General features: G+C 42.7%; 49 protein-coding genes, 5 tRNA genes, 3 rRNA genes and 3 pseudogenes (2 of these 60 only partly in view). 21 read left to right on the top strand and 39 right to left on the bottom strand.

Annotated elements, in window-relative coordinates; all coding sequences use genetic code 11:
• The 3 genes from MKX71_RS01295 to MKX71_RS01285 all read right to left on the bottom strand — a co-directional run.
• On the bottom strand, positions 1 to 229 hold the start of the coding sequence (locus tag MKX71_RS01295) for an MFS transporter (RefSeq protein WP_029726948.1). 1,022 nt of this gene lie to the left of the window's left edge; 229 of the gene's 1,251 nt are visible here — the first part of the coding sequence; it begins with the start codon at positions 227 to 229; its stop codon lies off the left edge, out of view.
• Entirely contained in the window at positions 226 to 1,143 is a 918-nt protein-coding gene (locus tag MKX71_RS01290) for a helix-turn-helix domain-containing GNAT family N-acetyltransferase (RefSeq protein ID WP_339231645.1), read from the bottom strand. Before MKX71_RS01290 ends, MKX71_RS01295 begins: the two co-directional genes overlap by 4 nt.
• Positions 1,144 to 1,234: 91 nt before the next feature.
• A complete protein-coding gene (locus tag MKX71_RS01285; protein ID WP_015715167.1) occupies positions 1,235 to 1,483 on the bottom strand; it encodes a YbeF family protein in 249 nt (82 codons plus the stop codon).
• A 295-nt stretch (positions 1,484 to 1,778) separates the two neighbouring features.
• Between MKX71_RS01285 and glpT the strand changes: the two genes are divergently transcribed.
• Together glpT and MKX71_RS01275 are read left to right on the top strand one after the other, a co-directional pair.
• Entirely contained in the window at positions 1,779 to 3,113 is a 1,335-nt protein-coding gene (gene glpT / locus MKX71_RS01280) for a glycerol-3-phosphate transporter (protein ID WP_003246460.1), read from the top strand.
• Between the two features lie 98 nt (positions 3,114 to 3,211).
• Positions 3,212 to 4,093, top strand: a complete 882-nt coding sequence (locus tag MKX71_RS01275) for a glycerophosphodiester phosphodiesterase (protein WP_339231644.1) — start codon at positions 3,212 to 3,214, stop codon at positions 4,091 to 4,093.
• A 45-nt stretch (positions 4,094 to 4,138) separates the two neighbouring features.
• On the opposite strand, the gene MKX71_RS01270 is transcribed toward MKX71_RS01275, so the two are convergent.
• The gene (locus MKX71_RS01270; RefSeq protein WP_003246447.1) at positions 4,139 to 5,758 is read right to left on the bottom strand and encodes an APC family permease; all 1,620 of its coding nucleotides are present in this window, start codon (positions 5,756 to 5,758) and stop codon (positions 4,139 to 4,141) included.
• A 265-nt stretch (positions 5,759 to 6,023) separates the two neighbouring features.
• Here MKX71_RS01270 and MKX71_RS01265 point away from each other — a divergent pair, with 265 nt between their 5' ends.
• On the top strand, positions 6,024 to 6,284 hold the full coding sequence (locus MKX71_RS01265; RefSeq protein ID WP_003234883.1) for a hypothetical protein: 261 nt from the start codon (positions 6,024 to 6,026) through the stop codon (positions 6,282 to 6,284).
• Positions 6,285 to 6,324: 40 nt separating this feature from the next.
• On the opposite strand, the gene cypC is transcribed toward MKX71_RS01265, so the two are convergent.
• Positions 6,325 to 7,578: a fatty-acid peroxygenase gene (gene cypC, locus MKX71_RS01260; RefSeq protein ID WP_339231643.1), complete on the bottom strand. Its 1,254-nt coding sequence runs from the start codon at positions 7,576 to 7,578 to the stop codon at positions 6,325 to 6,327.
• Between the two features lie 172 nt (positions 7,579 to 7,750).
• Between cypC and blaOXA the strand changes: the two genes are divergently transcribed.
• A complete protein-coding gene (blaOXA, locus tag MKX71_RS01255; RefSeq protein WP_339231642.1) occupies positions 7,751 to 8,554 on the top strand; it encodes a class D beta-lactamase in 804 nt (267 codons plus the stop codon).
• 26 nt (positions 8,555 to 8,580) lie between these two features.
• Here the strand turns inward: blaOXA and MKX71_RS01250 are convergent, their stop codons facing one another.
• From MKX71_RS01250 to MKX71_RS01235, 4 genes are all read right to left on the bottom strand, one after another.
• Positions 8,581 to 8,772 (bottom strand): DUF5370 family protein, encoded by a 192-nt coding sequence (locus tag MKX71_RS01250; RefSeq protein ID WP_003234886.1) that lies wholly within the window; start codon positions 8,770 to 8,772, stop codon positions 8,581 to 8,583.
• A gap of 16 nt (positions 8,773 to 8,788) precedes the next feature.
• Positions 8,789 to 9,037 carry a sigma-G-dependent sporulation-specific acid-soluble spore protein CsgA gene (gene csgA / locus MKX71_RS01245; protein WP_003234887.1) on the bottom strand — a complete coding sequence of 83 codons (249 nt, stop codon included), beginning with the start codon at positions 9,035 to 9,037 and terminating at the stop codon, positions 8,789 to 8,791.
• Positions 9,038 to 9,148: 111 nt separating this feature from the next.
• Positions 9,149 to 10,537, bottom strand: a complete 1,389-nt coding sequence (locus MKX71_RS01240) for an amino acid permease (protein ID WP_015252942.1) — start codon at positions 10,535 to 10,537, stop codon at positions 9,149 to 9,151.
• Between the two features lie 308 nt (positions 10,538 to 10,845).
• Complete coding sequence (locus MKX71_RS01235) at positions 10,846 to 12,030, bottom strand: DUF4885 domain-containing protein (protein WP_282627578.1); 1,185 nt, start codon at positions 12,028 to 12,030, stop codon at positions 10,846 to 10,848.
• A 131-nt stretch (positions 12,031 to 12,161) separates the two neighbouring features.
• Between MKX71_RS01235 and MKX71_RS01230 the strand changes: the two genes are divergently transcribed.
• Positions 12,162 to 13,019 (top strand): hypothetical protein, encoded by an 858-nt coding sequence (locus MKX71_RS01230; RefSeq protein ID WP_029726941.1) that lies wholly within the window; start codon positions 12,162 to 12,164, stop codon positions 13,017 to 13,019.
• 85 nt (positions 13,020 to 13,104) lie between these two features.
• Positions 13,105 to 13,875, top strand: coding sequence for a protein kinase (locus MKX71_RS01225; RefSeq protein WP_339231641.1), 771 nt, complete (start codon positions 13,105 to 13,107; stop codon positions 13,873 to 13,875).
• Here the strand turns inward: MKX71_RS01225 and MKX71_RS01220 are convergent.
• From MKX71_RS01220 to MKX71_RS01195, 6 genes and pseudogenes are all read right to left on the bottom strand, one after another.
• Positions 13,860 to 14,122 (bottom strand): annotated as a pseudogene (locus MKX71_RS01220) (hypothetical protein). The gene MKX71_RS01225 and the pseudogene MKX71_RS01220 overlap by 16 nt on opposite strands.
• 58 nt (positions 14,123 to 14,180) lie before the next feature.
• Positions 14,181 to 14,288, bottom strand: a pseudogene (locus MKX71_RS01215) (two-component sensor histidine kinase); the annotation flags it as partial.
• Between the two features lie 205 nt (positions 14,289 to 14,493).
• On the bottom strand, positions 14,494 to 17,013 hold the full coding sequence (locus tag MKX71_RS01210; protein WP_339231640.1) for a TIR domain-containing protein: 2,520 nt from the start codon (positions 17,011 to 17,013) through the stop codon (positions 14,494 to 14,496).
• 176 nt (positions 17,014 to 17,189) lie between these two features.
• Positions 17,190 to 17,423: pseudogene (locus tag MKX71_RS01205) on the bottom strand (hypothetical protein); the annotation flags it as partial.
• Positions 17,424 to 17,572: 149 nt separating this feature from the next.
• Positions 17,573 to 18,745, bottom strand: coding sequence for an MFS transporter (locus MKX71_RS01200; protein WP_015252953.1), 1,173 nt, complete (start codon positions 18,743 to 18,745; stop codon positions 17,573 to 17,575).
• A 126-nt stretch (positions 18,746 to 18,871) separates the two neighbouring features.
• Complete coding sequence (locus MKX71_RS01195) at positions 18,872 to 19,174, bottom strand: metalloregulator ArsR/SmtB family transcription factor (protein ID WP_003234907.1); 303 nt, start codon at positions 19,172 to 19,174, stop codon at positions 18,872 to 18,874.
• Between the two features lie 206 nt (positions 19,175 to 19,380).
• On the opposite strand from MKX71_RS01195, the gene MKX71_RS01190 reads away from it, so the two are divergent.
• Positions 19,381 to 19,554, top strand: coding sequence for a hypothetical protein (locus tag MKX71_RS01190; protein ID WP_339231639.1), 174 nt, complete (start codon positions 19,381 to 19,383; stop codon positions 19,552 to 19,554).
• A 102-nt stretch (positions 19,555 to 19,656) separates the two neighbouring features.
• Here MKX71_RS01190 and MKX71_RS01185 read toward each other — a convergent pair whose 3' ends face one another.
• From MKX71_RS01185 to adaA, 7 genes are all read right to left on the bottom strand, one after another.
• Complete coding sequence (locus tag MKX71_RS01185; RefSeq protein WP_003246482.1) at positions 19,657 to 20,031, bottom strand: DUF2294 domain-containing protein; 375 nt, start codon at positions 20,029 to 20,031, stop codon at positions 19,657 to 19,659.
• Positions 20,032 to 20,088: 57 nt separating this feature from the next.
• Entirely contained in the window at positions 20,089 to 20,379 is a 291-nt protein-coding gene (locus tag MKX71_RS01180) for a DUF6407 family protein (RefSeq protein WP_339231638.1), read from the bottom strand.
• A 60-nt stretch (positions 20,380 to 20,439) separates the two neighbouring features.
• A complete protein-coding gene (locus MKX71_RS01175) occupies positions 20,440 to 20,970 on the bottom strand; it encodes a carbonic anhydrase (RefSeq protein ID WP_339231637.1) in 531 nt (176 codons plus the stop codon).
• 76 nt (positions 20,971 to 21,046) lie between these two features.
• On the bottom strand, positions 21,047 to 23,662 hold the full coding sequence (locus tag MKX71_RS01170) for a YbcC family protein (RefSeq protein ID WP_339231636.1): 2,616 nt from the start codon (positions 23,660 to 23,662) through the stop codon (positions 21,047 to 21,049).
• 14 nt (positions 23,663 to 23,676) lie between these two features.
• Positions 23,677 to 25,194 carry an NADH dehydrogenase subunit 5 gene (locus MKX71_RS01165; protein WP_339231635.1) on the bottom strand — a complete coding sequence of 506 codons (1,518 nt, stop codon included), beginning with the start codon at positions 25,192 to 25,194 and terminating at the stop codon, positions 23,677 to 23,679.
• Positions 25,195 to 25,712: 518 nt separating this feature from the next.
• Positions 25,713 to 26,252: a methylated-DNA--[protein]-cysteine S-methyltransferase gene (gene adaB, locus MKX71_RS01160; RefSeq protein WP_003246311.1), complete on the bottom strand. Its 540-nt coding sequence runs from the start codon at positions 26,250 to 26,252 to the stop codon at positions 25,713 to 25,715.
• Complete coding sequence (gene adaA / locus MKX71_RS01155) at positions 26,239 to 26,874, bottom strand: bifunctional transcriptional activator/DNA repair enzyme AdaA (RefSeq protein ID WP_015715139.1); 636 nt, start codon at positions 26,872 to 26,874, stop codon at positions 26,239 to 26,241. The genes adaB and adaA overlap by 14 nt, the downstream gene beginning before the upstream one ends.
• Before the next feature lie 272 nt (positions 26,875 to 27,146).
• Here adaA and alkA point away from each other — a divergent pair, with 272 nt between their 5' ends.
• Positions 27,147 to 28,058 (top strand): DNA-3-methyladenine glycosidase II, encoded by a 912-nt coding sequence (gene alkA / locus MKX71_RS01150; protein WP_339231634.1) that lies wholly within the window; start codon positions 27,147 to 27,149, stop codon positions 28,056 to 28,058.
• 280 nt (positions 28,059 to 28,338) lie between these two features.
• On the opposite strand, the gene MKX71_RS01145 is transcribed toward alkA, so the two are convergent.
• From MKX71_RS01145 to MKX71_RS01090, 12 genes are all read right to left on the bottom strand, one after another.
• Positions 28,339 to 28,479, bottom strand: coding sequence for a hypothetical protein (locus tag MKX71_RS01145; protein WP_129092894.1), 141 nt, complete (start codon positions 28,477 to 28,479; stop codon positions 28,339 to 28,341).
• A gap of 46 nt (positions 28,480 to 28,525) precedes the next feature.
• Positions 28,526 to 30,328, bottom strand: coding sequence for a glutamine--fructose-6-phosphate transaminase (isomerizing) (gene glmS, locus MKX71_RS01140; protein WP_015252962.1), 1,803 nt, complete (start codon positions 30,326 to 30,328; stop codon positions 28,526 to 28,528).
• Positions 30,329 to 30,761: 433 nt separating this feature from the next.
• A complete protein-coding gene (gene glmM, locus MKX71_RS01135; protein ID WP_014478651.1) occupies positions 30,762 to 32,108 on the bottom strand; it encodes a phosphoglucosamine mutase in 1,347 nt (448 codons plus the stop codon).
• An 18-nt stretch (positions 32,109 to 32,126) separates the two neighbouring features.
• The gene (cdaR, locus tag MKX71_RS01130) at positions 32,127 to 33,581 is read right to left on the bottom strand and encodes a CdaA regulatory protein CdaR (protein ID WP_339231633.1); all 1,455 of its coding nucleotides are present in this window, start codon (positions 33,579 to 33,581) and stop codon (positions 32,127 to 32,129) included.
• Positions 33,574 to 34,395, bottom strand: coding sequence for a diadenylate cyclase CdaA (gene cdaA / locus MKX71_RS01125; protein WP_003223651.1), 822 nt, complete (start codon positions 34,393 to 34,395; stop codon positions 33,574 to 33,576). The genes cdaR and cdaA overlap by 8 nt, the downstream gene beginning before the upstream one ends.
• A gap of 160 nt (positions 34,396 to 34,555) precedes the next feature.
• On the bottom strand, positions 34,556 to 35,182 hold the full coding sequence (gene rsiW, locus MKX71_RS01120) for an anti-sigma-W factor RsiW (RefSeq protein WP_106074128.1): 627 nt from the start codon (positions 35,180 to 35,182) through the stop codon (positions 34,556 to 34,558).
• Between the two features lie 13 nt (positions 35,183 to 35,195).
• The gene (gene sigW, locus MKX71_RS01115; RefSeq protein ID WP_014478649.1) at positions 35,196 to 35,759 is read right to left on the bottom strand and encodes an RNA polymerase sigma factor SigW; all 564 of its coding nucleotides are present in this window, start codon (positions 35,757 to 35,759) and stop codon (positions 35,196 to 35,198) included.
• 230 nt (positions 35,760 to 35,989) lie between these two features.
• Positions 35,990 to 36,061: transfer RNA gene (locus tag MKX71_RS01110), tRNA-Gln, on the bottom strand.
• A gap of 4 nt (positions 36,062 to 36,065) precedes the next feature.
• Positions 36,066 to 36,150: transfer RNA gene (locus tag MKX71_RS01105), tRNA-Tyr, on the bottom strand.
• 22 nt (positions 36,151 to 36,172) lie between these two features.
• Positions 36,173 to 36,245: transfer RNA gene (locus MKX71_RS01100), tRNA-Thr, on the bottom strand.
• A 4-nt stretch (positions 36,246 to 36,249) separates the two neighbouring features.
• A tRNA-Val gene (locus tag MKX71_RS01095) sits at positions 36,250 to 36,325 on the bottom strand.
• Between the two features lie 3 nt (positions 36,326 to 36,328).
• Positions 36,329 to 36,403 (bottom strand) — tRNA-Glu (locus MKX71_RS01090).
• Positions 36,404 to 36,582: 179 nt separating this feature from the next.
• On the opposite strand from MKX71_RS01090, the gene MKX71_RS01085 reads away from it, so the two are divergent.
• From MKX71_RS01085 to MKX71_RS01025, 13 genes are all read left to right on the top strand, one after another.
• On the top strand, positions 36,583 to 37,038 hold the full coding sequence (locus MKX71_RS01085) for a DUF523 domain-containing protein (protein ID WP_021481932.1): 456 nt from the start codon (positions 36,583 to 36,585) through the stop codon (positions 37,036 to 37,038).
• Positions 37,039 to 37,050: 12 nt separating this feature from the next.
• Positions 37,051 to 37,533 carry a GNAT family protein gene (locus MKX71_RS01080; protein ID WP_014475628.1) on the top strand — a complete coding sequence of 161 codons (483 nt, stop codon included), beginning with the start codon at positions 37,051 to 37,053 and terminating at the stop codon, positions 37,531 to 37,533.
• Between the two features lie 110 nt (positions 37,534 to 37,643).
• Positions 37,644 to 38,558: an N-acetylmuramic acid 6-phosphate etherase gene (gene murQ / locus MKX71_RS01075; RefSeq protein ID WP_041850631.1), complete on the top strand. Its 915-nt coding sequence runs from the start codon at positions 37,644 to 37,646 to the stop codon at positions 38,556 to 38,558.
• Positions 38,559 to 38,574: 16 nt separating this feature from the next.
• Positions 38,575 to 39,426, top strand: coding sequence for a MurR/RpiR family transcriptional regulator (locus MKX71_RS01070; protein WP_029317271.1), 852 nt, complete (start codon positions 38,575 to 38,577; stop codon positions 39,424 to 39,426).
• Positions 39,427 to 39,451: 25 nt separating this feature from the next.
• Positions 39,452 to 40,819, top strand: coding sequence for a PTS transporter subunit EIIC (locus tag MKX71_RS01065; protein ID WP_015715132.1), 1,368 nt, complete (start codon positions 39,452 to 39,454; stop codon positions 40,817 to 40,819).
• 56 nt (positions 40,820 to 40,875) lie between these two features.
• Positions 40,876 to 42,201: an N-acetylmuramoyl-L-alanine amidase gene (amiE, locus tag MKX71_RS01060; protein WP_339231632.1), complete on the top strand. Its 1,326-nt coding sequence runs from the start codon at positions 40,876 to 40,878 to the stop codon at positions 42,199 to 42,201.
• Positions 42,202 to 42,228: 27 nt separating this feature from the next.
• Positions 42,229 to 44,157 carry a beta-N-acetylhexosaminidase gene (nagZ, locus tag MKX71_RS01055; RefSeq protein WP_339231631.1) on the top strand — a complete coding sequence of 643 codons (1,929 nt, stop codon included), beginning with the start codon at positions 42,229 to 42,231 and terminating at the stop codon, positions 44,155 to 44,157.
• 13 nt (positions 44,158 to 44,170) lie between these two features.
• A complete protein-coding gene (locus tag MKX71_RS01050) occupies positions 44,171 to 45,415 on the top strand; it encodes an exo-beta-N-acetylmuramidase NamZ domain-containing protein (protein WP_064911734.1) in 1,245 nt (414 codons plus the stop codon).
• 190 nt (positions 45,416 to 45,605) lie between these two features.
• A complete protein-coding gene (gene btr, locus MKX71_RS01045; protein ID WP_003234977.1) occupies positions 45,606 to 47,195 on the top strand; it encodes a bacillibactin transport transcriptional regulator Btr in 1,590 nt (529 codons plus the stop codon).
• 90 nt (positions 47,196 to 47,285) lie between these two features.
• A complete protein-coding gene (gene feuA / locus MKX71_RS01040) occupies positions 47,286 to 48,239 on the top strand; it encodes an iron ABC transporter substrate-binding protein FeuA (protein WP_273796434.1) in 954 nt (317 codons plus the stop codon).
• An 18-nt stretch (positions 48,240 to 48,257) separates the two neighbouring features.
• Positions 48,258 to 49,262, top strand: a complete 1,005-nt coding sequence (locus MKX71_RS01035) for an iron ABC transporter permease (RefSeq protein WP_339231629.1) — start codon at positions 48,258 to 48,260, stop codon at positions 49,260 to 49,262.
• Positions 49,255 to 50,265 carry an iron ABC transporter permease FeuC gene (feuC, locus tag MKX71_RS01030; protein ID WP_003234980.1) on the top strand — a complete coding sequence of 337 codons (1,011 nt, stop codon included), beginning with the start codon at positions 49,255 to 49,257 and terminating at the stop codon, positions 50,263 to 50,265. The genes MKX71_RS01035 and feuC overlap by 8 nt, the downstream gene beginning before the upstream one ends.
• Complete coding sequence (locus tag MKX71_RS01025; RefSeq protein ID WP_017694920.1) at positions 50,262 to 51,014, top strand: alpha/beta hydrolase; 753 nt, start codon at positions 50,262 to 50,264, stop codon at positions 51,012 to 51,014. The genes feuC and MKX71_RS01025 overlap by 4 nt, the downstream gene beginning before the upstream one ends.
• 9 nt (positions 51,015 to 51,023) lie before the next feature.
• Here the strand turns inward: MKX71_RS01025 and MKX71_RS01020 are convergent, their stop codons facing one another.
• The 5 genes from MKX71_RS01020 to MKX71_RS01000 all read right to left on the bottom strand — a co-directional run.
• On the bottom strand, positions 51,024 to 51,944 hold the full coding sequence (locus tag MKX71_RS01020) for a bile acid:sodium symporter family protein (RefSeq protein ID WP_072557088.1): 921 nt from the start codon (positions 51,942 to 51,944) through the stop codon (positions 51,024 to 51,026).
• A 145-nt stretch (positions 51,945 to 52,089) separates the two neighbouring features.
• Positions 52,090 to 53,526 carry a SulP family inorganic anion transporter gene (locus MKX71_RS01015; protein WP_339231628.1) on the bottom strand — a complete coding sequence of 479 codons (1,437 nt, stop codon included), beginning with the start codon at positions 53,524 to 53,526 and terminating at the stop codon, positions 52,090 to 52,092.
• 770 nt (positions 53,527 to 54,296) lie between these two features.
• Positions 54,297 to 54,412: ribosomal RNA gene (rrf, locus tag MKX71_RS01010) — 5S ribosomal RNA — on the bottom strand.
• Between the two features lie 55 nt (positions 54,413 to 54,467).
• Positions 54,468 to 57,395: ribosomal RNA gene (locus MKX71_RS01005) — 23S ribosomal RNA — on the bottom strand.
• A 175-nt stretch (positions 57,396 to 57,570) separates the two neighbouring features.
• Positions 57,571 to 57,671: ribosomal RNA gene (locus tag MKX71_RS01000) — 16S ribosomal RNA — on the bottom strand (it continues 1,449 nt past the right edge of the window).
• Together the 16S, 23S and 5S rRNA genes form the textbook arrangement of a ribosomal RNA operon.

The raw sequence follows: 57,671 nt of genomic DNA, 5'->3' as shown, positions 1-57,671 counted from the left end.
AAACAGCCCGGGCACCCCATTTGTCCACAAGCCGACCGATCACAGGCTGTGATATGCCATAAACAATAAAACTCACCGTCGAAATCAGCGAGATGGTGCTTCTATCGATTGAAAACTGCCGTTCCCACGGCTCCACAAACGCACCAAACGACAGCCGCACCCCCTGAACCGCCAATAAGATCAAAAAGGTGACGGAGACGATGATCCACGCATAATGCAGTCTTTTCATGACAGCTCCAAATCCCACCGTTCTTCTGTCAGCTGCTGTCCCCATAATGGCGCTTCTTGTTTTACTTCACTTATCCTGAATCCAAATTTTTTATAGAGCGGACGAGCCTCAGCCATGGTACTCACCGTCCAAAGGAAAATGCGGTCAAACTTCATGTCTTGGCAGTATGCAACCAGATGCTCCAGCAATTGCGTGCCGAGCCCCCTGCCCCGAAAATCCGAATCAACCAGAAACCATCTGAGCTGAACTGTCTTTTCATCATGCTTGACCAACCCGACAGAGCCGGCAAATTTCCCGCCGCTTTCCGCAATCCATATTTTTTCGATTTCAGCGTCAAATGTCTCCTGAAGATAAGCTAAAAACGTTTCATCCCAACCGTGAGCCTCCGCGTAAAATTGTCTTTGTTTCTCAATAAGGAGTTGAAGATCCTCCGAGAGAAAATAATCTCTAATCGATATCTCTGATGATCTGGCAGAAAGCGACTGTGAAAGGATCGCTTCAATCTCTGCCATCGCCTCGGCAAGCTTGTGCTGCTCCTTTTGGTTGATTTCATTCAGCATCAGTTCTACTTGTTCGTTGGCTTTCTCCTCCAGCTTTTTATAAATCGTTTTTCCTGTTTCTGTGACAAAAATATAATGGTGGCGGGCGTCATCTTTGCTCCTCTGTTTATAGATCAAATCTTCTTTTTCAAACTGCTTCACAATCCTGCTGACATATCCCCGGTCAAGCCCCAGCTTATCCTGAAGAGCTTTTGCCGTACAATTATGCGTATTATAAATCTCAAATAAAATCCGTGTTTCTGTTAAGGAAAACGGGCTGTCGTAAATGTGCTCATTAAGGAAACCAAGGACGTTTGTATAAAATCGATTGAACTTTCTGAATTTTAATCCGACAGATGATTCTCTTGTTTTCAAATCAATCCCCACTTTCTAATATTGTTGACTAAGCCAATTATAATCACATATAGTTGCCTTAGTCAACGATATGTTAGAAAGTGAGGTCTTTTTAATTTCCTGATTCCTTCCTTTTCCTTACCACAATCAATGTGATATAGGATAAAGCCAGAGAAACCAAGCTATAGACAACAGCCCATCCCAAAAATGATTCATTAAAAATGGTAAAGGTGAGCACAAGAGAAATCACCAAACTAAGCATTGGCATCAGATACGGATTTTTACAAATACAGGTCCCGACAATCGATAGCAGCATAATTCCTAACGGTAAAATAAAGAATGCGATATCTAATTCATCCACCTTTAAACAGCCTCCCTCCAGATTTTTATGTTACTAGTAAAAAACATAACTTCATTTAGTAAAAGGATAATATTTACTTCCCTAAGGCCCAATTTGAAAATTACCCGTTTACATTCGCTCCGGACTATGATAATTTAAGAAAGCGCTATCACGATAAGTTAATAGCTTGGATGGAGATGAGGAGAGCCAGGAATCCAACCCCTTTTGACAAGGGGTGTTTTCTGGCTCTTTTTGTTTTTCGGGAAAGGAGGCACGCCACACATCCAGCACAAACAGCAAAGGGGGATAATTGTTAATGCTTAATATATTTAAACCGGCTCCTCACATTGAGAGACTGGATGATTCAAAGATGGATGCGGCATACAAACGGCTCAGGCTGCAAGTATTCATTGGTATTTTCATTGGCTACGCAGGCTACTACCTGCTGCGGAAAAACTTTGCCTTTGCCATTCCTTATCTGCAGGAACAGGGATTTTCGAAAACAGAACTGGGTTTGGTGCTGGCCGCTGTGTCCATTGCGTACGGCTTCAGCAAATTCATCATGGGAATGGTGTCTGACCGCTGTAATCCGAGATATTTTCTGGCGACAGGCCTATTTTTATCAGCAATCGTTAATATTCTATTCGTTTCAATGCCTTGGGTGACTTCGAGCGTCACCATCATGTTTATTTTTATGTTTATCAACGGATGGTTTCAAGGAATGGGCTGGCCGCCATGCGGCAGGACGATGGCCCATTGGTTCTCTATAAGTGAACGCGGCACAAAAATGTCGATCTGGAATGTCGCCCATAACATAGGCGGCGGTATTCTTGCTCCGCTTGTCACTCTTGGGATCGCGATGTTCGTCACTTGGAAAAGCGTGTTTTTCTTCCCTGCCATCATCGCCATTATCATTTCATTTTTAATTGTTTTATTGGTTCGTGATACGCCTCAATCCTGCGGACTCCCGCCAATTGAAGAGTATCGGAATGACTATCCAAAACACGCTTTTAAAAATCAGGAAAAAGAATTAACAACAAAAGAAATTCTTTTTCAATATGTGCTGAACAACAAATTTCTTTGGTACATCGCTTTTGCCAATGTATTTGTTTATTTCGTGCGATACGGCGTGGTTGACTGGGCGCCTACTTACTTAACAGAAGCCAAAGGCTTTTCTCCTGAAGACTCACGCTGGTCGTATTTTCTTTACGAATACGCAGGCATACCGGGAACGATCTTGTGCGGCTGGATCAGTGACCGATTCTTCAAAAGCCGCCGGGCACCGGCAGGCGTTTTGTTTATGGCGGGTGTTTTCATTGCCGTATTGGTGTACTGGCTGAATCCGGCCGGCAATCCGCTCGTGGACAATATCGCCCTGATCAGCATTGGCTTCTTAATCTACGGACCTGTTATGCTGATCGGCCTTCAAGCAATTGATCTAGCACCGAAAAAAGCAGCCGGAACTGCAGCCGGTTTGACCGGATTTTTCGGATACATCGGTGGATCCGCCTTCGCAAACGCCATTATGGGCTTTGTCGTTGACCGCTTTAATTGGAACGGCGGCTTTATCATGCTGATCTCTTCCTGCATTCTTGCCATCGTCTTCTTGGCTTTGACGTGGAATACAGGAAAACGGGCAGAGCATGTTTAAGAAAGACACATAAAAGATTAATAGTTTTCCAACACGCCGTTTACATCCGTTTTTTAATATGAAAGACAGGTAGTGCTTATCTATAAGGAGGAGAAATCATGAGAAAAAATAGAATACTGGCCTTGTTTGTTCTGTCGCTGGGCTTACTCTCATTTATGGTAACGCCAGTGTCGGCAGCGTCAAAAGGAAACCTGCTGTCACCTGACCGTATCCTGACCGTCGCGCACAGAGGGGCTTCTGGATATGTGCCTGAGCACACGATTCTGTCTTACGAAACCGCTCAGAAAATGAAAGCTGATTATATTGAATTGGATCTGCAAATGACAAAAGACGGGAAATTGATTGTCATGCATGACGAAAAACTGGACCGTACCACAAACGGAACGGGCTGGGTGAAAGACCATACGCTCGCAGACATTAAGAAGCTTGACGCCGGTTCTTGGTTTAATGAAGCCTATCCGGAAAAAGCAAAGCCGCAGTACGTCGGCCTTAAAGTTCCTACATTAGAAGAGGTATTAGACCGTTTCGGAAAGCACGCGAACTACTACATTGAAACAAAATCGCCTGACACCTACCCAGGTATGGAAGAAAAACTGATCGCTTCTTTGCAGAAACATAAATTACTGGGGAAACATTCTAAGCCAGGCCAGGTGATCATTCAATCGTTCAGCAAAGAAAGCCTGATAAAAGTCCATCAATTACAGCCAAACCTGTCGACCGTTCAATTGCTGGAAGCCAAACAAATGGCGTCAATGACAGATGCTGCCCTGGAAGAAATCAAAACATACGCTGTCGGTGCGGGCCCGGATTATAAAACTTTAAATCAAGAAAACGTCCGTATGATCCGCAGCCACGGCCTCCTGCTTCACCCTTACACAGTCAATAATGAAGCAGATATGCATCGCCTGCTTGATTGGGGCGTAACAGGAGTGTTCACCAACTATCCTGATCTTTTCTACAAAGTAAAAAAGGGTTATTAAAAGCAAAAAACCTTGCGACAACTATCGCAAGGTTTTCTTCATATTTTATTCTTTTCCGGCAGCAGCTTCTGACTGTCCATTAAGCAGCTGAGAATTTATCTCTTTCGCATCCTTTAAGTATTCTGTCTGGTAGCCGCTCTTCAGCGCCCATACATAGAATACAAGTGATACCATCGCAATCAGAACCATATCCCAGCCATAATGAATGACATTCAGGCCGCCGAATTTATCACTACCCAAATAAGAAATGACCATCATGGCCAGCAGATAAAACACCATCCAGACGCCGGCTTTGAAGTTTCGGCCAAACCCTTTCCATTTCGCCTTCGCCTGATAATAAAAATAAATCGGAAGACCGATCAGGATAATAAACAGAACCTGTCCTGTTAACGGCCAGCGCGCCCAATACAGCACCAGTGACGCAAAGATAAATCCAAGCGGGGCAATCACGTTCAAGCCTTTTAAACGAAGAGGCCTGTACAGGTCTTTCCCCGTCCGTCTCAATGTCATGACTGTGATCGGGCCGGTGATATAAGAAATTAACGTAGCAACGGAAATAATTTCCGCTAATACACCCCACCCTCTGAACAGGAACAAAAAGATGAACGACACAATCAAGTTAAAGAACATTGCTTGTCGCGGAACGCCGTAAATCGGATGAAGCTTCCCGAATATACTCGGCATGTATTTGTTTTTTTCCATTCCGTAAATCATTCGGGACGTTGTCGCCGTATACGTAATCCCCGTTCCAGACGGTGATACAAATGCATCTGCATATAACACAATAACTAGCCAGTTAATATTCAGCGCAATCGCCAGATCAGCAAAAGGAGAATTAAAATTCAGATGGCTCCAGCCGTGAGCAATATCAGAAGGATTCACAGCTCCAATGAAGGCGATCTGCAGCAGGACATAAATCACTGTCGCAACGAAAAGAGAGCCAACAACCGCAATCGGAATTGATTTCCCCGGATTTTTTGCTTCACCCGCCATATTAATCGGGCTTTGGAAACCGTTAAACGCAAAAACGATACCGGAAGTGGCAACCGCCGTCAGCACACTTGCCCAGCCATTCGGCGCAATGCTTTGACCGCCAGTAAAGTTTTCTCCGTGGAATCCGACAAACAGCAAAGCTCCAATCGTAAGACCCGGAATAATAATTTTAAAAATCGTAATTAATGAATTCGCTTTCGAAAATAGATTGACTGTCCAGTAGTTCAGCAGAAAATAAATGAGAAGCAATACAGAGGCAAATGCTAGTCCTTCCCCAGTCAGCGTTCCATTCTTCACCAAACCGCTTGTCCATTTCGCCCATTCCCAAGGCCAAGAACTCATATATTGAACGGAGGCCACCGCTTCAACCGGAATGACGGACACAATCGCAATCCAGTTGGCCCAGCCCGCAATAAAACCGATAAACGAACCGTGTGAATATTGCGTGTATTTGACCATTCCCCCCGCTTCAGGGAACATAGAACCTAGTTCACTATAAGAAAGAGCAATAAATAAAATGACGACCATTCCAATAACCCATGAAATAATAGCAGCTGGTCCTGCTATTTGAGCCGCACGCCAAGCCCCGAACAGCCAGCCTGAACCGATCATCGACCCGAGCCCGACCATCATGAGGGAAAACGTTCCCATTCTTCGATGCAATTGATTCATATCGTAAACACCTTTCATGTATGATGACATTCTCTTGCTAATTATATTATTATTCTGATTACTTTACTTTGTCAATATTTATCGAATTTTGACTGAAATCTATAATAAGTCAATGTATATTACCTTCCAATACAGGAATGAAGTCACTAGTTTCTTCTTAAATGGAATTTAATGTTAATTCCGATGATAAAAACACAGGTTTAGCAATTTCCAAAACGGGAATGATACAGGAAACACTATTCTTAAAATAGAAAGGAGTATCACCATGAAACAAAAGCTGTTACTTTCAGGTCTCGCTGTTTCAACTGTCGGCATCACTTCTTATCTATTAAAAGACCCGTCAAATCGCCAAAAGGCAAGAGAATTCATTCACAGCATGAAGATGAAAATAACAAAACAGCCCGATATGGAAACGTTCCCAGTTGATAAAGCCGGCCACCCGGACCCGCAAGATATCGAGGATAACAAAATGGTATCAGAAGGCTCCATGTATCCCGTCCAATACTACGATGAAAAAAAGAAGTAATCAAAAAGCTCTCTTCGATAAAGGAAGAGAGCTTTTTGATTTACCTTTTTCGTCTGATTCCGCTCATTACGAAGCCGCTTTCAGGCAATGACGGCATTCTGGCGATACTGTAATGCAGTGATTGTTCCGGAACATCGTATTCAATCTGATGGACGAGGAAATCCAGGCTCGCTTTCATGACTTCAATTGTAATGCCTTCCCCTGGACAGCGGTGGCCTTTTTCGGCGTGTCCCCCGCCTTGAGGAATCATATCAAACGGATTTTCTTCCCGCTCCGCAAATCGTTCCGGCCGGAATTCATCGGGATGATCCCATAGACGAGGGTCGTGGTTCGTTCCATATACATCAAGCAGCACCGATGTGCCCTTCTTAAACTCACAGTTATTCCATACAAAATCTTTTTTGACAAGCGCCCCTAAAAACGGGCCGAACGGATAATATCTGCGGACCTCCTGCACAAACATTTCTCTTTCCCGGCTGTTTCCAGACCGCAGCCATTCCTTGTACTTCGGATGCTCATGAAGCGCCAAAGCTGAAAACACAAGAAAGTAAGAAATGGCGACAATAGGCCGGAGTACATTAATCAGCTCAATGGCTGCCATGCGGGAATCCAGCTGGCTTCCATCTTCTTGTGTGTGAAAAGCCATTTCATGCAGCGCTGTTCCGGGAGTTGTTTTCAGCAAGCCGGCACGAGCATCTTCAATCATGACTTCAATCCACTCTTCCGCACGTGGCCTTGCTCTTCTTCCCTTCCAATGCCGCGGTCCCACAGCACCGAACGCGTCGACCATGTCAATGAAGTCATCCGCTCTCTCTTTGACTTCCGTTTCCTTCAACGGAACACCTGCCCAATAGCACGCTACCCGGCACAGGATTTCTTTTGCTTCTTCAAATAACACAACCTCATCTGCCTTCTCCCATCTTGTGACTGCTGCTTTCCACTCCTCTGTCATCAACTCAGCCAAACGTTTTTGATGCGGCGGTGTCATCAATGACAGAAAAAGCATCTTCCGATGGATATGCGCGCTGCCATCCATTCCCTGAATCGCATTAACACCAAACAGCGATTTCTGCACCCGCTTAGGCAAAGCGTTCTGCCGCTGGAATCGATCCGTATCATAAAACACCTTCGCCGCCTCAGCGCCAGTCATGCAAATAAAGTTTTTTCCCAACAAACGGGCCTGAAACAGATCTGAATTGTAGCGCTCTGTTCTGTTTTTAATAAATAAATACCCTTCCTTCAGCAGTGTCAGACTGTTATCGAGACTTTTGTCATGTGGAATCTGCTCATTCATCCGCTTACCCTGCCTTCCTTTTTACCCTCTATTTTCACGTTATCTTCCGAATATAAACCCAGTGACAGTATTTGTTTGCAAAACCAAATTTAAGCGCTTTTTGATTATTTTTTAAAGGAAGAACAAACGAAAGAGAGAAAAGGTAGTTAATCAAAACAAAGGGGAGAACAAAATGAAAAAATGGATATATGTTGTGCTTGTGCTGAGTATTGCAGGGATCGGCGGCTTCTCCGTCCACGCAGCGTCATCTGCTCATGAAAAACACTTGAATGTCAGCAGAATGAATGTCGATGATGAATTCAAGGATACGGATGGAACCTTCATTCTTCACGATTTACAAAAGGAGCAGACATTTGTCTATAACAGAAAACGGGCAAATCAAAGACAAACTCCGCAATCCACCTTTAAAGTCGTGAACGCTTTAATCGGTTTGCAGGTCAAAGCTGTAAGAGATGAATACGATGTTAAACGATGGGACGGGGTCAAGCGTGAAATCGAATCATGGAACCGCGACCATACGCTTGGCTCGGCCATGCGCGAATCCGCAATCTGGTATTATCAGGCATTAGCGAGAGATATCGGCGAGGAAAGGATGAAATCATGGCTTCATACACTATCTTACGGCAACGAGGATATCAGCGGGGGAATCGACCAGTTTTGGCTGCAAAGCTCGCTCACAATATCTCCGCTGGAACAAGAAACTTTTTTGGAGAAACTGGCTAAAGAGGAGCTTCCATTTGACAAGCCGGTGATGAAAATCGTCAAGCGCATGATGATTCAAGAGGAAGGCGATCATTTCACGCTCTACGGGAAAACCGGAACTCGCCTGACTGATATGGGATTAGGATGGTTTGTCGGATTCATCAAAACAGAGCATGGCTCTTATGTCTTTGTCACCAATGTCGATGATTCCGGCACAAAAGCCAAAAACATCACCGTGGATATCCTGAAAAAGTATGGCCTGATCACATCCTAAATAAAAGAGCCCTGCACGGCAGGGCTCTAAATCTCATGCTCAAAACAATAATGATTCACAAGCTCTTCAATCAAATCATGATCGGGATATTCCCCGTTAAATTCAAATTCGATTTCTTCCACAAACTCTCCTTGATGGTACACATGGATGGCTCCGTTTTGACGGACAACGCTAAACTCCGGCTGAAATGTATATCCGCTTCGTTCAATTGCTCCCATTTCTTACCCGCCTTTCTCAAAGCAGTAATTCATACACCTCGTTTAATTCCTTGGCCCGTTTTTGATCCTGTTCATTCTGGGCATACTTAATTTCTTTTTCTAATACATGGTTCAAAAAAGACATTTCATTATCATCTAAGTCTTTTACAAATTCCTCTTCATTTGCATAACGCTTCGCCAGCATCTTCTTGCAAATACGCTGGCAGACTTCATTTTCTAGATGATTCGAAAGTGATTCGCGCAAATAACCGAGTGTAACATCCATTTCATGAACACCTTTCCTTCTGCTATCTTTACCCTATAGCTTGCTAAAATAGGGAAAATCCATACGCGAAAAATAAAAAAAGAGACATCCGTGAATGTCTCTTTTTTATCGTTATTCAGCTGCTTGTTCGCTTTTTGTCAAATTGGCCTGCGTGCGTTTGCCAATCCCAAACACATAATAACTAATGACCACAAGCGCTAAGAAAATTACGCCTACAATCAGAGAGATACGAGTATCATCGTTAAACCACATGCCAACCAGAACCATCAGCAAGAAAGCAATCGTCAAATAGTTAGTAAAAGGAGCAAACGGCATTTTGAATGGATGTTTATCTAATGCAGCACCCTTCGCTTTTCTGAATCCGATATGGCTGATCAAAATGATAAACCAAGGAATCATCCCTGGGAGCACGCTTGCGCTGTATACATAGACAAAGATCTTCGGCGGCGCTATATAGTTCAGTACAACACCGACAGCCAAACCGATCAGCACCGCAATTGTGCCATACAGCGGCACACCATTGCGTGAAATCTTCTTAAAGAATTTCGGTGCTTGTCCATTGACACCCAGTGTATACAGCATGCGGCCCGCGCTGAAAATACCGCTGTTACAGCCGGACATTGCAGCAGTAATCACGACAAAGTTAATAATGCCGGCCGCTGCCGTAATTCCGATTTTCGAGAACGTAGACACAAACGGACTTCCGAGTGAGTTGAGCTCATCCCAAGGATACACCGTCACGATCACAAAAATAGCACCAATGTAGAAAATCAAAATACGCCAGATAATACTTTGAATCGCATTTCTTAGCGTGTTTTGCGGGTCCTTCGCTTCACCCGCTGTAATTCCGATCAGCTCAACTCCTTGATAGGCCGCAATGACAAGAGACAGTGCAAAGAAGAAACCTGAGAAACCTCCTGCAAAGAAGCCCCCGTGAGACCACAAGTTCGACAAACCGATCGCATCTCCGCCGTTTCCAAAACCGAAGAAAATAATTCCGATTCCCGCAATAATCATCAAGATAATCGTCACGATTTTAATCATCGCAAACCAAAACTCAAATTCCCCAAACGACTTAACAGAAATTAAATTCGCCGCACCAAGAATCACCATTGCCACGATACCAGGTATCCAAGCAGGCAAATCCGGGAACCAATACTTCATATAAGAACCGACAGCGATAATTTCTGACATGCCGACGATAATCCACTGGAACCAGTTGCTCCATGCTGTTATATAACCTGCCATCGGATGAATATATTGATGGCCGAACGTCGCAAAAGAACCTGTGCTCGGCTCGACATACAGCATTTCACCCATCGCACGCATAATAAAAAAGATAAAAATTCCGCATATTGCATAAGCCAGAAGGACAGATGGGCCAGTCCATGAAATCGTGCTGGCAGAACCCATAAACAAGCCAACACCGATTGTACCGCCCAAGGCGATCATCTGAATATGGCGCGCGCCCAGGCCCCTCTTTAATTCTTTATTTGCCACTCCTCTTCCTCCTCCTAACATAAATGAGAAAACAGCAGACCTGCTTGCCTTCACATGAATCAGCGATAACAATCAGAAAATTCAAACTTGAAATTGTTATATAATCTCCTAAATTACTTATTTCATCATAATAAATTTCTCTGGAAAATACAATTGTTTTTTTCAGGTAAACACCTTTGTTCAGAGTTTTGAATCGTTCACTTCTTTTAAAATCTTTTATATAAAAATAATAAAATTATTTGAATATTGAAATTAATAAACCCCTTAGATTCTCATAAAAAATAAGCTGTTCTACATGAACAGCTTACCTAATAATTCACACCCGTTTGACGCTTTAATGCTTCAAGCCACCCGGTATCTCCGGTCCCATAGCTCTTGCTTTGTCCCACATCTCTCAGAGATCCATTGCTGTAATCAATTGATAGGATGAAATCCGGAATGGCATTATACCCGGCTTCCGCGATTTTACTGAGCTCTGAACGATAGTAAGATATAGCATAAGAAGCCGTTTGTTTCTGCACTGGATCTTTTTCAAGTTCTTCTTTATAGACGTCTAATAAGTCACGTCCATCAGGCGTGACATACCGCCCGTCAATCACTTCTAAATCCTTCAAATGGTAACCTGTGACTTCGTACATCTCACGAGCAGCCTGATACTTTTGATAGGCCTCTTCGGAAAATTGTGCTGAATCACTGCTTTGGCTTTTCATGATGTGCAAAAATAGTTCTTTGCTGTTGTCCCCAGATTGCATTACTTGCTCAATCTGCTTAATCAGTGCCTGATCGTCTGACCCGCTTACCCGCACCTGATAGTCAATCGGTGTGATTGTAAACGTCAGCTCTGTCCCCTCTGGAATATGAATATGGTTTCGATTCAACAGCACTTGCAGCTGCTGGTTAACCTGTCCCCGCTGATACACCTTTTCATTCTCAGCTTCCACTTCCCCATGAAATGTGACATTCCGAAACGCAGCATCCTGAAGGTTATAGTTTTGGGCCTTGCCTTTGAATAGCCATTCTGTTTCATTATCGTAAGCGGCCTGTCTTTCTGCAGCTGACAGATCACTTCTGAAATAAGGAGACTTTGAATTTTGGTACTTATCCTTAATATAGCCTAATGGATCAGACTTTGTTTTGTTAATCGCATTCATCCTGCTGTATTTTTCATCTAGTATTTTGATTCTGATATCACTCTCAGATTCATAGGGGTTTTGGCATTGAATCACTGTTTCTTCCCCTGTGTCTGTCACTGTTCGATCATTCGCTGATTGATACACTTTGCTGAACGTCCCGCTGTTTCCCGACACGCTGGTTTTAGAATAATTGAACTGATTGATTCCCCCAGTTGAAGATTGTGACTTAAGCCTGCTGTATGCCTTTTCCAGAACTGCCGCTGGATTTTCAGTCGCATTCTCCCGTTTGGCAGGCGCATTCTTGCTCAATATGTTCTGTGCCATCAGCTGAGTGCGGATAAATTGCCGATTCAGACGCATTGAATTCCCTCCCGAGTATTCTCTCTTATTCTTTTTTATCGGCAAAGATAATGTATATATTAACCTCAAAAAACATTTATTTACACCTAAATCGTTATTATGTATGATGGAAATAAAAGGAGGTTGTTTGCATGGTGAAAAAATGGCTTATTCCATTCGCTGTTATGCTGTCTGTCTTATTCACCTTTACGTATTCGGCATCAGCTGCCGGAGTCACTGCTATCACAGGAAACAATTCATTTGATACCGCAATGCCGATCGGTTATTGGAAATATAAAAATATCGATACAACAATACTGGAAGCTGGACAAGATGAAGCCTATTTCACTTTTACGGCTAATAAGGGAGAAAAAGTATACGTGAGGAGTACATACCAGAGCGCGTATACAGGGATGAAAATTGAAATTTATGATAAGAATAGAATACCTGTTTCTCAAGGGACAGAAGTCATTAACCCTAATACGTTTTCTTCTTTTATTTATGCAAATGCAGACGCCCAAAACACGACAGATACCTTTTATGTGAAAGTGTCACGAGGCACCTATACCGGAAACATGTATTTTACACTTTCAATTGAAGACCGAATCAAATCAGGCAGCGGAACATTCCAATTCAGCGGCGTTGCTGAAAATAAAGGAAATACAAGCCTTAGCCCCTCAGGTTCTGATTCCAGCGTGATCAAGGTTGATTTAACAAACCAATCCGGGATACCGCGTGATGCCATTGTAACCAGAGTTCAGACAACCGCCACTCAAACACCAAGCCAGGGAAATACACGCCACCTGATCATGACGAACGAAAACAACGAATGGCGCCGTGCTCTTGTAAACAGCTCGACTTCAGGGTCTTATGATATCTCTTTGTCAGATCAACTCAGTGTGGCAAAGGTATGGAGTTTTAAATATAATACATTAGCGACAGCCAGATCGACGATGAGCAACGTAAAAGCAAAAATAGATTATGAATACGACGTGACAAAGCAGTTTTAACTTATACCGAGCCGGTTATCCGGCTCTTTTTTATTCTCAGTCTAGAAGGTAAACTATAGTCAGTACAACCAAGGGAAGTGCAGACATGGCATTAAAGCTTCTAAAAAAACTGCTATTTGACCGCCCTCTAAAGAACGGCGTTGTCTTAAATCATCAATACAAAATCGAAGAGTGCCTCGGTATGGGAGGCTACGGTTTGGTTTATTTGTGCACCGATATCCTAACTCAAACACCTTATGTCTTAAAGCAGCTTCGGCCGACAAAAGCGAAAAAGGAAAAAGAGAAAGTCCGATTCCAACAGGAAATAAAACTGCTCAATAGCATTCACCACCCGCAAATTCCGGGCTTAATAGATGAGTTCATCATAGACGGACAGGCTTATTATGTCATGCAGTTCATTGAGGGAGAGAATATAGAAGAATTATTATTTTTTCGAAAACAGCCGTTCACAGAGCTTATGGCATTACAACTGATTTCGCAGCTGCTTGAGATTATAGAATACCTGCATGATCGCCTTATCTTCCACAGCGACATCAGAACGCCTAATATCATCATCAATGACGGCAGGCTCTGCCTCATCGATTTCGGCCTTGCCAAACAATTGACTCCTGAAGAAATGGAGGAAATAAAGGTACGAAAACAGGATGACTTCTTCGATCTCGGAGAAACGCTGTTATTCCTGCTGTACTCTCAATATAAAGGAAAAAAGAAGAAAAACGGCACTTGGCTGGAGGAATTAACACTGACAAAGGAAGTAACCCTGCTGCTGAAAAGATTATTGGGCATTGATGAGGAGTATCAGCACACCGCTTCCATTCGCGAGGATCTAAACCGGGCCATTCAATCGGTCACATAAAAAAACCCTTGTCCCAAAAGCGGAACAAGAACTTTTTTGGATTAACTGCTGCTGTAGCTCCGGCGTTTGTAACGATGACTGCCGCCATAACGGTCGTAGTGTCTTCTTTTGCCCGGGCTGCTGCTGTAGCTGCGATAATGTCTGCGCCGGCTGCTGCTGTAATGCCGGTGTCTGCGATATCGGTCACTAGAACTGCTTGAGAGGTACTTAATCGTTTTGATGATTTTTTTAAACATATGATGTTCACCCCATTTCTTTCTCCCTATTATATAAATTTTATAGGAGAAAGAAAAACATCAGCGGGGTCACTCTTTTGAAAACAAGAACCCCGTTCCGTTATCATTTGTATGCAGCTCATAAGTAATCGCAAGCAGCCTGCATGTATCCTCAATAATCTTTAACCCTAGCCCTTGGTACTCCACTTTCAATAATGTTTTCATATGATGCTCCTTTTCACGCGATATGGAAAGGAGCATCATATGAAAATAAATTTCTAATTTAATTAAACGAAAGTCAATTGTTATTCTCACTAAAATCGAGTTTATTTCTTCTCATTAAAAACCCCCTTTCGATTTTTCTTAAAAAAGGGGGGATGTATAATAGTAGTTCCATATATAATTAGTATGTATTAACTTCAGTTGCATGTGTAAACTCATACCTATTTATTTTATTTTCTAATAAGCGCTTTGCTGTTTCTGATGCATTAATATCTCTAGCTATTACTCTAGCCTTAGAAATATCACCAATTACAGCAGTGTATACGGCAAGACATTTTAAATAGTCTCTATGGTATTTACTGCTTGGGTTGCCGTGAAGGTTTTTAATATCTTCTAAGACAGATCTTAATTTCTCTTTTTTATTCAATTTTTCATACACATCAAATGTGGCTAGAAGAACAAAAATATCTTTAGAATATAAAAAAGTATTTGCTTCAATTAATGCTTCAGCTGCATTTAAGTCTTCATTTAAATAAACTTGGAACTGGATGTTCATCACTAAAGACATACTTTTTGCTTTTTCAGAATCTATCTTTTTAATATCTTCTAATAATATTTTAGCCTTTTCTTTTCGTTCTCCAAAACTAATAGCTTCACTTTTACCATAGGATAAGCATTGAAAATATGCTTGGATATGGTATTCATTACTCCTATTCGATTCATAATTTTCTCTAGCCAAATTCAATGCCTTATCATATTCTTCATTATTATTATAGACGAGAACTAACTCTCTTTTAGCTCTTCCAAATTTAGGTCTTTCGTCAAGTGCTTTTAACAGGCTATTTATTGCATCTGTATCTCTGCCTACGTGTCTATAATAAAAGCCAAATAAAAAGCTGTGTTCCGGTCCATTAATTTTTTGAACTTCGTCTTTAAACCTTCCATCTTTCAATCTTGCCAAAGATGAGCATAAAAAATAACGTATCTCTCTAGCTATATGCTTATCCATAAATTCTTCGTTTTCTAAAATTCTATCTGCTAAATCTACCACATCTTGGTCCCTATCCCTTCTGTCATATAATTCTTTCATTGATTTTAAATAATGAGATGGGATTAGGAATCTACTATCCACATCAAGATTTTCACTTACGGCTTCTCTTAAAGAATAAAATACATCTGATACATCCCTATCATTAACTTCGTCAAATTGATTCATAAAATCTCTAACATGCTTACTTAAAGCTTCTTTAAACTCTTTTCCCATTTCAAATCTTTGCCGTTTAACATAGTTTTTAATTGCAGAATTTAAACACAAGTATTCTCCATTTATTCCTAGATTTTCACAGATTCCGTTTGTTATAAATTCTTCAATAAGAAAATTATATTCATCAGAGTTTTTTATTATTTCAAAAAGCATGCTATAACTAATAAAATCAAAGGTAGCAATCAGCGCCAACAAGTTATATGCTTTTTCATTTTTATCATATTTAGATACCAACCTTGAAACTTTACCATCTGAAAAATCAGTAATTATAGACGTATGCCTTTTTAATTCAGTAATACTATGATACTTTATATAGTCTGCAGTATAAATTATTTCTTTTGGTAAACCTGAAAAAAAAGTCGTAACAAATTTTATATCGTCTTCACTTAACCTTAAATCTAAAAGTCGTATATATCTTGTAAATAAACGACTTCTCTCACTAACAGATAGTTCCGGTACATGGATAGCATGAATCGACTCAGCCTTTGATAAATCTTGGAATTTTGTTCTGTGTTTGCTTATAACACACAAAGTCATCCCATTATTTAAAGCACTCAGTTCATTATTCAAGTTTATAAACCATTCACTTATAGTCCTTGTTGCTGATACAATTGCTCCTTCATCTACAATTAAGAGAATATCTTTTGCATTTTTCATTTCTTGTAACATTTTTAATGCAATTTGAACTTTTTCATCTTGAGAAAGCATAATGAGTGATTTATCTAGACTATCTTGAGATCCAAAACCTATGTCATTTAAAAGCAATATTAAATCCTCTATACTTTGATGTGCATCTAATACTATAGTAGGCATAAAATAACTCTCATTAATAATACTAGATTTAATAAGACTTTTTCTTAATAATGATCGTCTTCCTATTTCATTCAACCCTGACGCAATTAATGAGGTTGGTATAGGTTTATCAAATGAATCCATTCTCTCTTCAATATTATCAATTAAATCATTTCTACCTACAAAAAATGTGTTTTTCTCTTTCATTTTCGGGTTTTTTTCCCACACTAACTCAATTAGTCTATTATGTATTTTTCTTGCCGCAACTGCAGATTGAGAAATGTACCTGATATTGTATGTATCTCTCATCCAGTCAGGAATTCTCTTGTCATCATGTGTTATTTTTTCATCAATTATTATAGGATATATTTTTCTTAAATCATTTTTATCTAATAAATCTTTCGCTTCTAGAATTTCCTGTTTTACCCATGGAGAATCCAATGCAGTATCGGAAATAAAAAGCACGAAAATTTCTGTACAATTCAACCACTTAGAAATCTCTTGCGAGGTTTCTTGACCTTCTTCAAATGTTTTTGCATCATAAACTAAATTATCTAAACCAATCAGTTTAGTTAGATTTTTTACAAGATTTTCTATATAAAACGTTTTATCGTTACTACTATGAGATAAAAAAACTCTTCTCATAAAAGTCCCTCCCACGTTACTTTATTTTCAGAATGTTCAAATTACAGAAGATACGTCAGCACTAAAATCGCATTTCTTAAGAGTGTTAAGTAGGATTTAAATTAAGTAATAGCTTGAATATGATTTATAACCCTTTAGACAATATTAACTAATACTGTTTTTAAGTGCAAACTTTTTTAATACGGCATAAGTATTTTTTCGTGCTCAGTAACACTCTTGGCAAAGTAATACAACTTATCGACATCACAGCCCCGATGCAGTGCAGCGTAGTATGCGATGAATTGCATCGGAGCAGTTATTGAATTTACTTTTTGCAGTACGAATCTGTCATCCGCATCGTTTAGACCTGGGACGCTGGGGTTTACGTGCTGTGTTGCCAATATGAATACTTAAGTACTTTGTTCGATCAAGACAAACTCTCCGTCGGCAAAAATCCTTTTCAACTTCAGTGGGCCTTCTACATGACGGAATTTGAACAGCTAAAAAAACACCCGCTTACGAGCGGATGCTTTTTCGAGATGAAACCATTGAATTTCAAGGATGAAAACAAATCATTGTATTATTGATTAATATCTTTTAGCGCTTGTTTCGGTTGCGAATTGAAAATCAGCAATGATGCAATAATGGCAATCATAACCCCTAACGCACCAACCCAGGTAATCGAGGCCAATGATACGTTTTCCACAAAAACCCCTCCTATTCCTGCGCCGACCGCCATGGCGAATTGCATCATTGACTGATTCATGCTAAGCAAAACACCTGACATTTCCGGTTCTATTGTAGCCAGGTGAAATTGCTGTGTCGGACCGGTGGACCATGCGGCAAACGACCATAATATGAGAATCACCAACACTCCGATATAGGAATGAGTAACAAGTGACAGCAGAATCAGTGTGACGATATGCAACGTCATCCCGCCAACGAGTGTAAAGGGCACTCCCCATTTATCGGTGCTATATCCCCCAAACTTTGATCCAACCAAACTGGCAATTCCAAATATAAGCAAAACACCGCTAAGCAACTTGCCGTTTATACCTGAGATGTTCAAGAGATACGGTGACAAATAAGTGTAAGCAACAGAATATCCCCCGAGCCAGAAGAAAGTGATTGATAATCCCATAGCCACTTTCCGTTTTTTGAAAAGAGCAAGCTGTTGAAGCAAAGGCACAGGCTTATCCCCTTCAGTATGCGGAAGAGTAAAGAAAATAACGACCATTGCGATCAATCCCAACAAAGCAATGGCTCCAAATACAGACTTCCAGCCTAATGCTACTGCTATCATTCTTCCAAGCGGAACACCAATGATTAAAGAAGCGGTAAATCCCATCACGACCGTAGCGATGGCACTTCCCTGCTTCCCTTCCGATGCAATCTTAGCGGCAATCGTTAATGCGGTGACAACCACCACACCTGCTCCCATCGCCATAATGATCCGCGCTGCAATAAACCATCCATAACCAGGCAGTACAAAAGCCAGGACATTACCGAACACAAACAAACCTAGGGCATACATCATCAATTTGCGTCTATCCATACTTGCTGTCAACGCCATAAGTACGGGTGTAGAAAGAGCATATACAAGTGAGAAAATGGTAATAAGCTGGCCCGCGGCAGCTAAAGTGATCCCGAGAGTATGAGCAATTTGATCCAAAATTCCGGAAATGATGTACTCTGAGGTTCCAACTAAAAAGCTGACAATGGCTAAAATATAAATTTTCCAAGTGTTAGACATAAAACATTCACTCCTTAATTATTAATAAACATATCACGAATTATCGATATGTTATTATAAAAAATAAACACATCGTAATATGTCGATATGTATGATATAAAAATAAACATCTTTTGATGTTTATTTTTATATCTCTGTTTTAAGAAAGTCAGCAAGTTTCCCAATGGCTTCTTCATCTCTTTTGTAATATGTGTACTTTCCAATACGCTCCGCCTTAATCAAGCCGGCTCTTAAAAGGATGGTAAGATATTGAGAAGCTGTCGATTGCGTCATTTTCAATTTGTCTGTTATTTGACTGACACATACCCCGATTGTGTTCATATCAATCCCTTCATGGGGTGCAAAATGACGATCGGGCTCCTTCAGCCATTGTAAAATTTGCAGCCTTGATTCATTTGATAAGGCTTTGAATACTTCAATTGGTTCCATATGGATTATTATATCGTTATATTCCGATATGTCAACCCGTTTTTTGGATATTTTTAATTAAAGGTTTATCTCTGACTAATTCCGTGAAATGAAACTGAAGACAGCATATCAATTTTGTTCACCGCTTAAATTTATCATCAAGCTTTACGAAATTGGTCTCATAATCAACTCACAAAACACTTGGAGGAACCCAGCAGGTGACAAGGATGTTTTCAAATATTGTTCAAGTGACTAATCACCAGCATCAAATTCATGTATTTAAAATAGATGTGAAAAAACATCCGCTCATAACAACAGCGGATGTTAGATCTTTCGACAGGAATAACAAAACAGTGTACTATGAATTGACATCTCTTTATGTCAGCTTAGGTTATGAATAAAAGTTATCAATGATGCCATAATTGTAAAACAAAAGAATCGGCAGTTCTTTATGTTCAATTCACAACAAATTCCATACCGTCAAAACATTTATTTTCTTTAGATTATAAGATCTTTTCCAAATTTTTCTCCAGATCATTACATAATTTAAACACCATCACTCGTTCACCTGTCCGGGAACTTAAATCAGTATGAAAACTTTTCACTTTTTCTCCGGTTATTTTTAAGATAATATCCTTAAGGCCTTCTATACCTGATTCGACTAACTCCGAACGAGTTTGTTTGATAGATAACATACCCTCTTTTGATCCACAAACTACATATTCGGCTGGTGTTAAAATCCCTTTTAAATTGACGATGATCATGTCCCGCAGTATATCAGTCTTAACAGATACAGACCCCCGCCCAAGATAATCCTTCTCCCATTGAGTGATGGACTTACTGATCTCTGATTCAATAGAACCCTTAGACTTTTTCATATCTAATACATCTCCTGAGCAAAAAAATTGGCATATTCTATTTGTGATTTCGTCTCATTAATATTCTCTTACAACATATCCTTCATATACACCTTCAATATCCAAATCAGTTTTACCGTTTCTTGTGACCACTATCATTTTGGATAACATATTTTCTTCCATCATAGAGTAGACATGCAAAAATCGAACATTTCCTGAATGGGTTTCCTCAACTTCTTCATAAGACTTTAGATGATAAAAATCAATTGCTTTTCTAATTAGTTTTTTCATACATTCCATATTTTCACGATCAAACGAGTTCATTTCCTCTATTGTTTTCGTGACAAAATCAGTTAAATTAGCGCTCATACAATCTCCTTAGAACTGCTTTCTCCATATATAGGTGCGTTTAGAAGTTGAACCTGTATTTCATCGTGACAAGCAATGATCAGGTATGGCTTGACCTGTTTTAGCATCAGGACCCTCCATAATTGAGGGTTTTCCATCCTTATGATGAACGAGTAAACCTCGAACTTTAACATGTGACGGCACTAGTGGATGATGTCGAATCATATCAACACTTTTTTCAATGGTGTCACTGCTATTTTCATTTAGCCATTCATCGACCGTACCACCAAAAAATTCAGGCTTGCAATTTTGAAAGAGATAATCCAATGTTTGTATTTTATCTTTCATTGTTTCAAGTTGAGTTAGTCCATTACCTGCGGAAGTCTTCTTATCTTTTGTTCCTACTACAAAAATCTCCTCAACATCTTCCTGGTAAATCGCAAAAATAACAGACCTCATGATTTCTCCATAAGGATGTGAAATACCGGCACCATAGCTTTGTATAGTCAACATATTCTCTGCAGAAGTGTTAGTCGCTTCTTGTAAAATAGGCTCCAAACCGTTTTCAATATCCGTCAAAAATAATACTTTTTTATTTTGGTTTACATTCATACAGCACACCTCTTCCTTATGTTTATCATTTTTATTTTGAATAACAAATCCATTTGATAAATGCTTAGATTCATCATTACCAGCTTTCCCAACATCCTTCTGGATCAATATTAGCCAGTCGGACCCATCCATTTTGAACTTTTTGCAGAAATGCTGAGTCATTATTTAATAACCGTTCTACATATTCTCTAGGTGCCTGGATGAGTATCAATAAACGAAGAGGAGAATGATAGGCCTCGTGATCTGATTCCATGACGGATTGCCAAGGCAGTCCGGCTAACAAGTCGCTTGCATTCCCCTGCATAACGCCGAGACCTGCAGTAACGGTTTGAGTTGCTTTATTTCCGCTGCCATAATAATGAGGCGCTACCGTTGATGCGTAATATTGTAAATTAATCCATTGGGCTACAGTTCCAGGTCCTGCAATAATATTTGCTAGGAGTTCACCGCTTTCATCCTGCTTCCAATCATAATTATGGAGAAAGGCTCTGCCTTCCAAATCACAATCCTGAGTTAGTTCACGTTTACCGATAATAAAAGCGGCATTACGAGCCAGTCCCCATTCCGGACGTATCTCACTCCAATCTTCCGCAAATCGGTTTGCCTCAGCCTTCGGATTTTTTAGCTTCGATTGGAAATTCGGTAATTGGGCTAGACGTTCTGCGTTTACATGATGTCTCACTTTCGGCATAACGGCTTCAATTTGTTCAAATGCTTCTTGTGCAGCTTCGGAAAGCTCTGGTACATAAAGCCAATGTAATTCATCTACTGTTGTATTATGTTCAGCTGCTGCAAAAACCGTATCCTCAGGAATTTTAATTCCTTCAGCTAAAAGAGCTTCTCGTACCTCTGATAGATTACATAAAGCAGCTAAAACTCTTGCATTGAATCCACCGGCCGCTCCACCGCAGGCACCACAATCAAGGGCTGCAGAATAAGGATTATTAGTACTTTGACTGCCATGCCCGCAAATTACGACCAATGGTGCGATGTTCTCTGTTAACCCCATCATTTTTAATGCTTGGCGAGCATAGTTCACTTTTTCTTCATCAGTAAAACCCACGGGTATTTCTGCCTCTGTAGCATCATGGTGAAGCGAGAGTTTTGTATCAGGTTTGCGCAACCAAGCCTCACGGAGATTACGAATGAAACGACCCGCCTTTCTTGGCACAAAGCTACGGGCTGCCATTTGCAGAGTAAGCCAAGGTCCGCTTAGCTCAGGCAGTAGTAAGCTCGAAAGCGCATTCTGCTTCATCGTTTTAAAGGTATGGCTTAAAGAATGAATTGCTTGCTTCCGTTGATTGTATTTTTTGAATACATCCTCATCTGCGAACTCTTTTATTTTATTTTGCGGTTTTTGTATGATCGGCAAGGAAGCATGACTGTGTTTACTGCCAAGTTCACAAGTTGCAATCGGCACCCCGAAGAAACCAGCAATACCAATCGTTTCAAACGGGCCTTCTTTTTCTAGTTGACGACGAAAAGGTTCTGATCGTACATCGATGCAGAATGCTAATTGAGCTAATGCAGATTTTTTACCGCCGGTTTCACGTTGTTTCGAGATGATCTTCTGGCTTAATCGATCAGTGTACGTTTGTTCCCAAGCTTCTAACCAAAGTTTCTTGCGAAGTTTCTCATCAAAGCTGTAGGCAAATGATAAATATTCGTTTTGTTCAATGGCCGTCATCTGTGACCATTCTTCTAATGTAAGCCCACCCCAATGAATCCAAGCTGCTATAAGGGGAGCAATTGAAATTTTTTTCTTAGATCGTTCATTAGTCAAAGGTAAGTATGGCTTTATAAGAGCCCACTCCATGGATATTCGAACCGCTAAATATTCTGTTAGGAGTGCATGTTCGTGGCTCGATTGCTGGGAGCGCCAAAGCATCATCCCTGCCCATCCAGGTAATGAAAGTAAATGACCTTCAAGATAAGTCTGGATTTCTGACTCTGGGATTTCTAGTGCGAATAAAGCTTCCTGTAAAGCCAAATGTGCCTCTTTCGGCCAACCTTTTACCCTTTCTCGCTGCTTTTTACTAAGTGCTGGATCATATTGAATGAGATGCTGCCAAGCACGATAAAAACCTTCCTCACGATTAGGCATTGTCCAGCCTGCTTGAGAGTCATCAAGATATAATTTACTCCACTTAATGACATGATGATCTAGTATATTGACTAGCCTTTCACCATCTTGATTCTCTATATACGAACTTAGTGGTTGCATAAACACATTCTCGATATGATCCAATCCACTACATTCACTTACTAATTTCTCCAGCTCATGTGATGATAAAAGGTCGGAAGGCAGGGGATCTAACTTTAATGCAGCATGACAAAATCGCTCTGCCACGTCCCGTGGGATGTGATAGGAATGTGAATCAAGCCAACGCTGCAGCCCCATTTCCACAAAATCTTCATCAATCTCACCTTTATTCTTTGCTGAACGGATCATAGACGCACTAGGGTATATATCAACATCGCGAGTGTTTTTCAACCAACTTGCAACCTGATCAAAAGGTTGGTTTTCAAGTCCCATCCACGGATTACGTGCAGCAAATGTAGAAATAGGCCAAAGTGGCGCAATCACTCGGCTGGCAGATGTAATGAAAACGTTAAGATCCCTTTCTTGAACATCAATATCTGTATCTATCTTGTTTACATTATCTTTCGTTAATACTGATGTAATGCCCATCTCAGATTAGCTCCTTATGAAATATATTGTTTAAGGTAGTCTGGGTGACTCTCTACTGACTTTGGTTTTGCTTCACCTAATCGAACTAACCAAAGATAGAGTACCGCGAAAAAAACGGAAGAACGATGACGAGCAACCCACGTACCTAAAGCACTGCCAAATAGTAAGAGACATACGACAATCATGACAGCTGACATTGGAGGTTGAACACTTTGAAAAATGGTTGTATGCAGCCACTTATAGAAAAGGTTATGAATGATAAAATATACGAGGGCTGCTCCTCCTAAAACAGTTAAGCCGGCAATTCGGCCAATTCGGCCTTCTCCAAAAGCGACAAGCTGAGTCCAAGAAACGGACAATGACCACCCTAAGATCAGCGCACTGATTAAGTGATACCCGTCTCCAGGAGCAGTGAGCCAAAAAGCAACACCTATAACTAAGGATAAAATCCGACCAGCCATGACCCATAAATAGGATGTTCTTTCATTAGTACGAGCCGATACTTCATGACGCCCTACTGCTGAACCAGCTTGTAGAAACAACGTAGCCTTGAATAAACCATGTAAAATAAGATGAATAATGGCTGCTATATAGGCGCCTAATGCACACTGAATGAGCATAAACCCCATTTGTCCAATCGTGGAGCCTACTAACTGGCGTTTATAATCAACCTGGACTAAACTAATTCCAGTTCCAATCAATACAGAAATGCCAGCAAGCAGAAGTAAGATAATCGAAGCGATACCACCATGAAATAGAGGTGAAAATCGAGTTAGTATTATTCCTCCTGCATTTACTAAACCTGCATGCATAATCGCAGAAATAGGGGTTGGAGCAACAATAGACTCAACCAACCATCTTTGGAACGGCCATTGAGCTGCAGGAATGATCACCGCCAGTACAATCAATAGCTGAATCCCTGTTCTCTCCCATTCTCCCAGCCCAGCTAAACTTTCATTTGTTACAACCAATGATAACTGCCATTGACCTGTGGCATGAAAAAGCCACATCATCGCAAAAAACAAAGAAAACCAACTTAACAAAAATAACCGGCCAGAAATTTTGGCTGCTTCACTAGCCACTTGCCAAGCACTGTTTAACCTTATAAGTAAGGTTAAACCAACAAGAGTTGCTCCCCAAAATAGAACCATCAAGCGGAGATCACCACTTAACCATGTCATTGAAGCAGCTCCTGTTGTGAAAGTAAAAAGCGTAAAATATTTTCGATAAGATCGATCCCCCATTAAGTAATGTACAGAAAAACGCTGAATGATGAATCCAATTGCAAGAACAAAGAAAGTCATTAAACAAGCTAAGGAATCTAAGTGCCAAGGGCCAACATTTCCACTCACACCACTATTGGCAAGAATCAGTAAGGAAACCAAAAGTGGTAAAGCCAAGATCCCAATATGAATGCGAACAAAACTCAAGGGTACTCGCGGATGTAAAAACAATAGTCCACTAATCCCAGAAGTCATAAGCATAATAAAAAATAATGTTAATAATGATGACAAACTCAGCGAAACTAACATTCTAAATTCTCCCTTTTTTAAAACTCATTATTGGTCAAAAGACCTTTCAATCAGATCATATTTGTCTATTATTTATTTCAATTTTTATTTATCTCTATTTTTTTCCAACAAAAAAGCCGACAACTTCAAAATTTCAATGATTATGTTAGATCATTGAATCCTGAAAATTGTCGGCTTCACTTCAACTAACTTCAGCGAAGTTTTTTGAAGTGCTACCTTATTATTGGTCTTTACTTTATGCTATGTTTTCATTTCCTTTAATATAGTCCTGATTATCAAATAAATCGACTCATGTTCTCTTCCTTTTTTATTAGGATACTTTTTCATCCTATCAATATTTAAAATTAAATATGAAAAGAATGCTAAAGGCCTACATATTTTAAAAGGAAAAATAAACATCTGCATCGATTATTAAGTTACGTATAAGATATGCTAAATTTTAAAAGTTGTCAAGTTTATCAGTAAACTGGTCTTTACTTTCCTCTAAAAGAATCCAACCCATTATAGATGATTCACTTTCAATGAGGAACATCCATTTCAGATGAAGCTCGCTTTTCCAGATCGAGGAGCAGTGTCTTCATTTCAAATCCGCCCCGATAGCCAGTTAATGAGCCATTCTTTCCTATTACACGATGGCACGGTACAGTAATTAATACCGGATTAGCCCCAATAGCCGCGCCTACAGCACGAACAGCTGCTGGTTTATTTATATCATTTGCAATGTCGGAATAGGATTTCGTCTGTCCATAAGGAATTTCACAAAGTGCATTCCAGACTGCTAGCTGAAATTGCGTACCGGCGTACTCAACTGGAACAGTAAAGTTTTTCCGCTTTCCTTCTAGATATTGAGTGATTTCAACGGCATAGGGTTCAAGCTTATCATCATCTTCAACAAGAAGACTTCCCGGAAAGCGTTTCCTAGCCCATTCGAACAATTCCTCGATTGGTTTGTTCTGTGAACCTACAAACACAAGCCCCTTTAAAGTTGAAGCAATATAAAAATTCCAATCCTTGAACATTAGTAAAGACCAATAAAGGGTTGGTTTATTTGTTTCCATTGTATGTTTCCTCCATTTTACTCATTTGACGAAATTGTGCTGGTGTCTGTCCAGTTTTCTTTTTAAATAAAGTAATAAAATAAGGCGCGTTAGCTATACCCACACATATAGCGATATCTCCAATCGCTTTATTTGTCTGAATCAAATACTTTTTAGCCGCGTGTACTCTAACTTGTTGTATATACTCAACCAGCGTAATGCCTTTAATTTTTTTAAATGTTCGATGCATATGATACGGACTCCCATGACAAATATCTGCTAACGATTCTAGCGTTAATTTTTCTGTGAAATTTTTATCAATGTATTCAGTAATTAAATCAACCCACTCGCTATCAGGCATTTTTTCATTAGTGGGCTTGCAACGTTTACAAGGGCGAAAATTTGCGCGGAGAGCTTGTTCTGCGTTTGGAAAGATACATACATTTTCTTTTTTCGGAACGCGAGATTTACAGGATGGTTTACAGAATACCCCTGTCGATTTTACAGCGTAGAAAAATTGATTATTGTACGCTGCATCATTATTTATAATTGCTTGCCACTTTTCATCTGTTATTATTTCTGCATCATTCGAAATTCTATGATCATGGCTCTCTTTATGTCCGTTATTGATACTATCCGGCATTTATCTCACCTCTCCTTACATGGCTCATCTAATTCATTTTGAATTGAATCTCAATTTAAATTTTCGACACGCGTTTTTTATATCTTGGGCCATTTTTATATACTCCCGTTTAGCATTCTTGATAACTACACTATAACCTCATAAATAGAAAAAAATAAGATGGTTAGAATGTAATAGCAAGATAACAAAATGAGTAAAGATGATTATGTGATAAACTAATTTCAACCAGCGTGAGTTTTCTTATAATTATTTAAGATAAGGAGAAAGAAAAAGTGACATGGCATGAACTCAATGATGTTATCGTCATTACATTACCTGAAATATTCGACATGAATGCGAACCTAGGCTACCTAACCAGGGAAAAAAATGAATGCATGTATGAAATAGAGAACAATATCATTACAAAAGTTATAGCCATTGGGAAAATTCGGTCCTTAGTGCAGGTAAGCGTAATCAATAATAAACAAATGATTGTTCAATTCCTAAACGATTCTAGACCTGTTGAGCAGTGGAAACGGGAAGAGATTGTAAAATATATTCATGAATGGTTTGATCTTGATAACGATTTAACTCCATTTTATGAAATGGCAAAAGCAGATCCATTACTTAAAATGCCTGCCCGAAAATTTTATGGGTTGCGAGTGATCGGCATTCCCGATTTATTTGAAGCTTTATGTTGGGGAGTTTTAGGGCAACAAATTAACTTAGCCTTCGCGTACTCCTTAAAGAAGCAATTTGTAGAAGCATTTGGCGATTCTATTGAATGGAATGGTAAAAAGTATTGGGTGTTCCCACCGTACGAGCGAATTGCACGGTTAACCCCTACCGACCTGGCAGATATTAAAATGACGGTGAAAAAAAGTGAATATATCATTGGAATAGCCAGATTAATGGCAAGTGGAGAATTATCGAGGAAAAAATTAATGAAAATGAACTTTAAAGATGCTGAAAAAAACTTAATTAAAATACGAGGAATCGGTCCTTGGACAGCCAATTATGTTCTAATGCGCTGCCTTAGGTTCCCGACAGCTTTTCCAATCGATGATGTGGGTCTAATTCGTTCGATAAAAATATTACGTAATATGAATCGAAAGCCTACGAAAGATGAAATCTTAGAAATATCGTTTTCATGGAAAAAATGGGAGTCATACGCTACCTTTTATTTATGGCGTGTCCTTTACTGAATCATTTCAACTTAAACCGGAATGTACTCAATAAAAAAAGGATGAACTTTAAAACCTAATCTCACAAGTACATTGTAAGTGCGACTTCTAGAATTCTTTTGCCTTTATTAATTGACAATAAAAAAACACGTTATCATTCCAATAGGCTCTTCGATTTTCGGATTTCTAGCATGCTAAATTCCAACTGCTATCAAAAGCGTATCTTAATGAGGAACTGCTCTCTTATATCTGTATTAACATTAGAAAACTCAGTTAGGCAAAAGCAGTTTCTCTCCAAGTCTTAATGACTTTTAACCTCGTTAACCGACCTAATGTGGAAACATCTTAAATCTATAGCCATGGCCGATAGATAGTCGAGTCCTGTACCATCACCTTCTTTAATCCATTTTTCCACTGTAGACGTTCTTTCTCTTTTGGACATAAAAACACCCCTTTAGACAATCTTATCCAAAGGGGTTAAACATTTATTACTCCACAGTAACACTCTTCGCAAGGTTACGCGGTTTATCAACATCACAGCCGCGATGCAGTGCAGCATAGTAAGCGATCAGCTGCAATGGAACAACAGATACCAACGGAGCAAGCGCTGGGTTTACTTCCGGCAGTACGAATCTGTCATCCGCATCGTCTAGGCCTTTCAGTGAGATGATGCATGTGTTTGCTCCGCGAGCGGCAACTTCTTTGACGTTTCCGCGGATGCTTAGGTTTACGTGCTCTTGAGTTGCCAGTGCGAATACTGGTGTTCCTTGTTCGATCAAGGCAATCGTTCCGTGCTTTAGCTCACCGCCGGCAAAACCTTCTGCCTGGATGTAAGAAATCTCTTTCAGCTTCAGTGCGCCTTCGACACATACGAAGTAGTCAAGGCCGCGTCCGATGAAGAAAGCGTTTCTGGATACAGTCAGGTATTCACGGGCGATCATTTCCATTTCGTCTTTCTGGTCGCATAGAGCTTCCATTGCGTTTGCAGCGATACCGAGTTCTTTGACGAGGTCAAATCCGATATCGATGCCGTTTTTGTCAGCAGCCACAGAAGCAAGAACCGCAAGAACTGCAATTTGTGCAGTGTATGCTTTCGTTGACGCAACAGCGATCTCAGGGCCTGCATGAAGCAGCAATGTATAGTCAGCTTCACGAGAAAGCGTTGATCCAGGTACGTTTGTGATTGTCAGGGCTTTGTGTCCGAGTGCTTTGACTTGAACGAGAACCGCGCGGCTGTCTGCTGTTTCTCCGCTTTGAGAAAGGAAAATGAAGAGCGGTTTCTTAGACAGAAGCGGCATGTTGTAGGAGAATTCACTCGCTACATGCACTTCAACCGGCACGTTTGCCCACATTTCAATATATTGTTTACCGACAAGTCCTGCATGGTAGCTTGTTCCGCAGCCAATGATATAGATGCGGTCCGCTTCCGCTACAGCGGCAGCGATATCGCCAGGCACAGACAGCTTGCCGTTTTCATCTTGATACGTTTGGATGATTTTGCGCATAACAACAGGCTGCTCATCCGTTTCTTTCAACATGTAGTGAGGGTACGTGCCTTTTTCGATATCACTGGCATCAAGCTCAGCAATATAAGACGCACGTGTAATCACGTCACCATCAAGGTTTTTGATGACAACTTGGTCATCAGTGACGATAACCATTTCTTTATCCATCAGCTCTACGTATTCGTTGGTTACTTGAAGCATCGCCATTGCATCAGATGCTACGACGTTGAATGTATCTCCAAGACCTACTAATAGAGGGCTTTTGTTTTTCGCTACAAAAATCGTTTCTCTGTTGTCGTTATCGAATAAAGCAATTGCATAAGAGCCTTTTAACAGTGTAAGTGTTTTGCGGAACGCTTCTTCTGTCTCAAGTCCTCCATTGACGAATTGCTCGATTACTTGAACGACTACTTCTGTATCGGTGTCACTTTTGAGCTCTACATCTTGCAAATACTCTTGCTTCAGCTGAACATAGTTCTCGATCACGCCGTTATGAACAAGTGTAAAGCGTCCCAGTGCGCTTTGATGCGGGTGAGCGTTCAGATAGCTTGGTTCGCCGTGTGTAGCCCAGCGAGTATGCCCAATTCCGGCTTTCGCTTCTACATTGGCATCCACAACTTCACGAAGATCTGCAATGCGTCCTTTTTCTTTGAACACATGGATTCCCTGTTCGTTGGCAACAGCAATACCAGCAGAGTCATAACCGCGATACTCAAGCTTCTCTAACCCTTTTAATAAAATTTCCTTCGCATCAAGCTGACCGATATAACCTACGATTCCACACATATTTTTCTTCCTCCTAAGATTGTAAAAGGAGACGAAGAAAGTCAAATTTCAAGGGGACTTTCAATCGTCCCCTCCTACATGTTTTTTGGAAGATCATGTGATTTCTCTTTGTTCAAGGAGTCACCCCCTTGGTTTGAAGAAATCCTTACGGCTGTGATCTGCACACTCAGCCGGGAGGCATCCGCCGAAAATTCGATAACCTCCATCCTCGTCAACTAAGCCTTTTTCCGGGCGCTTAGTTCGGGCGCTATAATTATAGGTAAAGCAATAATCCCGTCTTCTTTTCCTATTGAGAAAATAAGAACAAGACAAGCTTGATTTTACAACATGTGGCATAAACGGTCAATTGTTTTTTAAACAACTTTGCCGTATGTCTCACAATTATCTTATGTAAACCTCGCTTGTCTTGTTCACTCTCTGATAATAGACTTCGTTACTCTAATCCCATTTCTGACCGGACGACTTCAACAATGCGATTGACATACTCATCGCACAGCTCTTTCGTCTTCGCTTCAGCCATGACACGGACGAGCGGTTCAGTTCCTGAAGGGCGCACCAAAATCCGGCCGTCGCCGTTCATTTCTTTTTCAACTTCAGAAATAACTGCTTTTACTTTTTCATTTTCTTCAACTTTATATTTATCAGTCACTCTCACATTGACTAACAGCTGCGGGAACTTCTGCATTTCAGCTGCAAGCTCTGACAGTGGCTTGCCTGTGGCTTTCAAAGTGTTCATCAGCATAATAGCAGACAATAATCCGTCCCCTGTCGTGTTGTAATCAAGGAAAATAAGATGTCCTGACTGCTCTCCGCCGACGTTGTAGCCGTCTTTTTTCATTGCTTCTACTACGTAGCGGTCGCCGACAGCTGTCTGTACGCTTTTGATGCCTTCTTTTTCGAGCGCCTTATAGAAGCCGAGGTTGCTCATCACGGTTGAAACCAAAGTATCATCCTTTAAACGGCCCTCTGATTTCAGATGTTTTGAGCATATGTACATGATTTGGTCGCCGTCTACAATATTTCCTTTTTCATCGACAGCAATCAGGCGGTCGCCGTCACCGTCGAATGCAAGGCCGAGATCCGCGTTTTTCTCTTTGACAAACGCGCTGAGCGCTTCGGGATGAGTCGAACCGACGCCGTCATTAATGTTTAATCCGTTCGGGGAAGTCCCCATTGTAGAAACATCTGCATCTAAATCAGCAAACAGGTGTGTCGCCAAGGATGACGTTGCGCCATGGGCACAGTCCAATGCCACATGAATGCCTGTGAAATCTTCATCAGCTGTCTGTTTTAAGAATTGCAGATATTTTTGTCCGCCTTCAAAATAATCGTTTACAAGTCCAAGGTCTGCTCCGACAGGTCTTGGCAGCTTATCCTCAGGTTCGTCCATCAGGCGCTCAATTTCAGCCTCTTGTTCATCAGAAAGCTTAAATCCATCTCCCCCAAAGAATTTGATGCCGTTATCCTGCACTGGGTTATGAGAAGCGGAAATCATGACGCCCGCCTCTGCATCCATCGCTTTTGTCAAATAAGATACACCTGGTGTAGAAATGACGCCCAGACGCATGACTTCTGCGCCAATGGATAAAAGTCCGGCGACAAGGGCTCCCTCCAGCATATGGCCGGAGATGCGTGTATCGCGGCCTATCAGCACTTTTGGACGTTGTTTGTCTTTTGTCAGCACATAACCGCCGAAACGTCCGACTTTAAAGGCCAGCTCAGGTGTAAGCTCACTATTGGCGACACCTCTTACACCGTCTGTTCCAAAATACTTGCCCATTTTATAATCGCTCCTTTTTTATTCCGATGAGGATTGTGAATTCTCAGTGGATTCATCCTCATCCTGATCTTGGTTTTGATCTTTATTTTCGTCTTGGTTTTGATCGTTGCTGTTTTTATCAGTGTTCTTTGTATCTTCTTGCTGATTGTTCTTTTGATCATTTGTTTGTTTATCTGTGTCATCCTGGTTCCCTGATGTATTGCTGCTGTTATCATTCGTTGATGTATTGCTTTTCTTAGACGTCAGCTTGATTTTGGCGTTTTTCCGCCCCAAGGACCAAGTTACATTCTGTGGCCCGTTCACTTCAAGCTTCACGCTATGCTCCCCGTCCTCTAAATCTGAAACATTCACATACAATTCAATATCTGATTTTTTCAGCTTTTTTATATTCGCGGGAGAGCCTTTAGCCGTTACATCTATCGCTTGTGATTCAGGATCAAGAAATTCAATGTTTTGTGAGCTGCTCAGCCCTACAGTCTTGATAGGGACATTCTCGAACTTCTGATCCGCTTCACTATCGACTTCTATATGCAAAGTCACCTTTGACGGTGAGATTTTTTTGACACCGTCAGGAAGCGGAATATCTGCCTCGATATCGGAATCCTTGTTAATTTTACTTAAATCTAAGCTGACGCCGTCAATAAATTCAAGAGAATCCAACACATCCTGTGAGCCGTAAACCGTTACCTCACTGGGGCTGGATTCAATATTCGCTATGCTGACACCGTCAGGAAGGCTTCCTGTCCGTTCAATTTTAAAGGGCACTTTTTTACTCGGGCTTGTCACCGGAACGGTAATCTTGATGACCGAGGGCTCCACGTCGACAGGAAGCGCGTTTCCGTCTTTATCATAGACAGTCACTTTCGCTTCCTTTTCAATCGTTTCATCTGCGTTTTCCAAATTCACTGAAGCTTTTACAAGAGAAATATTATCGATGACATTTTTCGATCCGGTAATCTGCACATTTTTCGGACTGACAATCGGCTGCTCCGGAGAATAGCCTTTTTTCATCTTGCTTTTGTTGTAGTACTCCACTTTTACGGGAAAACTTTTGGTCGTCCGTTCCTGAATGGTCACTGTCGTAACAGACGGATTAATTGAGATTGTCAGCCCATCCGACACGTTTTTGGCCTTAAGCTCAACCTTATGTGTGCCGGTTTTCAAATGTTCCATATCAGCATATATTTCAAAGTTCTTGGTCTGCCGAGCCTTTTTCACGGCGCTTGTCGAGCCTTTTATCGTGACATTAACCGTTTGCGGAACACCCGTCACGACGTAATTTTCATCATCATAATACGCTTTAACCGGAATATCAGTCAGAGTTGCTTCATCAGTTGTTGATGTCGGAAAGAAAGATTCACCCGGTTTTTTCGGAGTCGGTGCTTGGTTGCTGTTAACCGCCACATAAAGCAAGAGCGCGAAAAGCAGAGCAATGATTTTCACAGCCCAGCGGTTGTTTAAGAATTTATCCATTTTTCTTGCCCCTCCAATACCAGCGGTTAGAAGAAGTGTCTCTGGTGTTTTTCTTAAACTCGGCTTCAAGCATTTCTTTCAGCGCTTCTTCTGTAAGCTCTCTGTGAAGGTCGCCGTTCTTTGCCACACTGACGCCGCCGGTCTCTTCAGACACAATAATCGTCAAACTGTCTGTTACTTCACTGATACCGACAGCCGCTCTGTGCCGCGTGCCCAGTTCTTTTGAAATAAACGGGCTCTCAGAAAGCGGCAGATAACAGGCGGCCGCGGCAATTTCATTATTTTTCATAATCACCGCACCGTCATGAAGCGGGGTGTTTGGGATAAAAATATTGATCAGCAGCTCAGAGCTGACTTTGGCATTCAGTGGTATGCCGGTCTCAATATAATCACCCATTCCAGTATCCCGCTCAATGGTCAGCAAGGCGCCTATACGGCGTTTCGCCATATAATTGATCGCTTTTGTAATGGCCTCAATCGTTTTCTGCTGCGCTTCTTCAACAGGTGTGCCGCTCCTCGAAAAAAAGCGGCCGCGGCCTAGCTGTTCAAGCGCTCTTCTCAGCTCAGGCTGAAAAATAATAATAATTGCTAAAAATCCCCATGTTATCGCTTGGTCCATCAGCCATTGAAGTGTGCTGAGGCCCAAATATTGGCTGGCCATACGAACAAGCACGATGACTACAATTCCTTTTAACAGCTGAACCGCTTTCGTGCCGCGTATCACCATAATCAATTTATATATCACATACCAAACAAGGAGAATATCAACGGCATTGCCGAGGTACTGCAAAAAAGGGATATCCTCAAAAGCCATTTCCTCGTCCTCCAAGATTTCAGTCATTTCGTATTTTGTGTTTTACGTGTTACGCATATGTACTTTACATAGCGAGCCCATTATACCACATTTCGATTTAGCAAGTGAAATGTGCCAGCCCTCTCAGCCCGCAAAAAAAGAGCAAAGCGGCTAACGCGCTTTACTCTTCTCCCTTCGGACTGAATGCATCGAGTACACTTTTCCCCGCAGACTTCATCTTGTACCATGTCCAGTCGAATAACTGATTGATTTCTTCAATCTGACCGGTGACTTGTCCAGCAGAGGCCATATACTTTTCGCCGTTTACGACGGTTACATCCCCGTCTATTTTACCTTTAATAATCAGCTTGCCGTTTTTAACAGTGACATCGCCTTTGACCGTCTCACCTTCTGGCACGGTTACAGTATGGTTATGAACCACAAGATTCGGCTGCTTGGACACGCTGAAATTGTGGTCATTATGCCAGCTGTTAAAAAAACCCCCGCCCATCAAAATGATGAATACCGCAGCAGCTGCGATAACGGGATGGGTTCTGAACCATCTTTTTACAGAAGCTCTTTTCTTCTCCTTAGGCAATTTTGCCATGACATTAGCGGTAAAATCCGCGGGGGCTTCGACATGCGATGTGCTCCGTACGAGCGCTATGGATTTCTCCATCTCGTAAAAATGCTTTCTGCATTTCTCGCATGTCTCCAGATGTTCATTTAATATGTGTTCATCTTTTGGAAGGATATCTCCATCAAGATGCATATGCATAAGCTGCACAATTTGTTCAGGACAGCTCATTTCATCACCCCACTTAAAGATCCCTTAATTGTTTTCTAAGAGCCTCTCTGCCTCTGTGAATCCGCGTTTTCACAGTCCCCACAGGAATGTTTAGAATCTCCCCGATTTCAATTAATGAGAGTTCGTCAATATACTTTAATACGATGACTGTTCTGTATTTGTCAGGAAGCTTTAAAATTTTCTGCTGTATCGTGTTTGAGAGCTCCAGCGACACAACTGCATCTTCAGGCAAAACACCATCTGCGGCGATTTGAGAATACATGGTCAAGCCTTCCGTACCAGCCACCTCTGCATCGAGGTAATAATCCGGCTTCTTTTTGCGAATGCGGTCAATGGTCAAATTGGTCGCGATTCGATAAAGCCAAGTTGAAAATTTCCGGTTAATATCAAAACTGTCGATATTAACGTACGCTCTGATGAAAGCTTCCTGTGCAATATCCTCCGCCTCATGCACATTGCCAAGCATACGGTAGCAAAGCTGATAAATTTTATCTTTGTAAATATCTACAATGTCCGCAAATGCATTCTGGTCGCCTTTTTTGACTTGTTTAATTCTTTTTTTAATCATCATTTCCATATTTATCTAACCTCTGCCTTCACCGGTCTGTATGTATACGAGCTTCGTTTCAAAAGGTTTCAATTTTTTTATAAAATAAGTTTATCAAATTTTTGGCAGGGTGTAGATGGTAATTCGTGAATAAACTACCTTAACATATTTTTAAAATTATTATACAGACTGAACAGTTAGAAGTTGGAATGATTTTTCCGAAAAGAAAAAAGACACCTTTTGATCAAAGGTGTCTGTGACTGGGCTAGCTGGATTCGAACCAACGCATGACGGAGTCAAAGTCCGTTGCCTTACCGCTTGGCTATAGCCCAATAATGGTGGAGGGGGGCAGATTCGAACTGCCGAACCCTGAGGGAGCGGATTTACAGTCCGCCGCGTTTAGCCACTTCGCTACCCCTCCACATAAAATTTTGAAAAAACAGTGCCGGCAAGAGGACTTGAACCCCCAACCTACTGATTACAAGTCAGTTGCTCTACCAATTGAGCTACACCGGCAAGATGGTGGAGGATGACGGGCTCGAACCGCCGACCCTCTGCTTGTAAGGCAGATGCTCTCCCAGCTGAGCTAATCCTCCAAATGGTGACCCGTACGGGATTCGAACCCGTGTTACCGCCGTGAAAGGGCGGTGTCTTAACCGCTTGACCAACGGGCCGTTGTGTTCTCGTCGAGCTGACAAAAGTTATTATATACAGGTCACCCCCTGTTTGTAAAGAGAAAAATTAAATTTTTTATTTTCAAACTTTTTAACTCCTTTTTTAACTGAAAAAGCCTCCCAACTAAAGCCATTTATTTTATGATAGAGACAAGCAAAGCAAGAGAGGAGAAACCAATATGATTCTAGTCAGTTCTTGCCTTGGAGGCATTGAATGCAGATATAACGGCTCTCACGCAGCGTCGGAGAAAATCAGAAAACTCGTCGATGAAAAGAAAGCAGTCATGGCTTGCCCTGAACTTCTCGGCGGCTTCTCTACCCCACGCGAACCCGCAGAAATCATAGGAGGCACCGGCGAGGATGTCCTCAATGGAACAGCGAAAATCGTGACAGCTTCAGGAGAAGACGTCACAGAACTATATATGGAAGGCGCCGCGAAAACATTGGCTTACGCAAAAGAAATCAACGCTTCTGCCGTCATATTAAAAGAAAACAGTCCATCTTGCGGAAGCGGTTTTATCTATAACGGCACATTCTCTGGCAAAAAAATCACCGGCAGCGGAGTAACCGCCGCACTGTTAAAACAAGCGGGCTACCGCGTCATTTCGGAAAACGAGCTTGACGACATCTTGTAAGGAGGCCACCCCATGACTCAAGACATTTCTTTATCCTTCTATAAGCCTGAACACTTGCCCGAGCTCCAATCATTCACGCTCACCAACGATGACAAACGCTTTACCTCCCTCCCGAAAGAGGTGCTGTCTCAGGCTCTGGGCATACAGGACCGATACCCGGTTGTTATCTTAAAAGACGACCTTCCAGTCGGTTTTTTCATTTTACATGCATCAAAAGAAACGCTTGCTTCCTATTCTAACAATCCATTTGCTTTACTGCTCAGCTCCCTGTCTTTAAACGCTGTGCATCACGGAAAAGGCTATGCGAAAAAAGCCATGCTTTTGCTTCCCGCTTTTGTGAGCGGATATTTTCCATGGTGCGACGAAATCATCTTGGCCGTCAATCATCTGAACATACGCGCAAAACACCTTTATATGAAAAGCGGGTTCCTTGATAAAGGACGGCGAAGAATCGGCCCGCTTGGAGAACAGTTGATCCTTCATCATTTCTTATAGTCTTGAGTGAAATAAAATTTCAAAAATTTAAAAACATAGTTGAAATATCATAACAGCAATGAATATACTGAATATTGAGATATATCATTTTAAAACAGGGGGGCATCCTCATGTCAGAACCATTAAACCTTCACCGTCTTACAACGGAATCACGCAATAGTCAAACAGTTGAAATCCACAAAGCAAACACTCTCGGCATCCTTAAAATGATCAACAACGAAGATATGAAAGTCGCTGCAGCCGTTCAGGAGGTTCTCCCCGACATCAAAACAGCTGTAGACTGCGCATATGAATCGTTTCAAAATGGAGGCCGGCTCATATATACAGGCGCCGGCACAAGCGGCAGACTCGGCGTCATGGATGCTGTTGAATGTCCTCCCACCTACAGCGTAAGCCCTGATCAGGTCATCGGAATCATGGCTGGAGGCCCCAAAGCCTTTTTACAGGCAGCAGAGGGCATTGAAGACAGTGAAGAAGCAGGAGCTGAAGATTTAAGAAACATACAGCTCACTTCAAATGACACCGTCATTGCCATCGCAGCAAGCGGCCGCACACCGTACGCCGCAGGCGCCCTAAGATACGCCCGAAAAGTCGGAGCACACACCATCGCCCTTACTTGCAATGAAAACTCCGCCATCAGCAAGGATGCGGATCACAGCATTGAGGTTGTCGTCGGACCTGAGGCCATTACAGGATCAACACGTATGAAAGCCGCAACCGCTCATAAAATGATTCTAAACATGATATCTACCGCTGTAATGGTCAAAATCGGCAAGGTTTACGAAAACTTGATGGTAGACGTCAACGTCAGCAACAAAAAACTAAAAGAACGCGCCATCAGCATCATCCAAAGCCTTACAAACGCTTCATACGACACAGCAAGATACACTCTGGAACAAGCCGATCATCACGTCAAAACAGCAATCGTCATGCTCAAAACAAGCACAGATCAGAAACAAGCACAGACATTACTCGATGAAGCAAACGGTTTCATTGACAAAGCAATCGAACATTACCATCCATGATAAGGAGAGAACTAGAATGGCCACAGGCGGTTTAGCGATCATCCAATCAATGAAGCATAAGCTCCCTCCATCCGAGCGCAAACTTGCAGATTATATCCTAGCCCATCCCCACAAAGCAATCGAAAGCACGGTCAACGAAATCAGCGCCTTAGCCAATTCAAGTGACGCTGCCGTCATCAGGCTCTGCAAATCACTCGGTTTGAAAGGATTTCAAGATTTAAAAATGAGAGTAGCGGGCGATCTGGCAAAGCCTACTTTTCAGGGCTACCGGGATATTGTTCCCCACGAGCCGCTGCCCTCCATTTCCGAAAAAACGGCCGGCAATGCCATTCAAGCCATTCAGGATACTTCAGACCTGATGGACTACAAAGAGCTTGAGCGAGCGGTTTCTATGCTTCTCAAAGCTCATACCGTGCATTTTATCGGCCTCGGGGCTTCCGGCATTGTCGCCAAGGACGCCCAGCAAAAGTGGCTTCGCATTCATAAACAAGCAACCGCGTTTACAGACACTCATCTTGTGGCATCTTTAATCGCAAATGCAGATAAAGACGACATCGTATTCGCCATCTCGTTTTCAGGAGAGACACAGGAAATCATTGAACTGTTCGCCATGGCTAAGGAAAAAGGCATCACAACGATCAGCCTCACACAATTCAGTCAGACATCCGTCTCCGCACTGGCTGATGTCCCATTATATACAGCCCATTCCAATGAAGCCTTGATTCGAAGTGCGGCCACTTCCTCCCGCCTCGCCCAGCTTTTTATAATTGATGTTTTGTTTTTAGGCATGGCGGCTGAGCAGTATGAAACGACAACCGGTTATATCGATAAAACGAGAGCAGCCATCCAATCTATGAGAAAAAAATAAGGCATCTTGAAGGGGAGGGGTTTTAATGAGCAAAGAAAATAACTACCATCATCTCGCACAGAAAATCCTTGAGCTATGCGGAGGAAAATCCAATATTTCTTCATATACGCATTGCATGACACGCCTGCGCATTACGCCTTACGATGAAAGCAAAGCAGATGCTCAGGGTTTAAGAAAGCTTGACGGCGTATTGGGGGTCGTTGAAGCTGAAACCTTACAAATTATCCTCGGCACAGGAGTCGTCAATCATGTTACAGCTGCTTTCTCAAAGCTCGTGTCAGCAGAAGAAGGTGCCGATGTCAAAGAAGCAGCCGCCAAAAAGAAAGCCGATATCAATCGGAAAAATGCCACTCCTTTTAAACTTTTCTTACGTAAAATTGCCAGCATTTTTATCCCTCTTATTCCCGCTTTAGTCGCTTCCGGTTTAATTACTGGGATTACCAAAGCAATTATTCAAGCAGGCTGGCTCTCTGCAGACTCACAAATTGCGATTATCCTGACAGTCATTGGATCAGGGCTGTTCACTTATCTCGGCATTCTCGTCGGTATTAACGCTTCGAAAGAATTTGGCGGGACACCCGCACTTGGGGCTTTGGCCGGGATCTTGATTATCAATCCGGAGATCGCAAAAATCAGTTTATTTGGAGAAGAGCTTCTCCCGGGCAGGGGAGGTCTGATCGGCGTCCTTTTCGCAGCCATATTCATTGCTTACACCGAACAATTTATTCGCCGTTTTATTCCTCAATCACTTGATATCATTGTCACACCCACCGTTTCACTGTTAATCACCGGAATCGTAACGTATGTCGTATTTATGCCTTTAGGCGGATTCATTTCTGATGCTATTACATCCGGCCTACTGTCCATCCTGGACATCGGCGGCATCGCTGCAGGCTTTATTCTGGGCGCAACCTTCCTTCCTCTCGTCGTAACCGGACTGCATCAAGGCTTGACGCCTGTGCACATGGAACTGATCAATTCAATTGGCAATGATCCTCTGCTCCCTATTTTGGCTATGGGAGGTGCAGGACAGGTAGGCGCGGCCTTTGCCGTTTTCGTGAAGACGAAAAAAACAACACTGAGGAAAGCAATCGCCGGCGGGCTTCCATCGGGACTGCTCGGCATTGGTGAACCGCTTATTTTCGGAGTCACGCTGCCGCTCGGCCGTCCGTTTTTAACAGCATGTTTAGGAGCTGGAATCGGCGGCGCCTTTCAAGCTTATTTTCAAGTAGCCACCATTGCGATTGGTGTCTCCGGACTGCCGCTATCTTTTCTAGTCCTGCCTTCGCAAATCATCCTGTATATCGTTGGGCTCTTTATTTCCTACGCGGCCGGTTTTTTATTGACCTATGCATTCGGATATAAAGATGAAATGGCTTCTCAGTTCGATTAAATTGTTTCTGTTTTAGGGATAGTAAACGGGATAGAAGCACAGAAAGGGGCTAGCCTGTGAAAACAAAGACACTGTTCATATTCAGTGCCATTTTAACCCTATCGATATTTGCGCCAAATGAAACCTTCGCACAAACAGCAGACAACTTGATTGAGCCGAAAACCATAAATGCAGAAACTGCACAATTCTCGACGAAGAAGCTAAGGAAGGTAGATCAGATGATAGAACGGGATATTGCAGCAGGATTTCCAGGCGCCGTTCTTGTGGTGGTGAAGGATGGACGCATCATAAAAAAAGCAGCATACGGCTACAGTAAAAAGTACGAAGGATCAGAACTGCTGCGCCGTCCGGCCAAAATGAAAACCCGCACGATGTTTGACTTAGCCTCAAATACAAAAATGTACGCAACAAATTTTGCATTGCAGCGCTTAGTCAGCCAAGGAAAACTTGACGTCTATGAAAAAGTTTCTGCATATTTGCCGGGTTTCAAGGATCAGCCGGGTGACCTCATAAAAGGAAAAGACAAGATACGTGTCATCGATGTCCTCCAGCACCAATCAGGGCTCCCATCAAGCTTTTACTTTTACACGCCGGAAAAAGCCGGCAAGTACTATTCCCAGGAACGGGACAAAACGATTGAATATTTGACGAAAATTCCGCTCGATTACCAAACTGGGACAAAGCACGTATACAGTGACATTGGATATATGCTACTCGGATGTATTGTCGAAAAACTCACCGGTCAACCGCTTGATGTCTACACGGAGCAAGAGCTCTACAAACCGCTCAGGCTGAAGCATACCTTGTACAATCCGCTGGAAAAGAGCTTTAAACCGAAACAGTTCGCAGCTACTGAACGCATGGGCAATACACGTGACGGCGTTATTCAATTCCCTAACATCCGCACAAACACGCTGCAAGGAGAGGTGCATGACGAAAAAGCGTTTTACTCAATGGATGGCGTGTCTGGGCATGCCGGATTGTTCTCAAATGCAGATGATATGGCCATACTGCTGCAAGTCATGTTAAACAAAGGTTCATACCGAAACATTTCTTTATTTGATCAGAAAACAGCCGACCTGTTTACAGCACCTTCAGCAACAGACCCGACATTCGCTCTTGGCTGGAGGCGGAACGGAAGTAAAAGCATGGAATGGATGTTTGGCCCTCATGCCAGTGAAAATGCTTACGGGCATACCGGCTGGACAGGGACAGTTACAATTATTGATCCAGCATACAATTTAGGCATCGCATTGTTAACAAATAAAAAGCATACACCAGTTATTGATCCGGAAGAAAATCCAAACGTCTTTGAGGGTGATCAATTTGCAACAGGCAGTTATGGAAGTGTCATAACCGCGATTTATGAAGCGATGGAGTGAATGATTAGACGATAGGAGGAAGTTTCTATGAGACCTGTCTTTCCGCTTATCCTTTCAGCCGTTCTCTTTCTTTCATGCTTTTTCGGGGCCAGACAGACAGAAGACTCTGCATCCAAACGTGCAATCGATGCCAATCAGATTGTCAATCGTATGTCGTTAGATGAAAAACTCGGCCAGATGCTGATGCCTGATTTTAGAAATTGGCAAAAGGAAGGCGAGTCCTCTCCGCAAGCCCTTACAGAAATGAATGATGAAGTCGCCAGCCTCGTCAAGAAATATCAATTCGGAGGCATCATCCTTTTTGCAGAAAATGTAAAAACAACAAAACAAACTGTCCAACTGACAGACGATTACCAAAAGGCAAGTCCAAAAATCCCGCTCATGCTGAGTATTGATCAGGAAGGCGGCATTGTAACGAGGTTAGGGGAGGGCACTAATTTCCCAGGGAATATGGCGCTGGGCGCAGCCAGAAGCAGAATCAATGCGTATCAGACCGGCAGCATCATCGGGAAAGAGCTCTCTGCCTTAGGCATCAATACAGATTTCAGCCCTGTCGTGGACATTAACAATAATCCCGATAATCCTGTAATCGGCGTACGGTCATTCAGCTCCAATCGAGAACTGACATCACGTCTCGGTTTATACACGATGAAAGGGTTGCAGCGGCAGGATATCGCGTCTGCCCTCAAACATTTCCCGGGACATGGAGACACGGACGTTGACAGCCATTATGGACTGCCGCTCGTTTCCCATGGCCAAGAACGGCTTCGTGAGGTCGAACTTTATCCTTTTCAAAAAGCAATTGATGCTGGTGCTGATATGGTGATGACAGCCCATGTTCAGTTTCCCGCCTTTGATGACACCACTTACAAAAGCAAACTCGATGGATTGGACATTCTGGTTCCAGCTACACTTTCAAAAAAAGTGATGACAGGTCTTCTTCGTCAGGAAATGGGCTTTAATGGAGTCATCGTTACCGATGCGCTCAATATGAAGGCAATCGCAGATCATTTCGGACAGGAAGAGGCTGTGGTCATGGCCGTAAAAGCTGGTGTCGATATTGCATTAATGCCAGCCTCAGTCACTTCAATGAAAGAAGAACAGAAATTCGCACGTGTCATTCAAGCTTTGAAAGAAGCCGTGAAAAACGGGGATATTCCTGAACAACAAATCAACAAATCAGTTGAAAGAATCATTTCCCTGAAAATAAAACGCGGCATGTATCCAGCACGAAACAGCGACAGTACAAAAGAAAAAATAGCCAAAGCCAAAAAAATCGTAGGAAGCCAGCAGCACCTGAAAACAGAGAAAAAAATAGCTGAAAAAGCAGTAACTGTATTAAAAAATGAACAGCACACTTTGCCGTTCAAGCCTAAAAAAGGCAGCCGAATCTTAATTGTGGCACCTTACGAAGAACAAACTGCTTCAATCGAACAAACCATTCACGATCTCATCAAGCGAAAGAAAATCAAACCCGTATCCCTCAGCAAAATGAACTTTGCCAACCAAGTATTTAAGGCCGAGCATGCAAAACAAGTAAAAAAGGCTGATTATATCATAACCGGCTCCTATGTCGTCAAAAATGACCCTGTCGTCAACGACGGTGTCATCGACGACACAATATCAGATTCAAGCAAATGGGCCACCGTGTTTCCGAGAGCTGTCATGAAAGCCGCACTGCAGCACAACAAACCATTTGTCTTAATGAGCCTGCGCAACCCATATGATGCCGCCAATTTCGAAGAAGCAAAGGCACTGATTGCAGTCTATGGCTTTAAAGGATACGCAAATGGCCGTTATCTTCAACCTAATATTCCGGCCGGAGTGATGGCGATTTTCGGCCAGGCAAAACCTAAAGGCACACTTCCAGTTAACATCCCATCAGTCACGAAACCAGGGAACACCCTTTACCCATTTGGCTACGGATTAAATATCAAAACGGGAAGACCGCTTTAATAAGGAGGGACACATGAGAAAAACAATATTCGCTTTTCTGACAGGGCTCATGATGTTCGGAACGATAACCGCTGCCTCTGCTTCACCCGATTCAAAGAATCAAACAGCTAAAAAACCTAAAGTCCAGACTGGGATAGACACGCTCTTGCCAGACTATAAAAAACAGCTCAAGGGAAAACGTATCGGACTGATCACCAATCCAACCGGAGTAAACGCATCTCTAAAAAGCAGTGTCGATATCCTTTACGAGAACCCGGATATCAAACTAACAGCTTTATTCGGCCCTGAACACGGCGTCCGCGGTGACGCCCAGGCTGGAGACGAAGTAGGCTCTTACATTGACGAAAAAACCGGGGTTCCCGTATACAGCCTCTACGGAAAAACGAAAAAACCGACTCCAGAAATGCTTAAAAATGTCGATATTCTAATGTTTGACATTCAGGATGTCGGGACCCGTTTCTACACGTACATTTATACAATGGCATACGCAATGGAAGCCGCTAAAGAAAACGGCATTCCATTTATGGTGCTGGACCGTCCGAATCCTCAAGGCGGGAATCATATTGAAGGACCAATCTTAGAACCTGAATACGCCTCATTTGTCGGATTGTATCCCATTCCATTGAAGCATGGGATGACGATAGGCGAATTGGCTTCACTGTTCAACAAAGAATTTAGTATTGATGCCGATCTTACAGTGGTAAAAATGAAACACTGGAAACGAAAAATGGATTTTGACGATACCCGATTGCCTTTCGTCCTCCCTTCGCCTAACATGCCGACGGTGGAAAGCACATTTGTTTATCCTGCAACCGGGCTGATTGAAGGAACAAATATATCCGAAGGGCGAGGGACAACAAAGCCATTCGAATTGATCGGAGCTCCCTTTATCAAAAGCACAGAACTTGAAGAAACATTAAACAGCCTCCATTTGCCGGGCGTTACATTTAGGGCAGCATCCTTCACACCGACGTTTTCTAAACATCAAGGAACGCTTTGCCACGGTGTGCAGCTCTATGTGACAGACAGAGATAAGTTTGAAGCCGTTAAAACGGGTCTTTCAGTCATTAAAACCATACACGATCTCTATCCTGAGGATTTTGAGTTCCTGTCAACAGGTTCATTCGATAAACTGGCAGGCAACGGCTGGATCAGGACAAAAATTGAAAATGGAACTTCGGTTGAGAACATCATAAACAGCTATGAAAAAACACTCCAACAATTCAGCAAAACAAGAAAAAAGTATCTCATTTATTAGAACATAAGCATCGTATGTTACACGTGTAACATATTCTTATTGAACGAAAGACCCTTACTTTTACACATAAGTAAGGGTTTTTTTCATGCTAAAAACCCACCCGCTTTATATAGGAAAACTTTCATTTATTTGGTACAATTTTTATTGAAAATGATTATCAATTGAAAGCTTCTGAAAAGGTGGTCTACTCGTGCAAAATGCAGTGATTTATCAACCAGTACAAATTGAATATCTAAAAAAGACAAGTGATCTCTTCTCAGAACAGCAATTAGCCGATTCATTCGTGCTGATTTTTCATTTAAAAGGAAACGGCTATATTTCAATCGGAACAAACACCAATCCTCTGCAAAAAAAGACACTTTATGTTTGTCCGCCTAACGAGACCTTTGGCTTTACGCCAGCAGCCGATGGACATATAGATGCCTGTATAATCAGGCTTCTAAGCTATATCAAGGAAACCGGGCAAGATATTTTCACACCGTGCACAGAATCGGAATTAGCCAAACTGAAGCTTATGAATGTTTCACATATCGAAAATCTTGCAGTCCGGCTTCAAGAGCTTGCCGCACTATGGAATGAATCGTCTCAGCTTTCTCAGCTAAAATGTGTGATTGAAGTACAAAGCCTGATTTATGATCTTTTTACTGCCAGTTTATCTGATCAAACGGATACACATTCAGCAATCGAAAAAACAAAACACTATATCGAAACCCATGCCGATACAAAAATCACGCTTGCCCAGCTGTCGCAAATGGCAGGAATCAGTGCCAAACACTACAGTGAAAGCTTTAAAAAATGGACAGGACAGAGCGTAACAGAATTTATTACGAAAACACGAATCACAAAGGCAAAACGGCTCATGGCAAAATCAAACTGCAAATTGAAAGAAATCGCACACCAAACCGGTTATCAAGATGAATTTTATTTCAGCAGAATCTTTAAAAAATATACAGGCTGTTCACCTACAAGCTATATGAAAAAACGCCGAAAGAAAATCGCCGCATACGGAAGGGGCACAATGGGCCATCTCATCCCTCTTCACCACATACCTTTTGCGGCCGCTCTGCATCCGAAATGGACGTCTTACTACTATCAGCATTATTCGACAGATATACCCGTCCAGCTCAGTGCATACCGGTTTAATGAAAAGTGGGAAGAAAACCTGTACACGTTATCACAGGCAGAACCAGATGTGATTGTCAGCATGGATTCTATTTCTCCAGAAGAACAAGATCGCCTGAATCGCATCGCAGAAGTCATGTACCTTCCTTCAGAAGAAAGCTGGAGAACCCACTTTCTGCAAACTGCCTCATTTTTAAAGGAGGAGTCCGAAGCAGAAAAGTGGCTAGCGGATTATGACCAGCAGACAACGGCCGCCAAAAAAACACTTCAGCACGTTCAAGGGCTGCGTTTTCTCTTTTTGAGGCTGCATAAGCAAAACTTCTATCTGGCTCATAACCGAAGTGTCCGCGAAGTTTTCTTTGGGGATTTAGGATTCAGCTCGGCAACAACGGCTGACACACCTTCAGAACAAGCGATTTCGTTAGAAAATATCGCAAATTACCAAGCTGACTGTATGATGCTTTTTCTTTTTAAAGAGCCGGAGACCATAGCTTACTACCAGCAATTACAGCAGACAGAAGCATGGCAAAACCTAAGCGCGGTACGAGATAACCGTGTTTATCTTCTATCCCTTGACCCGTGGAATGAATACTCAGCTTGCGGGCACGAACGCATCGTTCAGCAAACTGTTTCTTTACTATCCGGAGATTGTCCATGATAAATCAGGAATTTGTCCATGGTGTTATATCTGTTCATTCTCTATAATTCCAATTGATAATAGTTATCAATTGAACAGGAGGCTCTATAGATGAAAAAGATATCTCTTACCTTATTAATCTTACTTCTCACGCTGACGGCGGCAGCTTGCGGCAGCAAAAATGAATCAACTGCCAGCAAGGCAAGCGGCACAGCATCTGAGAAGAAGAAAATTGAATATCTTGATAAAACATATGAAGTAACTGTACCGACAGACAAAATCGCCATTACGGGAAGCGTTGAATCAATGGAAGACGCGAAATTGCTTGACGTTCATCCGCAAGGCGCAATTTCATTCTCCGGCAAATTCCCTGATATGTTCAAAGACATCACTGATAAAGCCAAACCAACCGGAGAAAAAATGGAGCCAAATATTGAAAAGATTCTTGAAATGAAGCCAGATGTTATCCTTGCTTCAACAAAGTTTCCGGAAAAAACGCTGCAAAAAATCAGCACAGCAGGCACGACGATCCCAGTTTCTCATATCTCTTCAAACTGGAAGGAAAACATGATGCTGCTTGCCCAGCTGACCGGAAAAGAGAAAAAAGCAAAGAAAATTATTGCAGACTATGAACAGGATCTAAAAGAAACAAAAACAAAAATCAACGATAAAGCGAAAGATTCAAAAGCGCTTGTCATCAGAATCAGACAAGGCAACATTTACATTTACCCTGAACAGGTGTATTTCAACTCCACACTATACGGTGATTTAGGCCTTAAGGCGCCGAACGAAGTAAAAGCTGCAAAAGCGCAAGAGCTGATTTCATTAGAAAAATTAAGTGAAATGAACCCGGACCATATTTTCGTCCAATTTTCTGATGATGAAAATGCAGACAAACCTGATGCCTTAAAAGATTTAGAGAAAAATCCAATCTGGAAAAGCCTTAAAGCAGTCAAAGAAGACCATGTGTATGTCAACTCAGTGGACCCTCTCGCACAAGGCGGCACAGCTTGGAGCAAAGTCCGTTTCCTGAAAGCGGCTGCTGAAAAATTGACACAAAACTAATTCAGAGTAGGTTTTTGTATGTATTCAAAACAGTGGACACGTATCATATTGATTACTTCTCCATTTGCTATAGCGCTGTCACTTTTACTTTCAATCCTTTATGGGGCAAAGCATCTTAGCACAGATATTGTTTTTACATCTCTTATTCATTTCGATCCGGGAAACACAGACCATCAAATTATATGGCATTCCCGGATTCCAAGGGCTGCCGGCGCTCTGCTCATAGGGGCAGCCCTTGCTGTTTCTGGAGCGCTTATGCAGGGCATTACGCGCAATTATTTAGCTTCGCCATCCATTATGGGTGTTTCAGATGGTTCAGCGTTTATCATTACGCTTTGCATGGTTCTGCTCCCGCAATCATCTTCGATTGAAATGATGATATACTCTTTTATCGGCTCAGCGTTAGGAGGGGTGTTAGTATTCGGCCTTGCCGCCATGATGCCAAACGGATTTACCCCCGTGCAGCTCGCCATCATCGGCACAGTCACAAGCATGCTGCTCAGTAGCTTATCAGCGGCCATGTCGATTTATTTTCAAATTTCTCAGGATCTCAGTTTCTGGTACAGTGCCAGACTTCATCAAATGAGTCCAGATTTCCTGAAGCTTGCCGCTCCGTTTTTCCTGATTGGCATTATAATGGCCATTTCTCTCAGCAAAAAGGTAACCGCTGTATCATTAGGGGACGACATTTCTAAAAGCCTGGGGCAAAAGAAAAAAACCATTAAAATCATGGCGATGCTTTCCGTCATCATTTTAACCGGCAGTGCCGTAGCGCTGGCCGGGAAAATTGCGTTTGTCGGGTTGGTTGTTCCGCATATCACGAGATTTCTCGTCGGCTCTGATTACAGCAGGCTGATTCCGTGTTCCTGTATTTTGGGCGGAATCTTTTTAACCTTGTGTGATCTCGCAAGCAGATTTATCAACTATCCGTTTGAAACACCGATTGAGGTCGTAACATCCATTATCGGCGTACCTTTCTTCCTTTATTTAATTAAACGAAAAGGAGGGGAGCAAAATGGCTAAAAAATATGCATTGTTCATCGCTTTGATTCTTGTTGTCAGCTATTTCAGCTTAACGAGCGGATCATTTTCTGTTCGTCCTGCTGAGCTGCTCTCCACTCTTTTTCAAATCGACCCGAATCCGCAGTATGAAATTTTGTTGTTCGATTTAAGACTGCCGCGGGTTGTCATGGCTGCTATTATTGGACTCGGTCTTGGCATTGCAGGCGCTGTTATCCAGGCCATCACGAGAAACGGGCTTGCTGACCCTGGAATTCTCGGAATCAACGCAGGGGCGGGAGCTGGCATTGTAGCGTTTATGCTCTTATTCCAAGGCCAGAAGGAAGTGACATCCATAGCTGCAGCGATGGGAATGCCGCTCTTTGGATTGATAGGCGGGCTCATCGCGGCGATCCTGATTTACATATTTGCATGGCACAGAGGCAATTTAGATTCAGGAAGAATTATTTTGGTAGGGATTGCGATCAATTCAGGATTCAGCGCCCTGTCTTTGTTTTTATCTTTAAAAATGGACCCGCAAGACTATCAAATGGCCATGGTGTGGAAAAACGGAAGCATCTGGTCTGCCAACTGGACGTATATCACAGCCGTTCTCCCATGGATGCTGCTGTTTATACCGATTCTTATCGGCAAATCCCGCCTGCTCGACACCATTCGTTTTGATGAAGACACAGTCAGAAGCCTCGGCATTTCATCAAATAAAGAAAAAACCATCCTGCTCGTTGCCTGTGTAGCAATCATCAGCGCCTGTGTCTCCGTAGCGGGAAGCATGGCGTTTGTCGGCTTAATTGCTCCCCATATCTCACGGAGACTGGCTGGCGTCGAACATCGCTATATCCTGCCACTGAGCGGTTTAATCGGGATGCTTCTTGTGATAAGCGCAGACTTTGCCGGAAAACTGTTTTTTCAGCCCGCAGAAGTGCCCGCAGGCATCATTTTGGCGATCCTCGGAGTTCCTTATTTCTTATATCTGCTTTTCAAGCAAAAAAAGGGGGAGAATGCTTGAAAGGATCTCTTTCAGAACACAAAGCCGGCAACAGGAGGTTCACGCTGTACCTCCCTCCTTCCTACAGCACAGACAGCGGGGGATTTCCTGCTGTTTACGTGCAGGATGGCAGTTCTTTGTTCCAAAACCAAATCGAATTATTAGAAAGCGCATTTCAACAGCAAAGGCTCCCTGAACTCGTGCTGATCGGTATCGAACCCGAAAACCGGCTTGATGAATACACCCCATGGCCGGCTGCATCACTCAGTGATCGGTTCACGGACTTCGGCGGAATGGGATATCACTATCTGTCTGATATAACGAACCAGTTCATTCCGCTAATCGAAGAAAACTGGAACGTCACCAGGGAACCGCAGTCAAGAGGAATGATCGGTGCCTCATTAGGCGGCCTCATCTCAATGTTCGCCATATTAAAATATCCGTCAATGTTCGGGAAAATAGGCTCTATATCAGGTTCATACTGGTACGAGAACGCAGCGGAAACCATTCATATATCTTCTTTAAAGCCCGGCACTGCACGTGTTTTCATGTCTATCGGGAGTGAAGAAGGCCGTGAAAAACAATCCATTCAGCGACATATGCTGAAAAAAACAAAGCAAGTTCATCAAAGTCTAAAAGAAAAAGGCTTCACTGAAGACCAGTTGTGTCTTTCAATTGAAAAAGGAGCGGTGCACCACCGCAAGTATTTCTGCAAACAGTTCATCAACGCGCTCGAATGGCTATACGGAAAAAACCGCTCAACCCTATGAGCGGTTTTTTTATGCCTTCTGCAACATTGGTTTTAATTCAAAACGATTCAGCATATAGCCAAACAAAGCAGCCAATATCTGCTGAAACAGCATGCCGATCACAACAGGAACGGCAACCTGAGACGGGAAGAACGTAACGGCAAGAACTGCGCCGGCACTAATATTCCTCATGCCTCCCGTAAATATAAGAGAGACTATTTCCTCTTGCCGCCTTTTCATCATTTTTCCGATCAGCCAAGCAGCGGCATAACCTGTTAACGCGATAAAGAATACCGTTACAGCTATTCCTGCAAATCTCAAATCAATGGATTTGAAATAAGGAGCAATCGCTGAACTGTTAATCGCAATCACTGCCATCAAGCAAAGCTTTGAAAAAGGCGACAGCGCACTGCTCACAGACGCAGTTCTTTCTGGAGATGACATCTGATTAAACAGCATGCCCAGAAAAGAAGGAATCACGACCATTACAATCAGACCTTTCATCATTCCCCACACATCCATATGAACCTGAGCGCCGGCCAGCAATGAAAGACTCAGCGGTACGATTAGCGGTGACAGCACAGTATCAACTAAAATAATCGAAAGTGTCAAACCGACATTCCCTTTGTACATCGCTGCCCAAATCAAGCTTGTAATCCCCGTAGGAATCACAACAGCCAATGTTAAACCGGTAATCGTCAAAGGATCACCTTTAAATATAAGATGGCCGCTGCCCCAAGCAAAAAGCGGCATGAAAATATGAAGAACGAATAGTGCAAGAATCATAGGGAGAGGATGAGACAATGCATGTCTCAAAGATTGAAAGTTCGCGCTCAAACTGCCTGCAAACGTAATAAAAGCAAAGATCCAAGGCACAGCCCATTCATACCCATTTAAAAACTGAGACAGCAGCACGCCCAGCACCACACTAGTCGGCGTTAACAGCGGCATCACTCTCCCCAATACACGGTTCAGCTTCTGAAGCATCATATGCAAGTCCCCTATTTAAAATTTCTCTTCTCTCTATTATATCAATGCTGCTTAAGTGTATGTTATATAAAAAAGCCCAGATCTCATTCATCTGGGCTTCTCTATTTTATGCCATCTGTTTCATTAGAGATTTACTCGCTTTATTCAAACCTTTTAACTCAGCTTCAATGCCTTGTTCCTTAAACTTCGCAACAATCTTATCAAGTGCGGCCGCACCAGAATCGTCCCATACGTGAGCTTCAGTTAAGTCAATCACAACCCGCTCAATATCCTCTTGATATATAAACGCATTCGTAAGATCAGTCACTGACGCAAAAAAGATTTGCCCCTTCACTTGATACGTTCTAAGCTTTTGATCCTCTGCATGAGAAACGATTTTCAGCTTCGAGATTTTTGCTACAAAGAACACGGCACTTAAAAGAACACCGACAAATACACCCTTAGATAAGTCATCCGTCACAACAACCGTAACCACAGTCACAACCGTGACAATCGAGTCCGTGAGCGGCGCTTTTTTGAGACCTTTTAAAGAAGACCAATCAAAAGTGCCGACAGACACCGTAACCATTACAGCCACTAACGCCGCCATTGGGATTTTCACCACGACATGACTTAACACCGCAATTAAAAACATCAGAAAAGCACCGGCAACAAATGCTGACAAACGTCCGCGACCGCCCGCTTTTGTATTAATGACAGATTGTCCGATCATAGCGCAGCCTGCCATTCCGCCAAAGAATCCAGTCACGATATTCGCAATTCCCTGTCCGCGGCTCTCTTTATTTTTATCACTATCCGTATCCGTCATTTCATCAATAATCTGTGCTGTCAGCAAAGATTCAAGCAACCCGACAAACGCTAAAGCAATTGAATAAGGAAAAATAATTTGCAGTGTTTCAAAGGTAAACGGAACATCAGGGATTAAGAAATGAGGCAATGAACTAGAAATATTGCCCATATCACCAACCGTCCGCACATCCACATGGAAAGTGACCGCAATAATTGTCATCACAATAATCGCCACAAGCGGAGACGGAACAGCAGTCGTAAACCTTGGCAGCACATAAATAATAACCAACGACCCGGCAAGCATCGCATACATGCTCCAAGAAGCACCTTCAAACTGGGGAAGCTGCGCAGAGAAGATAAGGATCGCCAGCGCATTCACAAACCCGATCATCACAGAACGCGGGATGAATTTCATTAATCTTGCAATTTTACTGATACCTAAAATCACTTGAATAATGCCAGTCAAAATCGTAGCTGCAAATAAATACTGAAGCCCATGATCAGCAACCAGCGACACCATAACAACTGCCATTGAGCCTGTCGCAGCTGAAATCATGCCAGGTCTGCCGCCAAAAATAGAAATAATAATGGCTATGCAAAATGACGCATAAAGACCGACCATCGGATCCACACCGGCTATAATAGAAAAGCCAATCGCTTCAGGTATTAACGCTAACGCAACTAAAATGCCAGCAAGAATGTCTTTTCGGATATTCCCGAACCATTGCTGTTTTAATGTAAAACTATTATTCAAATATAACGACTCCTTTTTAGTAAAAAATAAATCCGCACCATATCTATTGTATTGGGAGCTTTTTTTATTTTACGGGAGAAAATGAAAAGAAAAACGACCGGAGAAAACGGGGAAACGTTGAGTATATTGTATTGAGGCAAGGAGTTGTCATACAAAGAGTATCATAATAAATTTTTATCAATTACGCAAGATGATTGCTGAAGAAAAAAATGGCTCAAATATAGTCTGAGACATTTTATCATATCCGGATGAAACCAAGAATCGTTTTAATGACAGTAATATCTTTTCTCTCATTTGGCAACCCGAGCCGGTTTCCGAAAAAATAACCTATCATCATTATCTCAGGCTGATAAATATGAGCGGCCTCATTTAACTCTGTATTTTGGCAATCAATAAAACAGCTTTTGCAGGGATTATTCTTAGTTTTTTCTTAGGACTTATTTATGGCCGGCATGTTCGCCATTATTTTATTGTCACCAATCAATTTTATCATGGAAAAACAGAACAAACGACAAGCATGCTGTTCGCTGCCAATGGATTGGCGGCTCTATCCTGCCAATCGCAGTCGGATGGAGTCTGGATGAGTCTCCCGTACAAACTGCATTTTGATTATTTATGACTCTCATGTTGATCATGCTAGGGATTGTATTGGAATTCAAAAGTATTAGAAAAATTTAAAAAGCAGAAGCTTGATAAAATGGATACTGACGAAAGCAAATCGGCACAGATATAAAACAAAAAACCCAGCTCAATGAGCTGGGTTTAAGCTTGCTTGGCGGCGTCCTACTCTCACAGGGGGAAACCCCCGACTACCATCGGCGCTGAAGAGCTTAACTTCCGTGTTCGGTATGGGAACGGGTGTGACCTCTTCGCTATCGCCACCAAACAAATTGAGAGTGTTCTCTCAAAACTAGATAACAGGTGTGACATCATTCAAAAATATGGTTAAGTCCTCGATCGATTAGTATCTGTCAGCTCCATGTGTCGCCACACTTCCACCTCAGACCTATCAACCTGATCATCTTTCAGGGATCTTACTTCCTTGCGGAATGGGAAATCTCATCTTGAGGGGGGCTTCATGCTTAGATGCTTTCAGCACTTATCCCGTCCGCACATAGCTACCCAGCGATGCCCTTGGCAGAACAACTGGTACACCAGCGGTGCGTCCATCCCGGTCCTCTCGTACTAAGGACAGCTCCTCTCAAATTTCCTGCGCCCGCGACGGATAGGGACCGAACTGTCTCACGACGTTCTGAACCCAGCTCGCGTACCGCTTTAATGGGCGAACAGCCCAACCCTTGGGACCGACTACAGCCCCAGGATGCGATGAGCCGACATCGAGGTGCCAAACCTCCCCGTCGATGTGGACTCTTGGGGGAGATAAGCCTGTTATCCCCGGGGTAGCTTTTATCCGTTGAGCGATGGCCCTTCCATGCGGAACCACCGGATCACTAAGCCCGACTTTCGTCCCTGCTCGACTTGTAGGTCTCGCAGTCAAGCTCCCTTGTGCCTTTACACTCTGCGAATGATTTCCAACCATTCTGAGGGAACCTTTGGGCGCCTCCGTTACCTTTTAGGAGGCGACCGCCCCAGTCAAACTGCCCACCTGACACTGTCTCCCCGCCCGATAAGGGCGGCGGGTTAGAAGGTCAATACAGCCAGGGTAGTATCCCACCGATGCCTCCACCGAAGCTGGCGCTCCGGTTTCCAAGGCTCCTACCTATCCTGTACAAGCTGTACCAACATTCAATATCAGGCTGCAGTAAAGCTCCACGGGGTCTTTCCGTCCTGTCGCGGGTAACCTGCATCTTCACAGGTACTATAATTTCACCGAGTCTCTCGTTGAGACAGTGCCCAGATCGTTGCGCCTTTCGTGCGGGTCGGAACTTACCCGACAAGGAATTTCGCTACCTTAGGACCGTTATAGTTACGGCCGCCGTTTACTGGGGCTTCAATTCGCACCTTCGCTTACGCTAAGCGCTCCTCTTAACCTTCCAGCACCGGGCAGGCGTCAGCCCCTATACTTCGCCTTACGGCTTCGCAGAGACCTGTGTTTTTGCTAAACAGTCGCCTGGGCCTATTCACTGCGGCTCTCTCGGGCTTGCACCCTAACAGAGCACCCCTTCTCCCGAAGTTACGGGGTCATTTTGCCGAGTTCCTTAACGAGAGTTCTCTCGATCACCTTAGGATTCTCTCCTCGCCTACCTGTGTCGGTTTGCGGTACGGGCACCTCTCACCTCGCTAGAGGCTTTTCTTGGCAGTGTGGAATCAGGAACTTCGCTACTATATTTCGCTCGCCATCACAGCTCAGCCTTATGGGAAACGGATTTGCCTATTTCCCAGCCTAACTGCTTGGACGCGGATATCCAATACCGCGCTTACCCTATCCTCCTGCGTCCCCCCATTGCTCAAATGGTGAGGAGGTGGTACAGGAATATCAACCTGTTGTCCATCGCCTACGCCTTTCGGCCTCGGCTTAGGTCCCGACTAACCCTGAGCGGACGAGCCTTCCTCAGGAAACCTTAGGCATTCGGTGGAGGGGATTCTCACCCCTCTTTCGCTACTCATACCGGCATTCTCACTTCTAAGCGCTCCACCAGTCCTTCCGGTCTGGCTTCACAGCCCTTAGAACGCTCTCCTACCACTGTTCGAAGAACAGTCCGCAGCTTCGGTGATACGTTTAGCCCCGGTACATTTTCGGCGCAGAGTCACTCGACCAGTGAGCTATTACGCACTCTTTAAATGGTGGCTGCTTCTAAGCCAACATCCTGGTTGTCTAAGCAACTCCACATCCTTTTCCACTTAACGTATACTTTGGGACCTTAGCTGGCGGTCTGGGCTGTTTCCCTTTCGACTACGGATCTTATCACTCGCAGTCTGACTCCCAAGGATAAGTCATTGGCATTCGGAGTTTGACTGAATTCGGTAACCCGGTAGGGGCCCCTAGTCCAATCAGTGCTCTACCTCCAAGACTCTTACCTTGAGGCTAGCCCTAAAGCTATTTCGGAGAGAACCAGCTATCTCCAGGTTCGATTGGCATTTCACCCCTACCCACACCTCATCCCCGCACTTTTCAACGTGCGTGGGTTCGGGCCTCCATTCAGTGTTACCTGAACTTCACCCTGGACATGGGTAGATCACCTGGTTTCGGGTCTACGACCACGTACTCATGCGCCCTATTCAGACTCGCTTTCGCTGCGGCTCCGCATCTTCTGCTTAACCTTGCACGAGATCGTAACTCGCCGGTTCATTCTACAAAAGGCACGCCATCACCCGTTAACGGGCTCTGACTACTTGTAGGCACACGGTTTCAGGATCTCTTTCACTCCCCTTCCGGGGTGCTTTTCACCTTTCCCTCACGGTACTGGTTCACTATCGGTCACTAGGGAGTATTTAGCCTTGGGAGATGGTCCTCCCGGATTCCGACGGAATTTCACGTGTTCCGCCGTACTCAGGATCCACTCAGGAGAGAACGAAGTTTTGACTACAGGGCTGTTACCTCCTATGGCGGGCCTTTCCAGACCTCTTCATCTACCTCGTTCCTTTGTAACTCCGTACAGAGTGTCCTACAACCCCAAGAGGCAAGCCTCTTGGTTTGGGCTAATCCCGTTTCGCTCGCCGCTACTCAGGGAATCGCATTTGCTTTCTCTTCCTCCGGGTACTTAGATGTTTCAGTTCCCCGGGTCTGCCTTCTCATATCCTATGAATTCAGATATGGATACCACTCCATTACGAGTGGTGGGTTTCCCCATTCGGAAATCTCCGGATCAAAGCTTGCTTACAGCTCCCCGAAGCATATCGGTGTTCGTCCCGTCCTTCATCGGCTCCTAGTGCCAAGGCATCCACCGTGCGCCCTTTCTAACTTAACCGTTAAAAAGAATCACTATGTGATATCTTGTGTTACTAATTTAATTGAATGTGATGTCTACTGTTATCTAGTTTTCAAAGAACACGTTTCGAAGGAATGATCCTTCAAAACTAAACAAGACAGGGAACGTTCTGTTTATAAGACCCAAGGTCTTATATTCCGTATAATATCCTTAGAAAGGAGGTGATCCAGCCGCACCTTCCGATACGGCTACCTTGTTACGACTTCACCCCAATCATCTGTCCCACCTTCGGCGGCTGGCTCCTAAAAGGTTACC

The sequence above is a fragment of the Bacillus sp. FSL M8-0071 genome, from assembly GCF_037975455.1.
In the GTDB taxonomy this organism is placed as follows: Bacteria; Bacillota; Bacilli; order Bacillales; family Bacillaceae; genus Bacillus; species Bacillus subtilis.
Note: the sequence above shows the minus strand (reverse complement) of the source record. Positions and strands in the feature narration are given on the sequence as shown.

Excerpts from the sequence above, each read along its gene's own strand:
- glpT (WP_003246460.1), top strand. The coding sequence starts at position 1,779 with ATGCTTAATATATTTAAACCGGCTCCTCACATTGAGAGACTGGATGAT.
- MKX71_RS01275 (WP_339231644.1), top strand. The coding sequence starts at position 3,212 with ATGAGAAAAAATAGAATACTGGCCTTGTTTGTTCTGTCGCTGGGCTTA.
- MKX71_RS01270 (WP_003246447.1), bottom strand. The coding sequence starts at position 5,758 with ATGAATCAATTGCATCGAAGAATGGGAACGTTTTCCCTCATGATGGTC.
- MKX71_RS01265 (WP_003234883.1), top strand. The coding sequence starts at position 6,024 with ATGAAACAAAAGCTGTTACTTTCAGGTCTCGCTGTTTCAACTGTCGGC.
- cypC (WP_339231643.1), bottom strand. The coding sequence starts at position 7,578 with ATGAATGAGCAGATTCCACATGACAAAAGTCTCGATAACAGTCTGACA.
- blaOXA (WP_339231642.1), top strand. The coding sequence starts at position 7,751 with ATGAAAAAATGGATATATGTTGTGCTTGTGCTGAGTATTGCAGGGATC.
- MKX71_RS01250 (WP_003234886.1), bottom strand. The coding sequence starts at position 8,772 with ATGGGAGCAATTGAACGAAGCGGATATACATTTCAGCCGGAGTTTAGC.
- csgA (WP_003234887.1), bottom strand. The coding sequence starts at position 9,037 with ATGGATGTTACACTCGGTTATTTGCGCGAATCACTTTCGAATCATCTA.
- MKX71_RS01235 (WP_282627578.1), bottom strand. The coding sequence starts at position 12,030 with ATGCGTCTGAATCGGCAATTTATCCGCACTCAGCTGATGGCACAGAAC.
- MKX71_RS01230 (WP_029726941.1), top strand. The coding sequence starts at position 12,162 with ATGGTGAAAAAATGGCTTATTCCATTCGCTGTTATGCTGTCTGTCTTA.
- MKX71_RS01225 (WP_339231641.1), top strand. The coding sequence starts at position 13,105 with ATGGCATTAAAGCTTCTAAAAAAACTGCTATTTGACCGCCCTCTAAAG.
- MKX71_RS01210 (WP_339231640.1), bottom strand. The coding sequence starts at position 17,013 with ATGAGAAGAGTTTTTTTATCTCATAGTAGTAACGATAAAACGTTTTAT.
- MKX71_RS01200 (WP_015252953.1), bottom strand. The coding sequence starts at position 18,745 with ATGTCTAACACTTGGAAAATTTATATTTTAGCCATTGTCAGCTTTTTA.
- MKX71_RS01195 (WP_003234907.1), bottom strand. The coding sequence starts at position 19,174 with ATGGAACCAATTGAAGTATTCAAAGCCTTATCAAATGAATCAAGGCTG.
- MKX71_RS01190 (WP_339231639.1), top strand. The coding sequence starts at position 19,381 with ATGTTTTCAAATATTGTTCAAGTGACTAATCACCAGCATCAAATTCAT.
- MKX71_RS01185 (WP_003246482.1), bottom strand. The coding sequence starts at position 20,031 with ATGAAAAAGTCTAAGGGTTCTATTGAATCAGAGATCAGTAAGTCCATC.
- MKX71_RS01180 (WP_339231638.1), bottom strand. The coding sequence starts at position 20,379 with ATGAGCGCTAATTTAACTGATTTTGTCACGAAAACAATAGAGGAAATG.
- MKX71_RS01175 (WP_339231637.1), bottom strand. The coding sequence starts at position 20,970 with ATGAATGTAAACCAAAATAAAAAAGTATTATTTTTGACGGATATTGAA.
- MKX71_RS01170 (WP_339231636.1), bottom strand. The coding sequence starts at position 23,662 with ATGGGCATTACATCAGTATTAACGAAAGATAATGTAAACAAGATAGAT.
- MKX71_RS01165 (WP_339231635.1), bottom strand. The coding sequence starts at position 25,194 with ATGTTAGTTTCGCTGAGTTTGTCATCATTATTAACATTATTTTTTATT.
- adaB (WP_003246311.1), bottom strand. The coding sequence starts at position 26,252 with ATGGAAACAAATAAACCAACCCTTTATTGGTCTTTACTAATGTTCAAG.
- adaA (WP_015715139.1), bottom strand. The coding sequence starts at position 26,874 with ATGCCGGATAGTATCAATAACGGACATAAAGAGAGCCATGATCATAGA.
- MKX71_RS01145 (WP_129092894.1), bottom strand. The coding sequence starts at position 28,479 with ATGTCCAAAAGAGAAAGAACGTCTACAGTGGAAAAATGGATTAAAGAA.
- glmS (WP_015252962.1), bottom strand. The coding sequence starts at position 30,328 with ATGTGTGGAATCGTAGGTTATATCGGTCAGCTTGATGCGAAGGAAATT.
- glmM (WP_014478651.1), bottom strand. The coding sequence starts at position 32,108 with ATGGGCAAGTATTTTGGAACAGACGGTGTAAGAGGTGTCGCCAATAGT.
- cdaR (WP_339231633.1), bottom strand. The coding sequence starts at position 33,581 with ATGGATAAATTCTTAAACAACCGCTGGGCTGTGAAAATCATTGCTCTG.
- cdaA (WP_003223651.1), bottom strand. The coding sequence starts at position 34,395 with ATGGCTTTTGAGGATATCCCTTTTTTGCAGTACCTCGGCAATGCCGTT.
- rsiW (WP_106074128.1), bottom strand. The coding sequence starts at position 35,182 with ATGAGCTGTCCTGAACAAATTGTGCAGCTTATGCATATGCATCTTGAT.
- sigW (WP_014478649.1), bottom strand. The coding sequence starts at position 35,759 with ATGGAAATGATGATTAAAAAAAGAATTAAACAAGTCAAAAAAGGCGAC.
- MKX71_RS01085 (WP_021481932.1), top strand. The coding sequence starts at position 36,583 with ATGATTCTAGTCAGTTCTTGCCTTGGAGGCATTGAATGCAGATATAAC.
- MKX71_RS01080 (WP_014475628.1), top strand. The coding sequence starts at position 37,051 with ATGACTCAAGACATTTCTTTATCCTTCTATAAGCCTGAACACTTGCCC.
- murQ (WP_041850631.1), top strand. The coding sequence starts at position 37,644 with ATGTCAGAACCATTAAACCTTCACCGTCTTACAACGGAATCACGCAAT.
- MKX71_RS01070 (WP_029317271.1), top strand. The coding sequence starts at position 38,575 with ATGGCCACAGGCGGTTTAGCGATCATCCAATCAATGAAGCATAAGCTC.
- MKX71_RS01065 (WP_015715132.1), top strand. The coding sequence starts at position 39,452 with ATGAGCAAAGAAAATAACTACCATCATCTCGCACAGAAAATCCTTGAG.
- nagZ (WP_339231631.1), top strand. The coding sequence starts at position 42,229 with ATGAGACCTGTCTTTCCGCTTATCCTTTCAGCCGTTCTCTTTCTTTCA.
- MKX71_RS01050 (WP_064911734.1), top strand. The coding sequence starts at position 44,171 with ATGAGAAAAACAATATTCGCTTTTCTGACAGGGCTCATGATGTTCGGA.
- feuA (WP_273796434.1), top strand. The coding sequence starts at position 47,286 with ATGAAAAAGATATCTCTTACCTTATTAATCTTACTTCTCACGCTGACG.
- MKX71_RS01035 (WP_339231629.1), top strand. The coding sequence starts at position 48,258 with ATGTATTCAAAACAGTGGACACGTATCATATTGATTACTTCTCCATTT.
- feuC (WP_003234980.1), top strand. The coding sequence starts at position 49,255 with ATGGCTAAAAAATATGCATTGTTCATCGCTTTGATTCTTGTTGTCAGC.
- MKX71_RS01020 (WP_072557088.1), bottom strand. The coding sequence starts at position 51,944 with ATGCCGCTGTTAACGCCGACTAGTGTGGTGCTGGGCGTGCTGCTGTCT.